54 protein-coding genes (2 of these 54 only partly in view) are annotated in these 57,671 nt (G+C 31.6%); 20 read left to right on the top strand and 34 right to left on the bottom strand.

What is annotated here, in order from left to right; all coding sequences use genetic code 11:
* Positions 1–445 carry the 5' portion of a hypothetical protein gene (locus VBY68_RS06045; RefSeq protein ID WP_121146080.1) on the bottom strand. The gene continues 113 nt to the left of window position 1, outside the view, so the window shows 445 of its 558 coding nt (coding positions 1–445); the start codon lies at positions 443–445; the stop codon falls past the left edge of the window.
* 143 nt (positions 446–588) lie between these two features.
* On the opposite strand from VBY68_RS06045, the gene VBY68_RS06040 reads away from it, so the two are divergent.
* Positions 589–2,541, top strand: a complete 1,953-nt coding sequence (locus tag VBY68_RS06040; protein WP_121146079.1) for a YgiQ family radical SAM protein — start codon at positions 589–591, stop codon at positions 2,539–2,541.
* Positions 2,542–2,573: 32 nt separating this feature from the next.
* Here VBY68_RS06040 and VBY68_RS06035 read toward each other — a convergent pair whose 3' ends face one another.
* The 20 genes from VBY68_RS06035 to VBY68_RS05940 all read right to left on the bottom strand — a co-directional run bounded on the left by VBY68_RS06035 (position 2,574) and on the right by VBY68_RS05940 (position 23,269).
* Complete coding sequence (locus tag VBY68_RS06035; RefSeq protein ID WP_099216060.1) at positions 2,574–2,828, bottom strand: hypothetical protein; 255 nt, start codon at positions 2,826–2,828, stop codon at positions 2,574–2,576.
* 140 nt (positions 2,829–2,968) lie between these two features.
* Positions 2,969–4,441, bottom strand: a complete 1,473-nt coding sequence (locus VBY68_RS06030; protein WP_415269215.1) for a nicotinate phosphoribosyltransferase — start codon at positions 4,439–4,441, stop codon at positions 2,969–2,971.
* Positions 4,442–4,509: 68 nt separating this feature from the next.
* Positions 4,510–5,520, bottom strand: a complete 1,011-nt coding sequence (locus VBY68_RS06025; protein ID WP_415269214.1) for an ADP-ribosylglycohydrolase family protein — start codon at positions 5,518–5,520, stop codon at positions 4,510–4,512.
* Positions 5,521–5,562: 42 nt separating this feature from the next.
* The gene (locus tag VBY68_RS06020) at positions 5,563–6,117 is read right to left on the bottom strand and encodes an NADAR family protein (protein ID WP_415269213.1); all 555 of its coding nucleotides are present in this window, start codon (positions 6,115–6,117) and stop codon (positions 5,563–5,565) included.
* Between the two features lie 34 nt (positions 6,118–6,151).
* Positions 6,152–6,877 carry a metallophosphoesterase gene (locus tag VBY68_RS06015; protein ID WP_415269212.1) on the bottom strand — a complete coding sequence of 242 codons (726 nt, stop codon included), beginning with the start codon at positions 6,875–6,877 and terminating at the stop codon, positions 6,152–6,154.
* 4 nt (positions 6,878–6,881) lie between these two features.
* A complete protein-coding gene (locus VBY68_RS06010) occupies positions 6,882–7,436 on the bottom strand; it encodes an RNA 2'-phosphotransferase (protein ID WP_273694911.1) in 555 nt (184 codons plus the stop codon).
* A 44-nt stretch (positions 7,437–7,480) separates the two neighbouring features.
* Positions 7,481–8,518: an ADP-ribosylglycohydrolase family protein gene (locus VBY68_RS06005; protein WP_415269211.1), complete on the bottom strand. Its 1,038-nt coding sequence runs from the start codon at positions 8,516–8,518 to the stop codon at positions 7,481–7,483.
* Positions 8,472–9,308 (bottom strand): ribose-phosphate diphosphokinase, encoded by an 837-nt coding sequence (prs, locus tag VBY68_RS06000; protein ID WP_415269210.1) that lies wholly within the window; start codon positions 9,306–9,308, stop codon positions 8,472–8,474. The genes VBY68_RS06005 and prs overlap by 47 nt, the downstream gene beginning before the upstream one ends.
* A 64-nt stretch (positions 9,309–9,372) precedes the next feature.
* Positions 9,373–10,062 carry an NUDIX domain-containing protein gene (locus VBY68_RS05995; protein ID WP_415269209.1) on the bottom strand — a complete coding sequence of 230 codons (690 nt, stop codon included), beginning with the start codon at positions 10,060–10,062 and terminating at the stop codon, positions 9,373–9,375.
* Between the two features lie 41 nt (positions 10,063–10,103).
* Positions 10,104–10,481, bottom strand: a complete 378-nt coding sequence (locus tag VBY68_RS05990) for a potassium channel family protein (RefSeq protein WP_415269208.1) — start codon at positions 10,479–10,481, stop codon at positions 10,104–10,106.
* Positions 10,482–10,520: 39 nt separating this feature from the next.
* Complete coding sequence (locus tag VBY68_RS05985; RefSeq protein ID WP_124589223.1) at positions 10,521–11,060, bottom strand: sigma-70 family RNA polymerase sigma factor; 540 nt, start codon at positions 11,058–11,060, stop codon at positions 10,521–10,523.
* A gap of 261 nt (positions 11,061–11,321) precedes the next feature.
* Positions 11,322–11,657: a DUF3703 domain-containing protein gene (locus tag VBY68_RS05980; protein WP_415269207.1), complete on the bottom strand. Its 336-nt coding sequence runs from the start codon at positions 11,655–11,657 to the stop codon at positions 11,322–11,324.
* Between the two features lie 51 nt (positions 11,658–11,708).
* Positions 11,709–13,322: an amidohydrolase gene (locus VBY68_RS05975; RefSeq protein ID WP_415269206.1), complete on the bottom strand. Its 1,614-nt coding sequence runs from the start codon at positions 13,320–13,322 to the stop codon at positions 11,709–11,711.
* 109 nt (positions 13,323–13,431) lie between these two features.
* Positions 13,432–15,192 carry a S41 family peptidase gene (locus VBY68_RS05970; RefSeq protein ID WP_415269205.1) on the bottom strand — a complete coding sequence of 587 codons (1,761 nt, stop codon included), beginning with the start codon at positions 15,190–15,192 and terminating at the stop codon, positions 13,432–13,434.
* 13 nt (positions 15,193–15,205) lie between these two features.
* The gene (locus VBY68_RS05965) at positions 15,206–15,952 is read right to left on the bottom strand and encodes an outer membrane beta-barrel protein (RefSeq protein WP_415269204.1); all 747 of its coding nucleotides are present in this window, start codon (positions 15,950–15,952) and stop codon (positions 15,206–15,208) included.
* 388 nt (positions 15,953–16,340) lie between these two features.
* Positions 16,341–16,700 carry a DoxX family protein gene (locus tag VBY68_RS05960; protein WP_415269203.1) on the bottom strand — a complete coding sequence of 120 codons (360 nt, stop codon included), beginning with the start codon at positions 16,698–16,700 and terminating at the stop codon, positions 16,341–16,343.
* Complete coding sequence (locus VBY68_RS05955) at positions 16,675–16,926, bottom strand: hypothetical protein (RefSeq protein WP_415269202.1); 252 nt, start codon at positions 16,924–16,926, stop codon at positions 16,675–16,677. The genes VBY68_RS05960 and VBY68_RS05955 overlap by 26 nt, the downstream gene beginning before the upstream one ends.
* An 11-nt stretch (positions 16,927–16,937) precedes the next feature.
* Positions 16,938–18,377, bottom strand: coding sequence for a M20/M25/M40 family metallo-hydrolase (locus VBY68_RS05950; RefSeq protein WP_415269201.1), 1,440 nt, complete (start codon positions 18,375–18,377; stop codon positions 16,938–16,940).
* A 50-nt stretch (positions 18,378–18,427) separates the two neighbouring features.
* Complete coding sequence (locus tag VBY68_RS05945; RefSeq protein ID WP_415269200.1) at positions 18,428–20,209, bottom strand: TonB-dependent receptor; 1,782 nt, start codon at positions 20,207–20,209, stop codon at positions 18,428–18,430.
* A gap of 39 nt (positions 20,210–20,248) precedes the next feature.
* Entirely contained in the window at positions 20,249–23,269 is a 3,021-nt protein-coding gene (locus tag VBY68_RS05940; protein ID WP_415269199.1) for a tetratricopeptide repeat protein, read from the bottom strand.
* A 124-nt stretch (positions 23,270–23,393) separates the two neighbouring features.
* On the opposite strand from VBY68_RS05940, the gene VBY68_RS05935 reads away from it, so the two are divergent.
* Positions 23,394–24,077 (top strand): cell division ATP-binding protein FtsE, encoded by a 684-nt coding sequence (locus tag VBY68_RS05935; RefSeq protein WP_099215976.1) that lies wholly within the window; start codon positions 23,394–23,396, stop codon positions 24,075–24,077.
* A 207-nt stretch (positions 24,078–24,284) separates the two neighbouring features.
* On the opposite strand, the gene mdh is transcribed toward VBY68_RS05935, so the two are convergent.
* The 4 genes from mdh to gyrB form a co-directional block, all read right to left on the bottom strand.
* On the bottom strand, positions 24,285–25,211 hold the full coding sequence (gene mdh / locus VBY68_RS05930; protein ID WP_415269198.1) for a malate dehydrogenase: 927 nt from the start codon (positions 25,209–25,211) through the stop codon (positions 24,285–24,287).
* Positions 25,212–25,319: 108 nt separating this feature from the next.
* A complete protein-coding gene (locus tag VBY68_RS05925) occupies positions 25,320–27,218 on the bottom strand; it encodes a PQQ-binding-like beta-propeller repeat protein (RefSeq protein WP_415269197.1) in 1,899 nt (632 codons plus the stop codon).
* A gap of 37 nt (positions 27,219–27,255) precedes the next feature.
* A complete protein-coding gene (locus VBY68_RS05920) occupies positions 27,256–28,278 on the bottom strand; it encodes a DUF6588 family protein (protein WP_099215979.1) in 1,023 nt (340 codons plus the stop codon).
* A 91-nt stretch (positions 28,279–28,369) separates the two neighbouring features.
* Positions 28,370–30,307, bottom strand: a complete 1,938-nt coding sequence (gene gyrB, locus VBY68_RS05915; protein WP_099215980.1) for a DNA topoisomerase (ATP-hydrolyzing) subunit B — start codon at positions 30,305–30,307, stop codon at positions 28,370–28,372.
* A gap of 429 nt (positions 30,308–30,736) precedes the next feature.
* Between gyrB and VBY68_RS05910 the strand changes: the two genes are divergently transcribed.
* The gene (locus tag VBY68_RS05910; protein WP_415269196.1) at positions 30,737–31,915 is read left to right on the top strand and encodes a DUF3103 family protein; all 1,179 of its coding nucleotides are present in this window, start codon (positions 30,737–30,739) and stop codon (positions 31,913–31,915) included.
* 83 nt (positions 31,916–31,998) lie between these two features.
* On the opposite strand, the gene VBY68_RS05905 is transcribed toward VBY68_RS05910, so the two are convergent.
* The 3 genes from VBY68_RS05905 to VBY68_RS05895 all read right to left on the bottom strand — a co-directional run bounded on the left by VBY68_RS05905 (position 31,999) and on the right by VBY68_RS05895 (position 34,727).
* The gene (locus VBY68_RS05905) at positions 31,999–32,730 is read right to left on the bottom strand and encodes a helix-turn-helix domain-containing protein (RefSeq protein ID WP_415269195.1); all 732 of its coding nucleotides are present in this window, start codon (positions 32,728–32,730) and stop codon (positions 31,999–32,001) included.
* Positions 32,731–33,236: 506 nt separating this feature from the next.
* Positions 33,237–33,767 carry a hypothetical protein gene (locus tag VBY68_RS05900; protein ID WP_415269194.1) on the bottom strand — a complete coding sequence of 177 codons (531 nt, stop codon included), beginning with the start codon at positions 33,765–33,767 and terminating at the stop codon, positions 33,237–33,239.
* Positions 33,768–33,956: 189 nt separating this feature from the next.
* Positions 33,957–34,727, bottom strand: a complete 771-nt coding sequence (locus VBY68_RS05895) for an LA_2272 family surface repeat-containing protein (RefSeq protein WP_415269193.1) — start codon at positions 34,725–34,727, stop codon at positions 33,957–33,959.
* Positions 34,728–34,841: 114 nt separating this feature from the next.
* On the opposite strand from VBY68_RS05895, the gene VBY68_RS05890 reads away from it, so the two are divergent.
* Positions 34,842–35,804, top strand: a complete 963-nt coding sequence (locus tag VBY68_RS05890) for a hypothetical protein (protein WP_415269192.1) — start codon at positions 34,842–34,844, stop codon at positions 35,802–35,804.
* Positions 35,805–35,866: 62 nt separating this feature from the next.
* Here VBY68_RS05890 and asnB read toward each other — a convergent pair whose 3' ends face one another.
* Positions 35,867–37,528, bottom strand: coding sequence for an asparagine synthase B (gene asnB, locus VBY68_RS05885; protein ID WP_415269191.1), 1,662 nt, complete (start codon positions 37,526–37,528; stop codon positions 35,867–35,869).
* 379 nt (positions 37,529–37,907) lie between these two features.
* Between asnB and VBY68_RS05880 the strand changes: the two genes are divergently transcribed.
* The 10 genes from VBY68_RS05880 (at position 37,908) to VBY68_RS05835 (ending at position 50,635) form a co-directional block, all read left to right on the top strand.
* Entirely contained in the window at positions 37,908–39,299 is a 1,392-nt protein-coding gene (locus VBY68_RS05880) for an anthranilate synthase component I family protein (RefSeq protein ID WP_415269190.1), read from the top strand.
* A gap of 1 nt (position 39,300) precedes the next feature.
* Positions 39,301–39,879, top strand: coding sequence for an anthranilate synthase component II (locus VBY68_RS05875; RefSeq protein WP_099215986.1), 579 nt, complete (start codon positions 39,301–39,303; stop codon positions 39,877–39,879).
* A gap of 70 nt (positions 39,880–39,949) precedes the next feature.
* Positions 39,950–40,936: an anthranilate phosphoribosyltransferase gene (gene trpD / locus VBY68_RS05870; protein ID WP_415269189.1), complete on the top strand. Its 987-nt coding sequence runs from the start codon at positions 39,950–39,952 to the stop codon at positions 40,934–40,936.
* A 139-nt stretch (positions 40,937–41,075) separates the two neighbouring features.
* The gene (trpC, locus tag VBY68_RS05865; protein WP_415269188.1) at positions 41,076–41,864 is read left to right on the top strand and encodes an indole-3-glycerol phosphate synthase TrpC; all 789 of its coding nucleotides are present in this window, start codon (positions 41,076–41,078) and stop codon (positions 41,862–41,864) included.
* Positions 41,865–41,886: 22 nt separating this feature from the next.
* Positions 41,887–42,507, top strand: a complete 621-nt coding sequence (locus VBY68_RS05860) for a phosphoribosylanthranilate isomerase (RefSeq protein ID WP_415269187.1) — start codon at positions 41,887–41,889, stop codon at positions 42,505–42,507.
* A 4-nt stretch (positions 42,508–42,511) separates the two neighbouring features.
* Positions 42,512–43,687: a tryptophan synthase subunit beta gene (gene trpB / locus VBY68_RS05855; protein ID WP_415269186.1), complete on the top strand. Its 1,176-nt coding sequence runs from the start codon at positions 42,512–42,514 to the stop codon at positions 43,685–43,687.
* 33 nt (positions 43,688–43,720) lie between these two features.
* Positions 43,721–44,491, top strand: a complete 771-nt coding sequence (gene trpA / locus VBY68_RS05850) for a tryptophan synthase subunit alpha (RefSeq protein ID WP_415269185.1) — start codon at positions 43,721–43,723, stop codon at positions 44,489–44,491.
* A gap of 68 nt (positions 44,492–44,559) precedes the next feature.
* Positions 44,560–47,730, top strand: a complete 3,171-nt coding sequence (locus VBY68_RS05845; protein WP_415269184.1) for a S41 family peptidase — start codon at positions 44,560–44,562, stop codon at positions 47,728–47,730.
* A 68-nt stretch (positions 47,731–47,798) separates the two neighbouring features.
* Positions 47,799–49,904, top strand: a complete 2,106-nt coding sequence (gene recQ, locus VBY68_RS05840) for a DNA helicase RecQ (protein WP_415269183.1) — start codon at positions 47,799–47,801, stop codon at positions 49,902–49,904.
* An 11-nt stretch (positions 49,905–49,915) separates the two neighbouring features.
* Positions 49,916–50,635, top strand: a complete 720-nt coding sequence (locus VBY68_RS05835; protein WP_415269182.1) for a hypothetical protein — start codon at positions 49,916–49,918, stop codon at positions 50,633–50,635.
* Between the two features lie 37 nt (positions 50,636–50,672).
* Here the strand turns inward: VBY68_RS05835 and VBY68_RS05830 are convergent, their stop codons facing one another.
* Both VBY68_RS05830 and VBY68_RS05825 read right to left on the bottom strand, forming a co-directional pair.
* A complete protein-coding gene (locus VBY68_RS05830; RefSeq protein ID WP_415269181.1) occupies positions 50,673–51,293 on the bottom strand; it encodes a hypothetical protein in 621 nt (206 codons plus the stop codon).
* A complete protein-coding gene (locus VBY68_RS05825; protein WP_099215997.1) occupies positions 51,277–51,759 on the bottom strand; it encodes an RNA polymerase sigma factor in 483 nt (160 codons plus the stop codon). The genes VBY68_RS05830 and VBY68_RS05825 overlap by 17 nt, the downstream gene beginning before the upstream one ends.
* Before the next feature lie 122 nt (positions 51,760–51,881).
* On the opposite strand from VBY68_RS05825, the gene VBY68_RS05820 reads away from it, so the two are divergent.
* The 6 genes from VBY68_RS05820 to VBY68_RS05795 are packed head-to-tail and all read left to right on the top strand — an operon-like array spanning position 51,882 to position 55,409.
* Positions 51,882–52,388, top strand: coding sequence for a GbsR/MarR family transcriptional regulator (locus VBY68_RS05820; protein WP_121146053.1), 507 nt, complete (start codon positions 51,882–51,884; stop codon positions 52,386–52,388).
* 43 nt (positions 52,389–52,431) lie between these two features.
* Complete coding sequence (locus VBY68_RS05815; protein WP_415269180.1) at positions 52,432–52,818, top strand: DoxX-like family protein; 387 nt, start codon at positions 52,432–52,434, stop codon at positions 52,816–52,818.
* Complete coding sequence (locus tag VBY68_RS05810; protein ID WP_415269179.1) at positions 52,815–53,552, top strand: DUF2071 domain-containing protein; 738 nt, start codon at positions 52,815–52,817, stop codon at positions 53,550–53,552. The genes VBY68_RS05815 and VBY68_RS05810 overlap by 4 nt, the downstream gene beginning before the upstream one ends.
* Entirely contained in the window at positions 53,543–54,301 is a 759-nt protein-coding gene (locus tag VBY68_RS05805; RefSeq protein ID WP_415269178.1) for a class I SAM-dependent methyltransferase, read from the top strand. Before VBY68_RS05810 ends, VBY68_RS05805 begins: the two co-directional genes overlap by 10 nt.
* A 7-nt stretch (positions 54,302–54,308) precedes the next feature.
* The gene (locus VBY68_RS05800) at positions 54,309–54,704 is read left to right on the top strand and encodes a hypothetical protein (protein ID WP_415269177.1); all 396 of its coding nucleotides are present in this window, start codon (positions 54,309–54,311) and stop codon (positions 54,702–54,704) included.
* Positions 54,705–54,716: 12 nt separating this feature from the next.
* Entirely contained in the window at positions 54,717–55,409 is a 693-nt protein-coding gene (locus VBY68_RS05795) for a YqjF family protein (protein WP_415269176.1), read from the top strand.
* A gap of 48 nt (positions 55,410–55,457) precedes the next feature.
* Here the strand turns inward: VBY68_RS05795 and VBY68_RS05790 are convergent, their stop codons facing one another.
* The 3 genes from VBY68_RS05790 to VBY68_RS05780 form a co-directional block, all read right to left on the bottom strand.
* Positions 55,458–56,375, bottom strand: a complete 918-nt coding sequence (locus VBY68_RS05790) for a M43 family zinc metalloprotease (protein WP_415269175.1) — start codon at positions 56,373–56,375, stop codon at positions 55,458–55,460.
* A 228-nt stretch (positions 56,376–56,603) separates the two neighbouring features.
* Positions 56,604–57,059, bottom strand: coding sequence for an FKBP-type peptidyl-prolyl cis-trans isomerase (locus VBY68_RS05785; protein ID WP_099216004.1), 456 nt, complete (start codon positions 57,057–57,059; stop codon positions 56,604–56,606).
* Positions 57,060–57,147: 88 nt separating this feature from the next.
* Positions 57,148–57,671: the 3' end of a methylmalonyl-CoA mutase family protein gene (locus tag VBY68_RS05780; RefSeq protein ID WP_415269174.1), read on the bottom strand. 2,917 nt of this gene lie beyond the right edge of the window; 524 of the gene's 3,441 nt are visible here — the last part of the coding sequence; its start codon lies beyond the right edge, outside the window; it ends in the stop codon at positions 57,148–57,150.

Raw genomic sequence — 57,671 nt, 5'->3', positions numbered from 1 at the left:
CTTGTAGAGTTTCTTGAGTAAAAGTTTTAGGTTCTTTTTTTTCTAAAAGCTTATTAATTCTTTTAACTTGATTCTTTTTGTTGAAATCAACCAGTTTAAATTTCGCACCTGCAGAAAAAGCTCCCATTACAGCATTAGTTTCAACTAAATAAACTTTGTCAGCTTCTAAATTAGCTTCTAACACATCAATGTTTTCAGCTTTAATCCAAAAAACTTTTTCTCCTGGATCACATTCATAACGTAAATAGTTAACACCATTAAATCTTCCTAGATAATTTTCTTTATCAAAATACCTAATGTTCATTAAAGCTCCTAAACCAGTTGTTCTTAGAAAGTAAATTACAGACTTTCCTTTAGCAGGAGGGATAATTTTTTCAGTTTGTATTTGAGAAAAGGCTTGAAGTGATAAAAATAATAGTAATAGAAAAGTAATGTTTTTTTTCATTTTGGGTTTTTATTTAAATTAATTAGGGAATAAATCTAGTTAAAAATTATGATTTTATTTTTCTTGTTAGTTGTGTTTATAATGTAGTTTTCAGTTTTTTACTGTATTGTAGTGTAAATAAAACCCCGTACCTTTGCAGCGGCATGAGAATAAGACGACTTTCAGATTGGTTACCGACTACAAAAAAGGAGGTGAAGTTAAGAGGATGGGATGAATTAGATGTAATCCTATTCAGTGGAGATGCATACGTAGATCATCCATCATTTGGTCCTGCAGTAATTGGGCGTATTTTAGAGAGTTATGGCTTGCGTGTGGCAATTGTTCCGCAACCAAGTGTACATGACAATTTGCAAGATTTTGAGAAGTTAGGAACTCCAAGGTTATTCTTTGCAGTAACAGGAGGTTGTATGGATCCGATGGTAAGTAATTACACGGCTAGTAAACGTCGTCGTGATAAAGATGCCTACACTCCTAATGGAGATAAAGGGTTCAGACCTGATTATGCAACTTCAGTATATTCTAAAATCCTAAAAGAAAAGTTTCCAGATGTTCCTGTGTTAATTGGAGGAATAGAAGCTTCGCTACGTCGTGTTACACATTACGATTACTGGTCTGATAAATTATTACCAACGATTTTAGAAACTTCTAAAGCCGATATGTTGGTATACGGAATGGGTGAGCAGCCACTAAGAGAAATTGTGGAGTTGTTGCAAAAAGGAGTGCCATTTTCGAGTTTAAAAACTATTAAGCAGACAGCTGTTTTATTAGAAGAAGATGAGAAAACTCCAAAAAATAAGAACTGGGACGATGTAGAAATTAGTTCGCATGAAGTTTGTTTGAAAGATAAGAAAGCTTATGCTTCTAACTTTAAAGTGATAGAGCAGGAGTCGAACAAATTATATGCACGTCGTATTTTTCAAAAGGTAGGGAATAAAAAGCTGATGATTAATCCGCCGTTTCCAACAATGACGGAGGAAGAAATTGATGCTTCATTCGATTTACCTTTTACACGATTACCACATCCAAAGTATAATAAACGTGGACCGATACCCGCGTTTGAAATGATTAAGTTTTCTATTAATATTCACCGAGGATGTTTTGGAGGGTGTAGTTTTTGTACTATTTCAGCGCACCAAGGAAAATTTATTGCGAGTAGAAGTCAAGAGTCTGTTTTAAAGGAAGTGGATCAAGTTGCCCAAATGGATGACTTTAAAGGGTACTTATCAGATATTGGAGGACCGTCGGCGAATATGTACAAAATGAAAGGTAAAGTACAATCGATTTGTGACAAATGTGTTGCACCGTCGTGTATATCACCTGTTATTTGTAGCAATTTAGATACATCACACAAACCCTTAACTGAGTTATATCAAGCTGTTGATGCACATCCGAAGGTGAAAAAATCATTTATTGGTAGTGGAATTCGACATGATATGTTAGTGCCTGAATTCAATAAAAATGCTGATCCTAAGGAGTTAGATGCATATACTGAAGAAGTAATGACTAAACACGTTTCAGGTAGACTTAAAGTTGCTCCTGAGCATACATCTGATCCAGTATTAAAGTTAATGCGTAAGCCTTCGTTTAAGTATTTTCATTTATTTAAAGATAGGTTCGATCGTATTAATATTAAAAAGAAATTAAAGCTTCAATTAATACCTTACTTTATATCTAGTCATCCTGCTTGTGAGGCGGAAGATATGGCAAATTTAGCTGCTGAGACCAAAGATATGGGCTTTCAGTTAGAGCAAGTACAAGGGTTTACACCAACACCAATGACGGTTGCTACGGTAATTTATTACAGTGGATACCATCCATATACTTTAAAAGAAGTAAAAACTCCGAAAACTAAAAAGGAGAAGGAAGATCAGCATAAGTTTTTCTTTTGGTATAAAAAGGAAAATAAAAAGTGGATTAAAGATACATTGAACAAAGTTGGGCGTACTGATTTATTGAAAAAGTTACTTCCAGAAGACACTTCTTGGAGAAAAAATAAAGCAGGAAAAGCAAAAAACACCTTTGATGATACTGTAACCTATAAGCCATTAAAACCTTCTAGAAGAAAGAATAAAGGTTTCAAAAAGAAGAGACGATAAAATAAAAATCCGCTGTTAGGCGGATTTTTTATTTATGCTTCATTTTCTAAACGATTTCGTTTCATTTCAAAAGCTTCTGTAGCCTGTTTTATAATTTTTAAGGTGTCAGAAGCTCTTACCATTACATTTTCGAGTTCTTTGTCTAAATCTTTTGATTGGATATCGAATAGTTGAACCTCAACCACACCAATTTTCTCAATTAAACTTTTTTGCGTGTTTTTAATGTCTTCCATTTTAACTAAAACCGCATTCATTGTATCTAGTCTTTTCTGTTCTTGATCTGTCATAAGTTTCTTTTTTAGTTGCATTTAAGATATGAAAAAATCAAGAGTTAAGCAAATTGAGTGATTTTTAATGTGTTGGTATTTAGTGTTTTTGGTAGGGTTTTAAATAAAAGAAGCAGGAGTTTAACTCCTGCTTCTTTATACTATTCTGTAAGTTCTAACACACTGTTTTTTGTGCGAAGTCTTATTTCACTTAGTTTTTCATCAACTAACAATTTTCCGTCTTTAAAAACTTCTCTCAACTCACCTTTTTGTTCTTCTTCCCAGCTTACTTGATCGTTGAGTATATATTCTCCATCTTCTAAAGTTATTTTTAATAATCCTTTGGCAGATTTTTTAGTTCCGTCATCGGTAATTGGATCTTTAAAGATTTCTCTTCCTTCTCCATCTACTTCTCCGTAGGTAGCTTTCATGGCAAATCCAAAAGTATCTCTGGTGTTGTATTGATAAGTAAAAGAACCAATTCCTAGTACTACATTGGTAGAAGCAAATCCTTTTTGTTTTAAGCGTTCACAAATTTGCGTTGCTCTTTCAAGGGTAATACTATCGCCATAAATAGCTCCGATATGACTATCTAGTTCTTTGTATCCTTTTGTATTGGTTGTTCCTCCAAAAACTTCCCAAAGCAGTTGTATAACTCCTTTTTGTTCTTCTTCGGTTTTACCGTTAGGGTTTCCACAGATGATGTCTACAGGATCCCCGCTATCTGGTCTAATTACTACTTTCCCATCTCTAGCCAATACTTCTTCTTTTAGATTCGGTAAATATTCGGTAAGAACCTTCCATAAATCCCAAGTATCAGAAACAATAGAAACAATACCGTTTGGATATACTTCAGTAATTAATCTTTTAAAAGTTTCTTCCTCACCACTGTTAGTTCCCATACACATTACAGAGTGTTCAGTTGCGGCAACAGAACCTCCAATTAATTCGTTGTTAGAATCTGCATTGTAATATTTTTCTAAAAAGTCTACAGCAGGAATTGTGTCTGTACCAGTAAAACTTAATAGGTGACCAGCAGCACTCATTTCAGCAGCTTCTAAACCAGCCATTCCTCTCATAGAAAAGTCGTGCCCTTGCCAATCTACCATTTCAGGAACAGATGAGGTTTCTTGCGCATATTTATCTAATATTTTTCTGTATTGTTTTGCGATGGTTGCAGAATTACATGGTAACCAAACAGTGGTAGATAATAACGTTTCAAAGTAATTGGTTAACCAAAAGAATTCTGGTAATGTATTATACATAGTAAACATTGGTACTCTGATAGGAACTTCAACACCCTCTGGTAATGCTTTAAAAACCATTGGAATGTATCCTAAATCATGTAATGCTGCAATATGTTCAATACCTACAGAGTTTTCACCTAAATAGTTATTGATTCTTCTACTGTATTGTTTACAAATTTCTTCTTTTGGTTTGTTAAAAAAGTTGGTTTGAAAATCTTCAATTATATATTTTTTGATGAAGTATTGCAGTCCGAAAAAAACAACCTTCTCAACTCCTTGAATTCTACTTTTTCTTGGTGTCCAGTTTGAATATACTAACGTAGTATTGTTAGGGTATTGTCTTCTGTGGTCTACTTTATAACCGTCTGTATATAATAATGGGTTCATAGTTTGTTATTTTGTTTGTGTCAAAATTACGCAAATTAAAATAAACTTACAATTAAATTTTTAAAATTTTAGTTTAGATCTTTTAAATATTGACTAAAAAGATTAGATATTTCTTTTATATATTGTTTTCCCTCAACATTTTCTATTATAAAACTAGGAAGGCTTTCAACTCCATACAATCCTGAGTTAATTCCAGTTGTTATAGATGCTACAGAGTCAACATCACCTCCAAGTAAAACAGATTTCTTAAGAGCGTCAAAAGCACTTGTACTATTTTTTAAGATATATAGAACACAACCTGTGGTGTATTTTGAATCTGATGGCATACCGTTAATCCCATCCAAAAAATATGGTTTTCTTATGGGTTGATGTCCGCACAATGTTTCGTAATAATTCTTAGTTAATATCTCATTTGATTTTATCTTGTCAATAGAGGTAAGGTAACTTTTATATTCACTATTTAGATTTACTTTTTCTATACAGTATTTGATAAGGTTTTCTTTATTTCCTTTTTTTACAAGTAAGTACTCAGTAGCTCTTGCAATGCATTGACTACTAAGTATAGCATTTATATTAGGGTGTGTTGCATTAGCATTAATTTCTGCATATTTATTAATGAGATTTGAAGGGATAAAGCCTAATGGAACTGATCTCATAGCAGGAGCATTTCCGGGATTTGGCCTATTTTTTTGAAAGTTTTTAATTTCTTCAATTGTCATTTCTCCAGAGAAAAACCATCTCATTGATCCATGACCATTTCTGCCGTGGCCTTTTTCATGTTTCCCTTTGTTGTATTCATCTTCCCATTTCTCTATTAATAAATTTTCATTAAACTCTTTTTTTGAATAGAGAGCTTTTATGAGTCCAATTGTCATTTCTGTATCATCTGTGTATTGCCAATCGTAATAATTTTCTGTAAAAGCACTTAACTTATCAGTTGAGACCTTAATTAAATGGCGTACGTTGATGAATTTGGTAAAATCTACATTTTTTTGAATCCAATTTCTATCTTGAAATTCTAAACCAGCACCAAAAGCGTCTCCTATAGCTATACCCAGTAAAACATTGTATAAATTCACAATCTTATGTTTAATTATATCCAAACTTTTGTAGTCAAATGCTTATGAATTTTTGTTTAATAAATCTCTAACTTCCATTAAGGTATAACCTAACAAATTGTGTCCTTTCCATAAGTTAGGGTTTGAAACGTCAGGATTGTCAGCAGCCATACCAACTCCCCATATAGAGTCTACAGGACTAGCTTCTACAATAATTCTATCTTTTGTATTTAATAAAAACTCTTTTAAGTCTTTATTTTGAGAGAATTTAGCGTAGTTGGCTTTTACGACAATTTCGAATTTGTGTTGATCCCATACTTCAGGAGAAAAGTTTTTAACCTTTCTTCCTAGTTTTTTTACTTGATGAGGTGTATTAACAGAAAGGATTTCTTGTAATGTTTCTTCATCATTAAAAACTTTTGCTTTACCTGCCATCATATAATGTTCAGCAGTAGGGTAGGTAATGCCATTGATTTCAAAAGAAGATTTCCACCACTGGCTGAAACAGCTTTTACCGACGCTTCCATCTTTGTTGGGTTGATGTCCCCAAAAGAAGAGGAATTTTAAAGATTCGTTGTTGTTGTAACGTGTTATTATTGTTTTGTTATTATATTTCATAATATTATTATTAAGATGAGTTTATGAAGAAGTCTTAATTCCTTCCTTTTTCGTTTGAATACAAAGTTTTTACTTGGTCGCTTTGCCAAAATTCTTTACTGTCGATATCCATAATTGTTAAATATCCTGTAAATGCAGCGCCAGTATTAATGTTCCATAAGTTTAAAGCGTTTATGGGTATTGATGAATTATATCGTATGGTAGGAGTATGACCTATATATATTTCCGAATAGTGTGTAAACCTTTCAGGATATAATTCTGATTCTTTAGGTAAATCTTTATCGGTAGCTAAAGCAGTTTCCCATAGCGTTCTATCAAAATGATAATTCAATTTGAAAGTTTCTTTTTCAACTCCATGCATAGAGGTAAAACCAGCATGAATAAACAAACGATTTTTACTATCGATATGGTAAGGTTTCATTTGTTGAAAAAATGCTAGATGTTCATGTTTTTGTTCTTCTGAATAAGATCCGTAACTCTTTTTGGTTTCTTCTCCACCATGTACTAACCAAATGGTTTCACCTTCACCAGTTCTCAACCAATCTTCACACCATAAATCATGATTTCCTTTAATGAAAATACATTTATGCTTTTTGTTTAACTCTATTAAAAAATCAATGACTTGTGCAGACTCACTCCAACCGTCCACATAATCACCAAGAAAAATTAAGGTATCTTCTATAGTGATTTTGGCTTTTTTTAAAACTTGGGGTAAGGCTTTTAAGCCTCCATGAATATCACCAATGACAAATGTTTTCATACTATTATAAATCTAAAAATTCAATAAATTCAGCTGGGACAAGGTTGGTTAACCAAACTCCATTTTCAGATAAAAAGAACTCATAACCTTTTTTATACATAGCACCTGACTGAACAGTCAAAATTATAGGTTTACCTCTTCTGCTACCTACTTTTTTAGCAGTTTCTAAGTCAGAACTCAAATGAACATGTTGCCTACTCATTTTTTGCAATCCGTTTTCTTTTATTGAAGGAATAAATTTAGCTACTGTTCCGTGATATAAAAATGGAGGAGGAGTCTTTGTTTCAGTTACTATTGCTACATTCTTTAATGAATGTCCTTGATTTGCTCTTATTTTTGTTTGATTTTCATTTAATGAAAATCGTTGTTTGTCGTTGTTTTTTACGATAAACTCCAATTCATCTTTTGTAAAAGTAACTCCATTGTTACTTGATTTGTTCAAAAGTTCTTCTATTGAAGCCCATCCGCTGCTATCTAATTTTAGCCCAATTTTTTCAGGCTGATGCCTTAATATTAGGCTTAAAAACTTACTTATTCTTTTTGTGTTTTTCTCATTCATTTTTTCAATTTTATTCATAAACGTAAGTAATGTTTGTTACGTTTTTATCGGTTAATTCTCATAACGATATTTTTTGAGAATTGTTGACTTAAGCGAATAATATCATCTTTTCTAACCAATGAATCTATCCACTCTTGAGGTATATTATCTATTCCATAGTACATACCAGCAATAGCTCCAACTACAGTAGCTGTTGTATCAGTATCATCACCTAAATTTACAGCTTTTAAAACTGCTTCGCTATAATTAGAGGCGTTGAGTAAAGACCAAAGCGAAGCTTCTAATGTATGAATAACGTAACCACTAGAATTAATATCATTTTCTTTTAAATTTGATATATTTTGCTTTAAAATTCTTGAAAAATGATTTTGTTCGTAAGAAGAAATATTTCTTTCTGTTAAAAAGAGATTAATTTCATTTTGCATTTTTTTATAAGAATCTATAATTGAAAATCCATTTAAAATATATTCAGCTAATTTTAAATATATTAAACAGGAAATAGCCGATCTTATGTGGGGGTGTGTTAGTGATGAAACATGCCAAATAATATTAAACTGGTCATTTATTTTTTTATCCTTTATGTAAAAGAGTAAAGGAATAATTCTCATTAATGAACCATTACCATTTGTATATTCATCATCAGAATATTTTAAAATTTCTAGTTCTTTATAGTCTTTTTTATTTATGATTTTTGAAAGTTGTTTAATCGCTTTTCGTGTTTGGATTCCGATATCAAAAACATTACCGTGTGGAGTCCATATCTCAGCATTTATCCATTGGATAAATTTATATGAAATATCCACTAAATCGTATCCTTGACATAAACTCTCAGCTAAACAAAAAGTAAGAGAACTGTCATCAGACCAAGTTCCTTTTGGTTGATGATGTGTTCCAAACTCTCTCATAGTTGTTACAGGGTTTTGCTTTAACTCCTGTCTATTTTTAAACTCTACTGGTACCCCTAGGGCATCAGCTACTGCCAATCCAATAAATGTTGATTTTATAATGTTTTTTTTCATAGCAATTTTTTGGTTTTTATAGCAATTTTCCCAATTCAATTTGTATACAATTATCGTTTTCAATAGTTTTAAAACTATCCGTTGTAAAAATTTTGGTAAAGTGTTTTTGAAGCTCATCAAAACCTTTACTAAATATTCCGTGACTTATCGCTAAGTATAAGTTTCCTGCATTCTTAGCTTTTAGTTCTTTAGCTAGCCCTAAAAAAGTTCCGCCACCATCGCAAATATCATCCACAATTAAACAATCTTTTCCTTGTAGGTCATCAGCATATACTTTGAAACCTGTTAGCTGACCAGTCTTTACATTTCGACTTTTTGAACATTCTACTACTTCATAATTTTGAAGATAAGCAGCAACTTTATAAATCTTTTTTAAAGCACCTCCGTCTGGTGAAATTAGATGTAAGTTGTCTGATAATTGTTCTGTAATATGCTCTATGAACTTGTGGTTATCTATAACTTTACAGTTATTCAATAGGGCAGGAGTTACTTCAGAATGTGGGTCGAAAACAGTTACTGACTCAAAGTTTTGTGTGTTTATAATATCTGCATATACTTTTATCGATAAAGGTTCACCTGATACCATTAATCTATCTTGACGTGCAGCAGGAAAATAAGGAAGTACCACATGTAGTTTTTTTATTTCCATATTTTTGAGCGCATTGGTAGCTAATAATAGAGTACCTATATCATTAAAAGACTGAATACGATGTGTAATTGTTACTTCTGTTACATTTTCAAGTTTAGAAATGATTTTAATATGCGGTTCCCCTCCTGAAAAAGTAAAGAAATTATGGTCTATATTGTTTTCTGTTCCGAAAGGAGTAAAGTTTTTGTCTAAGTTTAAAATCATATTGCGTAATTTTTACACAAATATAATTCAGTTTTTTAAAATAAAAAATGTTTTAGTGTTTTTTTTACGCAAACTTAATTTCGAAGTGGAATCCTTTCTTTTCTAGTTCTTTGTATTTTTTAGCATTAAACTTAAAAAGTTTCGCAGGTCTACCACTAGATGGTTGGTGTATTTTGTCTGTTTCAGTAAGTATTCCGAAGCTCATAATTTTCTTTCTGAAATTACGTCGGTCAATTTTCTGATCAAGAATAGTTTGATAAAGGTTTTCTAAATCAGAAAAAGGGAATTCTTTTTTTAGTAGTTCGAATCCAATAGGTTGGTAGTTTATTTTGTTTTGAAGTCTTTGTAAAGCTGTGGTTAAAATAAGATTGTGGTCAAACGCTAATTTGGGCAATTCATGAATAGGGAACCATTGCACTTCAGCAGCATCTGTATTCGCACTGATTTTAAAATGATTGGGACTTACTAAGCCAAAATAGGTAACAGAAATAACTCTATTTCTTGGGTCTCTTTTTGGAGTTCCAAAAGTGTACAGCTGTTCAAGATAATCAATAGTTACTCCAGTTTCTTCTAATAGTTCTCTTTCAACAGCATGTTCTAGTGATTCATTTTCTAAAACTAATCCACCAGGTAACGCCCAAGCTCCTTTAAAAGGTTCAATGCCTCTTTTTATTAATAAAACAGAGAGTTCTTTTTGTTGATAGCCAAAAACAACAGCATCTACAGCAACTTTTATATTTTGTGATATCTTCATTTAGTGTTGAATTTACACAAAGTTACGAAAGTTTTAAAAAACTACTGATTCTTATTTTTAAACTTTGAAGTTAGCTTACCTAAAGGTGTTTTTTGATTGTCTTTTTGTAGGGTAAATTGAACAATTTTAGCAGTAAAAGCAACAAATGTTCCGATAGACAGAAAGGTATATATTATTGTAAATATTTTACTAATATTATGAGTAGGGACAAAATCTCCATAACCTACGGTAGCCATCGTCATTACAGAAAAATATAAGGAGTCTACAACTTCCCAATGTTCAATTTTATTATAAAATATGGTAGAACTCGTTAGTAGAATAGAAAGGAAAAAGAATAAATATCTAAATTCAGTATCTTTTTTAATACCTATAAAAACAAGTTTACAAAAGCGATAAAAGTTGATAATGAACGAAATCATAATTAAAAAATAAGTTAGAAGAAAAGTTGAATATATAACTTACTTACAAACCTTACAATCTTCTTTGTCTTGAATTTCGCCTACTAATTTCCCTTCTTCGTTAAGTGAAAATCCACAGCAATCCATAAAACCTTGAGCAATTAGTTTTCGAGCACGTTGAATTTGAGATTTTGTAGTAGGTAAATTTTGTTTTAAAGTATTAGCGACTTCTTGTTGTTTTAAGCCTTTTATGTCTGATAAAAACAGTGGATCTCTATATTTTTTGGGTAAGCTTTGTAAGATACCGCGTAAGCAATCTTTTTCGGTATGTTCGTGCTCTTTTTCATCTATTTGAGTTTCAAAATTGTTTAATTCAACAGTTTGATTAGTGCTTTTGAAGTAATCCATCATAGTATTACGAGCAATTGTAAAAATCCACGGTTTTAATTTAGTAATATCCTTTAGGGTATGAAGTTTCGTATGAACTTTAATAAATGTTTCTTGTAGCAAATCATCAGTCACAGAAGTGTCTTTCACTTTACTTAAAATAAAGTGCTTTACATCATCTGCGTATTTTTTCCAAACTTGTTGAGTTGTCATGGTATAAATTTACGAAAAATGCCACGCTGAATAAAACGAATATTTTGTTTTCATTGTATTCAGAGTGACAAGAATTTTAAAAGTTGATTTAATTAACAGTTACAGTTGTTACATGTGCAGTTTTCACATGTACAATTTGAGCAGTCACCTGTTTTACATCCTTCGCAAGTACAAGTACATTGATTTTTATTTTTCATGATATTATCTGTTTTTTGTTTTCATATAACAGACAAGAAAAAGTGTAAAAAGATGCATTTATTGTCAAAAATATTTTTGAAGTTCTTTTCTAACAGGAATAGGTTTAATTGCAGATATTTTAGAGCCACCTGTATTTCCTGTAGGTACCCAAATTAAAGTAAATAAAATTGAAGCTATAATTCTGAAAAATTGACCAACAATTTCTTTAAGACTATATGTTTTTATTCCGTAGACTAACATCCAGTAATGAGATAAAGTGTGCCTGTAAACATGTTTTTGTCCTAAAATATGAGCATTCTCTAAATGATAAAAAGACACCTGAAAGTGTTTACTTTTAAGTGCCTTTTTAGCTAAAGTTAATTGTTTGTAAAATTGTTGTTTTCGTTGTAGTTGTGTCATAATTTGTTGATTTTATAAATCAGACTACAACGAATAGAAAAAGATGCATTTTTAATTTACTTTTTCTCCGTTTATATAGGTTGCTAGAACTTTTGTATTTGGAATTTCTTTTCCATCAATCGTCATGATATCTTTATCTAAGATAATAAAATCAGCTACCTTACCAACTTCGATACTTCCTTTTTCTTTTTCTTCAAAGTTTGCATAAGCATTCCAAATGGTCATTCCTTTTAAAGCATTTTCTCTAGATAAAGAGTTTTCCATTTGATAACCTTTTTCGGGATATCCTTTTAAATCTTTTCTGATGGTTGCTGCGTAAAATGTATATAATGGACTTACATGTTCAATAGGAAAGTCCGTTCCTAAGGCAACTTTTCCGTATTCTTTTAATAAATCATTATAAGCATAAGCACCTTTGATTCTATCTGACCCTACACGGTCTTCTGCCCAATACATATCTGAAGTAGCATGTGTTGGTTGTATAGATGGAAGCACATTTTTAAATAGGTCAAAGTCTTTTGTATCTACTATTTGAGCGTGCTCAATACGCCAACGTCTATCATTTTTGTTTTTCAATACTTCATTATAAGTTTTTAGCATTATATAATTTGCAGAGTCGCCAATAGCGTGTGTGTTCATTTGATATTCAGAAGCGGCAATTCTTTTAGCTACTTTTTGTAAGTTTTCGTAGGAATTAACCAAAGCACCAAAATGTCCTTTTTTATCAGAATATTCGTCTTTAAGAGCAGCTCCTCGTGAACCTAATGCGCCATCAGCATATACTTTTACAGAACGAACATTTAATCTATCTGTTTTAATGATTCCTTTGTTAAGATAATAATCAAGATTTTTTTGATTGTTAGAGATCATTGCATATACACGCATTTTTAAATCGCCAGATTGTTGTAAACTATCGATTAGTTCGATAACCTCTTTGTTTAACCCTGCATCGTCAACTGTGGTTAACCCTAAATCAAAACAGATTTTTTCAGCATCTTTTAACGCTTGAATCTGTTCTCTTTTAGATGGTTTCGGGTTATTGATAAAGTTCATTGCATTATCAATAAGCACTCCAGTTAATTTTCCATCTTTTTTTATAAACTCGCCACCATCAATTTTTGACTTAGTAGTAATTCCTGCTAAATCAATTGCAGCTTGGTTAACCAACATCGCATGGCCATCAATTCTACGAATAGCTACAGGTGTGTTTGGAAATATGCTGTCTAATTTTTCTTTGGTAGGGAATTCTTTTACCTCCCAATCGTTTTGATCCCAACCACGCCCAGTTATATAGGTAGTGTTCTTTTCTTTTTGGAAATCGATTAAGCGTTGTAGTACTTCATTATAACTTTCTGTTCCAACTAAGTCAGCTTTTTGTTGTTGTAATCCTAATCCGTAAAAATGACAGTGTGCATCGATAAATCCTGGGAAGACAGGTTTGTTTTTAGCATCGATAAGATTAGTTGCTGTGTATTTTTCTTGTATTTCTTTGTTGTTTCCTACTGCTATAAATTTCCCGTCTCTTATAGCGAAACTTTCGGTTGTGTCAAAATTAGAGTTTACGGTATAAGTATGAGCGTTAATAACAATAGTATCTACTTTTTCTTGTGGTTTACAAGAAAATAATAGGCTAAAAGCGAGTAGAGGAAGTAGTGTTTTTTTCATGGTAGTGTTACTTTATTAAGTACAGATGTTCAAATGTATTTAAACATAAACAAAAAAAAGGAAAACTAAAACTAGTTTTCCTTTTATAAATACATAACAGAAAAAGTTCCTATTTACTAACGGCTTTTAAAGCAGCGTCAAAAGCAGGATCAATATAAGTTGTTGTTAGTTCATCTACTTGTTCTTGTGTAGGGATAGTCTTAACATCTGGAGTAACACCAATAGCTTCAACAATTTTTCCTTCGCTATTTTTAAACGCCATTAAAGGCATGTAAAACTCTAAATAACCATTGCTTAATCTATTACCTCCGTTAAAAGAATCTTGACCTCCTAAACCAGCAGTACCACCACCGCTATTATCTCCAACGATTGTTACATGATCTCCTTGAGATTTGATCATCATTGTACTGATTTCTGCCATACTAAAAGAGTTTTCATCAATTAAAACTGCTGTAGGAACATTTTGTTCAAGGGCAAATTTGTGAGGTTTTGTTTCTACTGGCGTCCATGGACCGTAATTAAAACGACCATTTCCTTCTTTAGTTCTTTGATATCCCCAAACTTTTTGTTGAGTTATAAATCTTTCAGTGAAAATACGAGCATCAATTACATATCCACCACCGTTACCGCGTAAATCTAAAATTATTTTTTTTGCTTTACCATTTGTTATAGGGTTGTATAATTTTCGATAAAGATCAAAGTTGTAATTAGAGGTGATAGAATTTAACAGCGCGTCAAATTCATCGGTGAAAGTAAAACCGAAAAAAGAAATAGTACTAGCAAAACTAGAAACTTTTTGATAAGTAGCTATACGTTTGTTATAAATTCCATAAAGTATGCTAACAGCTTCTTTTTGTGCTTCAGTTGTAGTTGGAGCATTATAATAAGCACCTAATATAGGTAGTACAGTTGAATGTTTAATTGTAAATTCGTTTTTAGCAACTTGAGTAAAGTTAGCTAAAGGAGTTAAACTGTTTTCAAAATCATCAATTAACTCAGTATTTTTAAAATTATCAAGGGCTCCAATATAAGTTTTGTACTCGTTAGAGTTAATTATTGTGCTTATTAGTGTTTTATAAGAGTTTAAGTTCTCTTTCATTAAAGCTTCAAACTCAGTACCAGCTTCGTTATCTAATTTTTTTAGGTCATCAAAATACGATTGATTTATACCGTCAATATCGCTAATGTCTTCTAATAAAGGGAATGCTCCTTCTATTATGGCAGTTGGGTAAACCTCAAAACTGGTTAACTGAATATACATTGTTTCAGGATCACTTTTTAAGAAACCAGCTAAAATAGGACCTTCTTGAACAATTGTAGTAGGATCTAGCTTGTCATTAGCCATAACGAAGCTTACTTCACCTTTGTTAACTTTTGGATTTCTTTGATTTCTTCCAAAGCTAACAAAACCGTCTTCTTCAGTATATTTATATTTCATGTTACTAGAAAAACCAGCTGATATAGAAGCGCTTCTACCTGGTAGTTTAACACTTGGTAAAGGAATTGTAACGCTTAAACCAAAATGTTGATCTAAAACTTTTCCTGTAATAATTTCAGCAAAATATTTAAAGGCTAAGTTGGCTTCTTTTTCAGCTTCAATAGGGCTAACATCAGCTTTATTGAAAGTTGTTAACTTTTTAAATTTTGGACTGTATTTTTTGTATACGTTGTCCCAACTTTCTTCTTGTTCGTTAAAGTAGTTATAGTCGTTATTCATTGTATCCCAAAAAGCATTGAAAAGATCAGAATAACTAGCTACATCAGTTCTGTCTAACTCAGCTACTTCTAAAGCATCTTCTCTACAAGATTGAAGAGTTTGTAATGATAGAACTACTATAAATATTTGTAATATGTATTTAAGTTTTTTCATAATAATTTAGTTTTTAAAAGTTGTAAGATATTCCTATACCATAATTAGAGGTGGTATAATAATAGTTAGAAGTTTTTCTTAATTGTTCTTTTTGGTTGTCAGACAAACCATACATAAAAGAGTACTCAACAAATAGGCTTAAGTTTTTGTAAAAGTTATAGCCTAATCTGGTTTCAGCTTGTAAACCATAGTCTACTCTGTTAAAGTGATTTTCATTTTTATCAAAATCGTAAGTTTCAGTTACTGTTTTTTTAGGGAAACCATCAAGGTCAAGTTCTCCAAAAACTTCAACTGTACTTTCTCTTTTAAGTGAGTTCCACCAACCTACATAAGTTCCTGCAAAAACTTCAAAGTTAAATTTGGTGTCTTTTAAAGCTTGATGTAGTGGTTGTATTCCTACCATTACCGGAATGTTGAAATATCTCGACTTATGAAGAGTAGAAACACCTTCACGAGTTCCTGTTCTTTGAAACCTATAGTTTTTATTAAGGTAGGTTAATCCTGTTTGTATACTAATGTGTTTATATACTTTAAAGTTGAATCCAGCTTTAAAGTAGTTTCCATCCTCATCTACATACTCGGTGTCTACTCTGTTACTTGCACTATAAGTAATATCATTATTGTTTAATCCCCCTGAAAAGCTTACTCTAAATTTATTTTGGGCTGATAGAGAAGAGTTGATTAATAAGGCAACAAAAAGAAGTAAGACTACTTTAGGGGTAAAAGAAGACTTTCTCCCATGAGTTTTTTTATTTTTCATGCGTGTTATGTTAAAATTAATAAATAATAAAAGGTATCCTAATATGGATATAGCGTAATTTTTTCTAGAATAAAATTGCGGTACTAAAACAGGTGAATGTTTGAATACCCTAATGTTTTGTTTAAATTAATGTTAAAAAGAGGTGAATTTTGTGTTTTTTTTATGTAAAAAATAAGAAAATAATATTTGCTACTGGTTTGGTTTGTAGTATTGTAGGTTGTTGTGTGTTTTGATGAGTGATTTTTTAAAATATTTTTATTTTTTTTAAGATTATAGAGGTTGGTATGGGTGTTTAAAATGAAAAGCTACATTTAAAACTTAGTTCTAAATGTAGCTTTTAGTATGATTTCGCTTTTGGAAAATTATAATTTCCTTAATTGAAGGAGTATTAATGTGTATAAATTAAATATGCGATGTACAATAATAAAAATTGAAGAGGTACTCTAATAATGGCTATTTTCTTAGATCCAATTGCAGGTTTTTCTCTGAAAACATCCCAAATGTGTATTGGAAAAAAAATCAACATTAGTATAAGCATTGCTAAGGCTGCATGTTTTGTAGTTTGATTAATTAATAATCCAATACCAATTGCTAACTCTAATAAGCCAGCTATATAATTTACCACTAATTTGGGAAGGAAATTAGGTATAAATCGATTGAAAATTTTAGGCTTTATAAAGTGCATAATTCCTGCAAAAGCAAAAAATATTCCGAATATAATTCTAAGCACTAATATTAATGTATTCATTAACTGAGTTTATTACTGGATTAATATATAAGTATGAAGAGTTTTCTTTTTTATTCTGTTCAGTCTTCTTAGATAAATAGTTGTTAAAAATATTATATAAGACAATCATAACAAAGGTGATAATTAAATTAAAGATGGCTTTTTTTAAAGTAAATTTCTTTTTTTTATAATCCTCTTTGTACTTTCTTTTAGTTTCAAAGTACTCTTTGTTTAATCTACCACTCATCTTATACTTTTTTAAGGCTTTAGAGCTTCTTCATTGTATAAGTATTTGTCCATCAAATACACAATGCTAGCCATAGATGCACTACCTAATTCTAATTCACGTTTATTGACTTTGTCAAATGTATCAGTAGCAGCATGATGATAGTCGAAATAGCGTTGTGAGTCTGGACGATAGCCTACCAAGGTAACATGGTCGTCTTTTAAAGGCCCGATGTCTGCACCTCCGCCTCCAGCAGTAATATCGTGTAAACCGTAAGGAGCTAATAATTTTTTCCAACTTTGTACAAGTTGTAAGTTTCTTTCATTCGCATCGATAGAAAAACCTCTAGGGGTGTGCCCGCCAGCATCAGATTCTAAAGCTCCAATATGTAATTCGTTATTTTCTTTAGCTAAACGAGCATATTCAGTTGCACCACGTAAACCATTTTCTTCATTCATGAAAAATACAATACGGATTGTGTTTTTTGGTTGAATATTGTTCTTTTTTAATAGATATGCTACTTCTAAAGATTGTACAATCCCTGTTCCGTCATCATGAGCACCGTCACCTAAGTCCCAAGAATCTAAATGTCCACCAATTACCATAATTTTATTAGGATATTCACTTCCTTTAATTTCTCCTACGACATTATATGAAGGGGCATCAGGTAAGTTTTTACAACTTTGTTTAAAGTAAAATTGTAAGGTTGGGTCTTCTTTTAAATGCTTGCTTAAATTTTCTGCAGCACGAGAACTAATTGCAGCAGCAGGAATATATTCTTCTTCAGGAATATCCCCATAGCCCATAGAACCTGTGTGCGGATAATCATCGATTCCGTTAGTCATAGATCGTACGATAACTCCTTTAGCTCCAAATTTACCAACTATAGCGGCTCCTCCATAACGCTGTCCTACACAACCACCATAAGCTTGGAAGGTATTGATGAGTGTATTGTCAAAAGCACCATTAAAAAACACAATTTTTCCATTGGCTTTATCTCCTAGTTTTTTAGCTTCCTCTATGTTTTTTACTTCAATAATCTCTGCAGTAACTCCTTCATTTGGTGTTGCAATTGAGCCTCCTAAAGCACAGATAGGAACATTAATTTTCTCTCCATTAAATTTGTAGTTGGCTACTTCTTTTTCTCCACGAACCCAATGTGGTACCATTACAGGTTGTAACCAAACAGAGTCTAAACCAACTTCTTTCATTAGCTTTTCTCCCCAAATAACAGACTTAGCTGCTCCTTCTGATCCTGATAAACGACTTCCAATGTTTTGTGTTAAATCGCGTAACCATTCGTATGATTTACCTTGGGTAAGTGCTGTGCTAAATAGTTTTTTTATTTGTGTAGAATCTTGTTGGTAGTTTACTTCAGTATAGTTTTTCGAAGTAGTTGTAGTCTGTTTTTGTTCTGTTTTACAAGTAACAAAAGCAATACTTGTAAATAATAAAAAGGTTAGTTTTTTCATTTAGGGTATTAGTTTTTAACACCCTAAATGTAAGTTTTATATTTTAATTCTTAGAATAACGTATCAAACTTCCAGGTTAAACCTCCCATTGCCTGAAATCCTTGTACATTAAAGTTATTGAATCGTTGGTAGCTGTTGTTTAGAACATTATTTAAGTTTAAGAAAACTGAGAACGAATCGTCAAAATGATATCCACCATTAAAATTCACGTCAAAATAACTTTTCAAATCTGTAGAAGTAAAGGTATCGGCAGGTAAAACATCATAGGTTCTTCCTTTACGACTTCCTACAAAGTATAAATTAGCGCCTGCAAACCATTTGTTGGTTTTATAAGTTCCGAAGACTTCACCTTTTATCTCAGGAGTATTCCAAGCTTCTGTTTCATTGGTCAAGGTAAATTTATTGAACTGGGCATTGGCTCCAATAGTAAGGTTTTTAATACCATCAAAGGCAACTTCACCAAAGAAGGTCATCAATTTAATATCGTCATATATAACCTTAAAAGAGTTCCCATATTCATATCCATAGAATGTAAATCCGTTAGTTCCAGCAATGTTATCACCCTCTGATTTTGATTGATTGAGTACAAAAAATGGATTATTTTCAATATCAGCATAACTTACTTTTGCATTATAACTAAATTGATGGTTTAGTTTACCTCTAATTCCTCCAAAAGCATCAAACTTTTTATTAGTTTGTCTCATGTCAAGAGTAGGAGATAAGTATGGGTTATCATCTGTGAAAGATTGATACATATTTGTGGTTAAATCACCAGATGCTCCAACAAATACATTTGCTAGTTCTTTAATGATAGGATATGAAATCTCTACATCAGGATAGATGAAAAAGTTGTTTTCGCTATTTTCTGTATCCATTGAAAAGTAACTTTTTGCTCCTAATTGAATAGCTAAATCTTGTACATTGAATTTGTAAGTTGGATGTACTCCAAGTGTAATGAAGTTATAATCTATAGGAGTAATTGCATCATATGCATAGGCATATGAACCTCCTAAGTAGTTAATAGTAGTATTTACATACAGATCGTTTAATTGGCGATGAAAATTATCTAAAGGAAAACGAAATTGTGCATTACCATCAACTAAAAATTCAGCAGTTTCAAATGAGTCAGAGAAAAAAGCGATTGATCCATTAGCTTCATTTAAAAAAGAATCATCGGGCTTTATCTGACCAAATATTTTTATATGATTGTAACTTTGGGCTTCTTCAATAGCACTTAAAGTAGCTTCTGTAAACGTAATATTTGTAGGTAAACCGTACCAGTTATATTTATCTTTTTCAGCATCTAAACCTGCTGACCATTGGAAATAACGTTCTTGTTGAGTGTAGTTTATGTTTAAGTCAATATTGTAAAAAGTACTACTTAATTCAGTGTTTGCTACGGGGTCAGATGATAATAAGAATTTTAAATGAGTCCCCAATTCGCTATTATAGCTTTCGCTACGTCTTACATATGCTTCTAAAAAAGGTGAAAGTACGTTTCCAAACCCAACCGATACGTAGTTAGGGTATAGCTTTTCTCTTTTTCCTAAATCTACTTTTTTCATTGTTCCACTTTTAGGAATAAAAGTAGAAGCAACAGGAACTGAAAATATTTGGTATTCTAAAGCTTTTTTCTGAGTTTCTTTTGTGTGTTCAATTACTGGTTTTTGTTTTATTTTAAAGGCATCAGTAATCTTTGGAACATATGAAGTTACAACATTTACAACTTCTGTTTTTATAATAGTGTCTTTAGCTTTATTAGTGACGTTTTTTTCTTGTGCATTTGTATATGCTACTACAAATAAAACAAGTAAACTTAGGTGCTTTTTCATCGATCTAGTCATTTAACTTTCGTTTGTTATTAACAAATTTTAGTTTTGGGTAGTTACTGATTCGTTTGTTTTTGCTTCTTTATTCTTTATAGTACGAAGCTCGTTTTTTGCTTCTTCAATAACATCTTTATACTGTGTAAAGTTTTTGATGATATTTTCCAAGATATATGTTGCTTGATAGGCATCTTTTAGGGCATAATAATTTTTTGCCATAATTATATAGCTTTTTACCCCCCAGTATTTGTATGATGAATAATTGGCAATTAAATCTTGTACAGCTTTGGTAGAAGCTTCATATTCTTTGTTTTCATGTAAAAAGAAAGCATTGTAATATAAACACTCAGCTTTTAACTCTCCAGTGGCTTTTTTACTAGCTTCGTTAAAATACTCTTCTGCAGTTAAAAAGTCATTGTTTTTAAACGAAGAGCGAGCTAAAATGATTTTAGCATCTTCAGCAATGTTCGTGTCTACCTTTCCTTTAACTAATACTTTTTCAGCATAGGCAATAGCATTCGTATAATCTTCTTTTTTGTAATATCCTTTCATTAAATTACTTTGAGCAAAAATGATGTTTTGCGGATAGTTAGCTTCTTTTTCTAATTGTTGAAGCACTAAAATACCTTTGCTCCAATCTTCTTGTTGTAAATAAATATTAGCTAACTTGGTTAAAGATTCTTCTGTAAACTCACTTTTAGTTTGCTTGTTTACATACGTATAATGAGGGATAGCTTTATCGAATAGCTTAGAGTTGTTATAGGCTTGTGCTAAGTAAAAATGAGCTTTTAAAGCATTAATTCCGTTAGGGAATTGCTGTAAATATTTATTAAAGCCTTCAATAGCTTTATTGTTGTTGTTATCTAAGAATTTGTTTTCAGCAGATTGATAAGTTGCATTATCTAGTTCAGCATTGGTAACATTGGCAAAACTTACATTTTTAACCCAAGCAGCATATTCATCAACTTTACCTATATCAATATATACGTTTTTAACGTTACTTACAGCTTGTTTTGCTTCGTTTGAATTAGGATGTTTCGCAACTACTTCCTTGTATTTCTCAATAGCTTTTTTATTATTATTGTTGCTATAGTATAATAACCCTTGACGTAACAGTACATTTGGAACGTAGTTACTTTTTGGGTGATTGGTTAGTAGACGGTCATAAGTTTTTTGAGCTTTTGAAGCATTGTTCATAGTTGTATAAGTCGTTGCTAATTGGAATAAAGCATCATCTTTTAACTGAGAACCATCATAATCATTAATTAGGGTTTCAAGGTTTTGAACTTTTACATCGTTTTTACCTAAGAAACCATTACTCATAGCTGTTTGATATTGTGCATAATCTGATCCTACACCACCTTCTTGAATTACTTTATTGTATGCTTTAATAGCGTTTGTATAACTTTTTGAGGCATAAAAAGAGTCTCCTAAGCGATTTGAAGCATCATCGTTTAAATCGTTATCATCAAGATTCTGTTCTAAAAATTGCTGAAAATATTTTGCAGCATTAGGGTAGCTTTTTAGTTTAAAGTTTGTGTATCCAATTTGGTAATTTAACATTTTAGCCTCTTTAATATCTTTATCAGTAACGGATAAGAAATGTTTAAGAGCGTTTTGATAATTTCCTAAAGAATATTCAGTTTCAGCTAACCAATATGCCCCTTTATTACTCACAGTCATGTTTTCTGATTGTGTTGCATTTATAAAGTATGGTTTTGCTTTGGTTATCTTGTTTTCATTGTATAACTGAATACCTCTGTATAAAGAAACTTCATTAATAATGTTTTTACTTTCAGGAGTTTCTGAAGTGCTTAAAAAGTCTAGAGCACCTTGGTAATCTCTTTGGTGTAAGTATGAAGTAACTAACAAATTGCTAATTTCAGCAGCGTTAGGAGATGTAGGGTATTTAGCTAAAAAACCTTTTAAAACATCAGGAACACTTTCATATGGATTTCCTTCTTCATAACTCAATTTAGCGTAATTTAAAGAAGAACTTTGAGTAATTTGAGCATCAAAATCCATTTCGCTAGCATTTTTAAATGCGTTTAATGCTTCCGTTTTTTTATCTAATTCTAAATAACATTCTCCTAAATGGTAATAAGCATTTTGTGCTACTTTGTTATTTCCACCAATAATTTTATTGAAATTACTAACAGCTGTTTCGTAATCTTTTTGTTGATAATAAGCATAACCTAAATAATAGTAATCAGTGTTTGTCCAACGACCATTTTTACCTTTATAGTTTTTTAAGTATGGAATAGCTTTTTCATATTTTTTAAGGTTGAAATAACTTTCTCCTACAATTTTAGAAATTTCTGAAATCTCTTTTTTGTCCTTTGTAGTTTTTAATAATTGTTCTCCAATTTGAATTGATTTATCGAATCGCCCAGCTTTAAAACTAATATCTAAAATGTAATAGTTTGCTTTAGCTTGGTAGGTAGCATCGTTTGCTAGTTGACTTAAATTGTCTTCTGCTTCTCCAAAGTTTTCTTGTTTGTAGGCAATATAACCGTAGTAATAACGAGCATCGTTACCATAAATAGGATTTCCTAACAAGGCTTGAAAACGAGATTTGGCATCTCTTAGATAATTAGAAACTAAAAGTGCATATCCCATTTTATAATTGAGCTCATTTTTTTCTTCTGGACTCAATAGTTTTTCATTTACTTTTTGATACCATTTTAGAGCATGGGCCGCTTTTCTATTAGCAAAATAATAATTACCAACATTTAAAAAAGCCTTCTCTTTTTTATTATTATAAGGGTAATTTTCAACAAATTGATTAACTCTGTAATCAGCATCATCTTGTTGTAATTTAATAGCACACATAGCATCGTAATAGTCTGCATCAGCTTTTAAATTATGATGTTTTTCAGAGTTTAGTGAAACTTCACGAAAAACTTCTTGAGAAGCAGCATATGCTTTATTGTTGTACAAACGCATTGCTTTATGGAAATCGGCATTTACATCAGTATTTATAGCCGATTCTTGTGCTATTACTGCTGTTGTAAAGGTTAAAAAAAGAAATAAGTAGCAGCTTTTTTTGAAACAATTAAATCTCATATTTTTTAGTTATCTAGAAACTATAACGTTAGTTTTTTATTTTTGTTGGGAGACTTTTTATCAAAAGTAAGAAATGTTACAGAATTACGTTATAAAATTTTAGATTTGTAAAAAACTATACTCCATGGAAAACCCTGTTTTACACCTTGAAAATGCAGATATTTATCAACAAGACAATTTAGTATTGTCAAAAGTAAACTTTACACTAAACAAAGGTGACTTTTATTATTTAATTGGTAAAACGGGGAGTGGGAAAAGTAGTTTGTTAAAAACCTTGTATGGAGATTTACGTTTACAACGCGGTTTAGGAAGTATAGTTGATTTTGATTTAAAGAAAATGAAGGAAAGTGATATTCCTTTTTTACGAAGAAAATTAGGAATTGTTTTTCAAGATTTTAAATTATTAAACGATAGAAATGTTTTTGAGAATTTAGAATTTGTGTTAAAGGCGACTGGTTGGAAAGATAAAACTGAAATGAAAGATAAAATTCATGAGGTTTTAGATAAGGTAGGGATGAAGGAGAAGTATTACAAGAAAACTTTTGAGTTGTCAGGAGGTGAGCAGCAACGTGTAGCAATTGCAAGAGCATTATTAAATGATCCTGAATTAATTTTAGCAGATGAGCCAACTGGGAACTTAGATCCAAAAACTTCATTAGAAGTAATGGAGTTGTTAAATGAAATTCATCAAAGTGGAAAAACGATTCTTATGGCAACTCATGACTACCAATTAATTGTGAAATTTAAACAGAAGGTGATTAAATGTGAGGGAGGAGAATTGTTTGAAGTAGTGCAGCAAGCTGTATAGTATATAAAAACAAACCCACTTCAAGAATGAAGTGGGAAAATTGCTATGAAAAACTATGAAAAGAAACACTACTAATGCTTCTCTACTATAAAGACGTTTATATTAGCGAAATCTTACACAGTTATAGGAATTTTAACAAAAGTTTATAAAAAAAAATCCTGAGTAATAAGACTACTCAGGATTTTTATATTATACAGTATTAACTTATTAGAAAGTTAAAGCAGTATTGTTGTTTTTAACAGCTTCAGCTGAAGAAGTTAAAGCAGCTTTTTCTTTTTCGCTTAAGTTAATTTCAACGATTTTTTCAATTCCGTTTCTTCCTAATACAACAGGAACACCGATGCATAAGTCTGATAAACCATATTCTCCTTCTAATAAAGCAGAACAAGGGAAGATTTTCTTTTGGTCACAAGCAATTGCTTGTACTAAACCTGATACAGCAGCACCTGGAGCATACCAAGCAGAAGTACCTAATAAACCTGTTAAGGTAGCACCACCTACTTTTGTGTCTTGTTTTACTTGTTCTAATCTTTCTTCTGATAAGAATTCAGATACAGGAACAGAGTTACGAGTAGCCAAACGAGTTAAAGGTACCATTCCTTTGTCAGAGTGCCCACCAATAACCATTCCGTCAACATCAGAAATAGGAGCTTCTAAAGCCTCAGCTAAACGATATTTGAAACGAGCAGAGTCTAATGCACCACCCATACCAATAATTCTGTTTTTAGGTAATCCAGTTGCTTTATGTACTAAGTATGTCATTGTATCCATTGGGTTAGATACTACGATGATAATTGTATTAGGAGATTGTTCAACTAAACTAGCAGCTACAGATTTTACGATACCAGCATTGATTCCTAATAACTCATCACGAGACATTCCTGGTTTACGAGCGATTCCTGAAGTAATTACACAAATGTCTGATCCAGCAGTTTTGCTATAATCTCCTGTAGTTCCTGTAATTTTAGTATCGAAACCATTTAAAGAAGCAGTTTGCATTAAGTCCATTGCTTTACCTTCAGCAAAACCTTCTTTAATGTCAACTAAAACAACTTCAGAAGCGAAATTTTTAATAGCAATGTACTCAGCACAACTTGCACCTACAGCACCTGCTCCTACAACCGTTACTTTCATTTTTTTATATTTTTAATTGTGATGATTAATTCTTACTTCAAAAATAAGAAAAAAACAAAAAGAGCACTGTTAATCAGCGCTCTTTTTTGTTTCTTTTTTTTAAAAAAACTATTTAAAAATTTTAACTTGATTTTTTCTTGAATAATAAATCATATCTGTTGCAAAATCAACATCGTAAACTGGTTTATTATTCTCTAAGACTATTTTATCAATTTCTTTTCCTGTCTCTTTATTTACTTTTACAAGTAACTTAGAATTGTTTTCACCTTTCGCAAAAATCAAAGCGTATTTATTGGTTTCTTGCATTGCATTGAATCGATCATTAAGAAAACTTCCTGTAACACCTGCAGCAATATAACCTGATTCTCCAATTGCTTTTGTTCTTTCACCAAATAAAGCTGAAGTATTAGAATTTTTCACAGAGTTACCTTTAGAATCTTTATACTCAGTTGTTACAGTAACTTCAGCAGTAGCTGCAGCTGAAGCTACCTGAGCTGCTTGAGATAATCCTTTAAATATTTTTCGCCCAAGCTCTCCTGGTTGAGAATACTTCTTGTGAAATAAGAGTTTTCCATTAAAATCAACTCCTACAACCTCACTTTGTCCAGAAATAGAAATATTATTAGGGAAAAGAATCATACTAGAAATTGTCTTTTCACTCTTAAGCTTTAACTTAGAAAAAGGTTTTGGTCTTTTAGTTGAATTTTCATTAAACTTATACAGTTCTTCATCATTAAAAACAATAAAATTTCCGCTTTTCGCATCATAATCCGCAAATGTTGGTCTTTTTTCATTAAGTTTTAAATTCTTACTCCAAACTTTTTTCCCTGTCTTATAATCAACCATGTTAGCATAAGTAGAGGTAACATATAATATTCTATTATTATTTGTTTTTTCTAAGAAGAAAATTGGGTCATCATCGTTATCTGATATAGTAACATCTCCTCTCCATAGTTTTTCACCGTCTTTGTTTATAAGCATCATCTCATCATCATATACATAAAGAAAATCACTATCAATAGGAATTACAGATTTAATACCCTTTCCTTTCGGATCCTTTTTCCACAACTTTTTCCCAGTATTATAATCATAAAAATTAAAACCTTTATAGTGTGCTAAAAGCATTTTATCTTGCCAATCTTCAAACAATATTAAGAATTTAGTGCTTAAAGGTTTTTTCCATATTTTATTCCCTGTAGGAACATCATAAAGTTCAATTTCATTTTTAAAACCCAAAAAGCCTTTTTTCTTAATGGTTATCAGTTTATTACCGTCTAAAGAGTTCTTATAATCAAGAATATTCTTTTCTTCAGACTTCCATAATAGCTTACCTGTTGATTTATCTAAAGTATAGAACTTAGTTTTTATTAATGCAAAAACCTTATCTTTTGTATACGTAAATTTATCCTTAAATACAGTTCCACTTAATTTTAAAAGAGAATTAAAAAATTCAAAAAATTGATCAGAGACAGCAGTTTTCCATGCAAATTCTTTATCAGAAAGCAAATATTTAGCTACTATTAATTTGTTTTCACTAATACCATATAACAATAAAGCATTTTCATCAAATAAATACTTAGATTGAAAATATCTTTCCAAACTTGGAGGGTTAAAGATAAGCTCACCATTAAAACTATTATAAACATATAGTTTATTAGAGTGAAATAATTGAATAAAAGGGGTGTCTTCAATATAAGCAAACTCTCTTTCTCCTGGAAACAAAGAACCTAAAACATCAACGTTAATATCCCCATCCATTGAACTAACGTCTAAAACAACACTATTATTTTTTTGTTTTTTTGCAGACCATATTATTTCTTCTTTAGTAGGGTCATAGCCGTGTACATTATCTCCTTCAGAAATAACACTAATACCATTAAAAGGCACTACTAACAAATCTGTTACTTTATTCTCAAAATTTAGTGTTTTTGATGCATCACGTTGTGAAAAAGCGGCAAATGACACTGTAGTTATTAATAAGGTTAGAAACCTCTTCAAGTTAAACATTTTCTATAATTTTTATTGTTAATTTTTTTACTAAATTTTATCTAAAGCTAAAAGCAATACCTGCATTAACAGAGTTATACTCTTGTAAGGTATAACTTCCGAAGATTTTAAAGAAACCTAAACTTAAACGAGCACCCAAAGTAGTGTTAAAACTTCCAGAACTAGAGCTAAGAGATAGTGGGTTTGTTCCAAGATTCTCTCTTTCTGTACCTAAAGGCGTAGAATAGTTCGCGTAAAAACTATCTCCTCTCATATCTAAGCTTGTGTTACCTCCGTTATATCCAACACCTCCATAAATATTGATAATAGGAAAGTTTAAAGAAGCTATAGCTTGAACAGTATATGAATTTAATCTAAATTCTGTAACAGCATTTCTAGCTTCAATGTCTCCATTTACATCACCAATAGTATAATCTACATTCATATTTGTGTAGGCGGCTAATAAAGAAACATGTAAAGGAGTCTTGTCCATTGGACCGAACCAATCTGTGATTTCTTTTTTAACACCAATACCAAATAATCCTCCTTTTACATCGTCTGAACCTACTTTAGGAGAATATCTAAGCATTGCTTCAAATTTAAAAGGAAGCCCTAGTCCTACCTGAACAGATGGTGCTGGTACAGCATTTGCTGGTAAGTCTTCTTTAATACCTTCAGGCATAGTAAAGTTGGCCTCAACTTGCTGTCCATCTATAGTAGTTGTGTATGTTAATTCAGCAGGAGTTATCGAGTTACTTCCGGCAACTGTAGCTGTAGTGTTTTGGTTATATGTAGTGTTGTTAGATAGTCCTATTTTCGTTAGATTAAACATTTCATCCTCAGAAGGGATAAAAGATGCATTTGCTCCTATAGAAATGTCAAAACCAAATTTTTTATGAACTTTAGCAGTGTGATACCAACCATTGTTCATGCTGTAAATAAAACCTTTCATAGCAGGATCTAAATAAGCATTTGTTAATTTGCTAGCATCTTCTTTTGCTAATAAAATAGTTTCTAACTCCTGAGCTTTAACACTAAAGCTTACCATTAAAGTTAAAAGTGGTAAAAGAATTTTTTTCATAATTATGAGGGTGTTGTTTTAAACGGTAAAAATATAAAATAAAAAAAAGCTCAATAATATTATTGAGCTTTTTTAAAGTTAAGAAAATATTTTATGCATCAATATTAGCATATTTTGCGTTCTTTTCTATAAAATCTCTACGTGGCGGAACTTCATCTCCCATTAACATAGAGAAAATTCTATCTGCTTCTGTTAGGTTATCAATAGTAACTTGTCGTAATGTTCTAAACTCAGGGTTCATGGTAGTGTCCCATAATTGTTCAGCGTTCATCTCTCCAAGACCTTTATAACGTTGAATAGTTACAGAGCCACCCATTTTTTGAGCAATTAAATCACGTTGATTGTCGTCCCATGCGTACTCACGTTTTTGTCCTTTTTTAACTAAATATAAAGGAGGAGTAGCAATATAAATATATCCTTGTTCAACCATTTCACGCATGTAACGGAAGAAGAATGTTAAAATTAAAGTAGCAATGTGAGAACCATCAACATCGGCATCACACATAATCACTACTTTATGGTAACGTAACTTAGATAAGTTTAATTCGCGAGGATCGTCTTCTGTACCTATAGAAACACCTAAAGCAGTAAACATATTTTTGATTTCTTCGTTCTCAAAAACTTTATGTTGCATTGCTTTTTCAACATTTAAGATTTTACCTCTTAAAGGAAGAATAGCTTGGAAGTTACGGTCACGACCTTGTTTTGCAGTACCTCCTGCCGAGTCTCCCTCTACAAGGAAAATTTCACATTGAGCAGGATCAGTTTCTGAACAGTCTGATAATTTACCAGGTAAACCACCAATACTCATTACTGTTTTACGCTGTACCATTTCACGAGCTTTACGTGCTGCGTGACGCGCTTGCGCTGCTAAAATAACCTTTTGAACAATGGTTTTAGCGTCATTAGGGTTTTCTTCTAAGTAGTCTGTTAACATTTCAGAAACTGCTTGTGATACAGCAGCACTTACTTCACGGTTACCTAGTTTTGTTTTTGTTTGACCTTCAAATTGAGGTTCAGCTACTTTTACAGATACAATTGCTGTTAATCCCTCACGGAAATCATCACCAGCAATTTCGAACTTTACATTTTTAAGTAAACCAGATTCGTCTGCATACTTTTTTAATGTGTGAGTTAAACCACGACGGAAACCTGATAGGTGTGTACCTCCTTCGTGTGTGTTAATATTGTTTACGTATGAGTGTAAATTTTCGGCATATGAATCATTGTATACCATTGCAACTTCTACAGGAATACCATTTTTTTCACCTTCCATAGAAATTACATCTTGGATGATTTGAGTTCTTGTTCCGTCTAAGAACTTAACAAATTCAGATAAACCTTCTTCAGAATGAAATGTTTCAACAATATCATTGCCTTCATCATCTTTATTACGTTTGTCAGTTAACGTAATAGTAATACCTTTATTTAGGTATGCTAACTCACGCATACGAGTTGCTAAGGTATCGTAGTTGTATTCTGTTGTCTGTTGAAAGATTGATTTATCAGGTAAAAAGGTAACGATTGTTCCTGTAAAGTCGGTTTCTCCAATAGTTTTTACTGGATATAAAGTCTTTCCACGTTCATATTCTTGTTGCCAGATTTTACCGTCTTTGTGTACGGTTGCGGTTAAATGATCAGAAAGTGCATTAACACAAGAAACTCCAACCCCGTGTAGTCCTCCAGAAACTTTATATGAGTCTTTGTCGAACTTACCACCAGCACCAATTTTTGTCATTACTACTTGTAAAGCAGACACTCCTTCTTTTTTATGAATCCCTACAGGAATACCACGACCGTTATCTTTTGTGGTAATAGAGTTATCTTCGTTAATAGTAACTTCAATTGCGTCACAGTGACCTGCTAAAGCTTCATCAATAGAGTTATCTACTACCTCGTATACTAAGTGGTGTAAACCACGCACTCCAACATCTCCAATATACATGGAAGGGCGCATACGTACGTGCTCCATTCCTTCTAGTGCCTGAATACTATCGGCAGAATAATTATGTTTTTTTTCTTCGCTCATTATAAAGAGAATTAAATTAAAATCTTTATCATAAAAAAATCGCTCGAAAGCGACTGTAGTTGTCTTACAAATTTACAAATTTTATACCTTAAAATAAAGTTTTTAAGCGGTTTTTACGAGAGTTTATCAACAATTGCTTTAAAAATAAAAAAGCTCTTAAAAAGGCTAAAAAGCTTCTTAAATTAAATTTAATAGGAAGTAGAGTAGGTGTTGTAATTTTTTTTTCAGTAAAATTGCTTGTATGGCTTTAAATACGTTTTATAAAAGTTAGGTTAGGGTATTGTTTATTTAGTGTTAAAAAAATGTATTTAAAATATTTTTAAGTAGTAATTAGGTTGATTATATGTAAAAAATTAACATTTTTTAAGGTTTTTGTTATGTTTTTTGTTAATATTGAATTTAGTATTAATAAATTAAAATTTTTAAAAAATGAAAACCCCCCGAATTTTATTAGGAGCTTTATTTGCTTCAATGTTATTTATGAGCTGTAATAGTTCAGAAGAATTAATTGAAAATCCTGAAAACATTGTTCAAGAAGAATTGTCAAATTCAGTAAACAAGAAAGAAATTACAATGCAGTTTATTGATTTGATGAAAAACCAAAGTTTTAAAGAAGCTACAGTTGAAATGTTGAAAAATCAACAGCCAAGTGTTGCAATGTCCAAAATTTTAGAAAGAACATCTGATTTAGTAAGTACTGAAAAAGCGTACAAATTGTTGTCATCTAAAACTATGATGTTGGAAGGTAGAGCATCGAAAGGAGCTGCTCCTGAAAAGATTGAAATATTAGAAGTTTGGATGCATAATGAAAAAAACATGGGTGACTTTTCAGATGTGTTATTTTCTTATGCTCCAGAAGGAGATGAAAAAACATGGACCAAGGTTGAGGCTTACACTATGAATAAGGAGCTTGTTTATTTAGACCCTAAAGAAGCCCCTAGTCAAACAGTTATTGTTATTGAGACTGATGGTTTTGAGACTTTAAAAAAGGAAGTAGCTTACATGAATGAGTATCTTCAAGAGAGTGGAGTTCAGAATAATAGGTTTTTAAATTCTTCATTTGATTTGAATACTCAATCTGCGAGAGGTACAGGTTTAGAAACTACAAAACTAGATAAAATTAGATTGAATGACGATGAAGAGCCGTGGATTAGTGGTGCTGCTGAAGTGTATGCGGTAACATCAGGTATTAAAGATGATAATAATAATCCTGAAATTAAGGTGATACCTATGTATTATTTGGATCATGATGATACCGATTATTATCCAAATCAAGTTATGTTGTTTTGGGATGATTACCAATATCAAGCTGCAAATATTCAATTGTTTGAAAAAGATGATAATACTAATTATAAAGACTTAGTATCTGCTATTGTAAATGGTGTTTTTCAAATAATAGGAACAGTTTCAACGCAACCTTGGGTTAGTGTTTTAGGGCAAGTAGCAGGAGCTATAATTCAAGCGATGCCTGATAGTTGGTACGCCAATAATGATGATTATGTAGACTCATTTTATACAATTGAAAAGAATAAAAGTTACTATAATTATTACGGTGCTAGAAGAAATGCAAAAATAAACTTATCTCCTTTTTATATTGCGCCAAATTAAAAAAGGTAAAGGATAAGTAAATTAAAGAGCATTCTGAATTTTCAGAATGCTTTTTTTATTACTGAATAGTTTTATCAAGGTGTTTATAGTTGTATGCTGTAAGGAAAATGGGAAGAGTATTTTTGTTTAGAGAGTTCTTTAGGACAGATACCGAATTTTTTCTTAAAACAATTGGAAAAGTAAGAGCTACTATTAAAGCCTACATCTGTTGAAATTTGGTTTATAGCTGAAGAGCTCATTGTTATGGAATCTATAGATTTTAAGAGTCGAAATTCTTTTAAGAGTCGGTTAATAGATTTTCCTGTAATGTCTTTACAATTTCTATATAGTTTAGTTTTAGACATCATCATTAAGGTGCAGATATCAGAAACTTTAAATTTAGGTTTATGATAATTTTTTGAAAGTATTTCCATTAAACCTAATATGAAGGACTCTTTTTCGGGAGTTAACCAGTAAATTTTTTTTAAATTAGAAAGAGAAGGATGCATGTTTATTGTTTTTGAAGAAACAATAAGTTGTTCTTTCTTTTTTATAAGATAAAGTAGTTTTGTTAACTTGGGAATTATTTGAGTAAAAGTGGTTTCTTTATTGTTGTGTAATGATGCATATAAAATAATTTTTGTAGAAGTATTGCCTGCTCTTTTATTTAGTTTATCTAACATAGAAACCGTGCAGCCCAAAGCATTTTTAAAAGAGTGAAATGAAGCTATAATGTTTTCGCTATCTTCTATTTGATGCCCTTTATAAGAGGTGATTAAGTTTTGGATAATAGCTTTTTTAAACGATAAAGACTCAAGAGTTTTTGTTCTATTCAATAAAAATGTTTTTTTATTGAATGTTTGAGCTAGAAAAATTACTGAATGTTTTTTTGGAGGGTATAATGATTTAGACTGTATCGCTTTAAGTTTTCGTACACTCTTTAGGAAGGCATAAACTAAATGGTTATTAACAGGAGTTATTTTGTAAGGGTGTAAATTAATGGATTTATAATATAATTTTTGTATAAATCTCTTATCAGGAGCTTTTATAAGATAAAAAACACTATTTTTTTTGCGGTCAATCCAGCAGTTAATACATTTTTTAACGAGATTCTGTTGAAGTTTAGAGTAAAAGGCAACAGCTAAATCAATAGCAGTGTTGTTATTAGTTATATGTTGAATCAAATAAACGGACATATGTAAAGTTAACAAATAGAAACTAGATAAGTTGTTAGCTTTGAGGGAAAAAGGGAAAACCCCTAGTAAATAGGGGAAAACACTTAAAAAGTATTTTACTTAAGGTGTAAAATACTTTTTGTTTTGTTATGATTGAAACTCATTTCTTAATGAATATTACCATCATAATCTAGTTTTAAGTTTTTTCGTTTCCCATCTTTCCTAATTTGAACTTTAAATACTTTTTTTGAGTTACTATTGTTTCTGTAAGTTACAAGGTAAACATCTTTATGTATTATCCAGCCAGGATATTTATTCGTAATAGCAGTTCTCACAACTTTAGGCAGTAGTATGTTTTTGTAACGTTCAATAGAACTCATAATTTTACCATTAGAATCGTAAGTAGCTGTTATTAATCCAGTTGTTCCTCCTTCTTTTTTTGTTCTAAAAATTACTTCATAAGCTTCAAATTCTCTATCAAAAATAGGGTCTTCAGTAATGTCATACCTAGCAGCTTCGTTTTCTAGGTTTTTGACCAGCTCGGGTGTGTCTTTGTGTTGTACCTCGTTAAGATAGCTTAGGTTTAATGGTTTAATGGTTACAGGCTCTAAAATAATATTTTTAGCGACTCCATTATTTTGAGAATGTACTAGGCTGGTTAGACCTAGAAAGAGCAAACCAAATACAAATTTCTTCATAATACTAAGTTTTAGTGATTGTTAAAAAAAAAACGAGGAGTATGAGTAATAATTCGGTTTTGAGGCAGAACAAAATTAACATCAAATAAATGAAATTGTTATTAAAATTGTTCTTATTACTATAAAAAATGATTCGTAAAACAATAAGTAGATTAAATCTAACAAGATTTTGAGGTTATCTGGTTTTAATTAAAAGTTCCAGTTTATAAACGGGAGGGTGCGCTTTTCATTTTTATTCAACAAACCAACCTGAAAACCTTTTAATGATTTTGTATTATTAACTAATCCAATTTGAATACCTTTAAGGTCTTCTGTGTAGTTCAAAACTCCTATTTGGGCTCCATTAGTTAAGTTTTGGTTTTTGTTATTGTTATTTTGGATTCCAATTTGGATTCCATTGGTGAATTCTGAAACGTTAAATCCTCCAATTTGAGCTCCGTTTAAAGTTTGTGTATGATTTCCAATGAAGCCTCCGCTGATACCATTCATAATGTAGCTGTCATTTCCTAAAATACTTAAAGCCATTCCGTTTTGTTTTTCAATTATATTTCCTATTCCTGCAATTGCTATCCCGTTCATTTTTATAAAATACTGACCAATGAAAGCACCTGAAATACCATTAACTTGAGTTTCCGAGCTGGATCCAGATGATAGGTTTATTCCATATACAATTTCTGAAGGTTCTGAATCAAGTTTATTTTCAAATTCTGTTAAACTGGTTGATAAAGGAGATTTAGGCACAAGAGGTAGAAGTATACCTGGACCAGGGATCTCTAATCGAACCCCAAATGTTCTGGTTAGTGTAGAGTCTGTAAAAATTGATTTTGGAAAAGTGCCGATTGATACACCAGCAATATCTGTGTTTTTAGAATGAGTTGTCCAAATAGGGGCTCTAAATTTTCTGCTTTGCGCTTGTGTTGTTAAGCAACAAATTAGTAATAGTAAGCAAATGTTTTTCATAATTTATTGATTTTGTTTAGGGTAAAATTATTGTGATTAATCAAATTTTATTTGTTTGATTAGCAGTTTTATAAAAGTATTTTTGTGATTATCACAAAATGATTACTTTTAAAAATGTTTCAGAAGGTTTTATTAGAGCGAATAAAAAAAGAGTTAAGAGGCAAATCACTTAACGATACATTGGCTGTTGTTTTACAGATTAGTTATGATGCTGCGCACAGAAGGACGAGTTTAAAAAGCAAGATTTCTTTAGATGAGGCAGTTTTGTTAGCTAAACATTTTAACTTTTCATTAGATACATTATATGGAGAAGTAGTGAAAAATTATGTGTCAGTAGAAAAAACACTTCAAATAAAAGATGAAGATAGTTTACGAGAATATTTTGATACCTCTTATAATTTATTAGTTGAAACAGCAAAAGATAAAAGTTTTAAAATTTACTATTCAGCAAAAGACATCCCGTTGTTTTATTTAATTGATGACTCGATATTAAGCAGGTTTAAAATATATGTTTGGATGAAGCTGCTTTGTGCAGAATTTAGAAATGTTCGTTTTGATAGTTTCTATCCTAAACTATCTACTATACAATCAGGAAAGCGACTTGGAGATTTTTACAGCTTTTTGAATGTGTCTGAAATTTGGGATACAACAACTATCAATAGTACGCTAAAGCAGATTTACTTTTATTATGAAGCAGGGCAAATCTCTGCGATTGAAGCAATGAGTCTTTGTAGAGAGTTAAAGATGTTGTTGAATAGTATTTCTGAAAAGGTTTTAGAAAATAAAGGATTTGAACTTTACTATAATGAACTATTATTGATGAATAATAATGTACTGGTGTTTAACCAAGAGCAACAGCTTCTATTTGTTCCAAATTCTATGCTTTCATATTTTAAAACAGCAGATAGTGAAACATGTTTAGAAGCTAAAAACTACATGGAGAATCAAATTAAGCATTCGAAACTTTTAAATACCTCTGGAGAAAAAGAGCAAAATAAGTTCTATAATAAAATGATGCAGAAGATTAATGCTCTGATCAGTTTAATAAAAGCAGATAGTATTTTAGATTTTGAATAAAAAACCTCACCAAATGGTGAGGTTTTACACAACTAAAATTTGAAAAAAACTAAGAATTTTTCTTAGTATGCGTCTTCATGTACAGCTTTTATAGCTCTACCTGAGGGTTCGTTTTGGTTTTGAAAACTTATATCCCAAGCTAATGCAGTAGGTGTACTACATGCAATTGAAGGAACAGAGGGTACTGTTAAAGCAGCTGTTTCACTAGGGAAATGCTCTTCAAATATTGAACGATAATAATATTCTTCTTTTGCTCTTGGTGTTTGGATGGGAAAACGATGTGAGGCATTTGCCATCATTTCATCAGTAACAGCAGCTTCTACAACTTCTTTTAGAGTATCAATCCAGTTGTATCCAACACCATCAGAGAACTGTTCTTTTTGTCTCCAAGCCACTTCTTTAGGTAAGTAGCTTTCAAAAGCTTTACGTAATACCCATTTTTCCATACGTTCTCCGTTAATCATTTTATCTTCTGGATTAATACGCATTGCAACATCCATAAATTCTTTATCTAAAAACGGTACGCGACCTTCAATTCCCCAAGCCATCAAACTTTTATTTGCACGTAAACAATCATATTGATATAATTTGTCTAATTTGCGTACAGTTTCTTTGTGGAATTCTTTTGAGTTTGGAGCTTTATGGAAGTATAAGTACCCTCCAAAAAGTTCATCAGCACCTTCACCAGATAGTACCATTTTTATTCCCATAGATTTAATAACACGCGCCATTAAATACATAGGGGTAGATGCACGAACTGTAGTTATGTCATAGGTCTCCAAGTTGTAAATTACATCACGAATGGCATCTAAACCTTCTTGAATGGTAAAAGTGATTTCATGATGGATAGTATCAATATATTCAGAGACTTTTTTAGCAGCAGCTAAATCTGGAGATCCTTCTAAACCAATAGAGAATGAGTGTAATTGTGGATACCAAGCAGCATCTTTATCACCAGATTCTACACGCTTAGCCGCATATTTTTTAGCAATGGCTGAGGTGATGGAAGAATCTAAACCGCCAGATAATAAAACTCCGTAAGGAACATCACTCATTAATTGACGATGTACAGCGGCTTCTAACGCATCACGAACTTCATCAATAGAAGTTTGGTTGTCTCTAACAGCTTCATATTCCATCCAGTCACGAGAATACCATTGTTGTAAACCATCTTCACGTGTGTAATAATGACCTGGAGGAAATACTTCAATTTTGTTACAAACTCCTTCTAAAGCTTTTAATTCAGAAGCTACATAGAAAGTACCATGCATGTCCCATCCCATGTATAAAGGAATTATCCCCATGTGATCTCGAGCTACTAGATATTCGTCGGTTATAGAATCGTATACGGCAAAACCAAAAATTCCGTTCAAATCATCTAAAAACTCCACACCTTTTTCTTTATAAAGTGCAAGAATCACCTCACAGTCAGATTTTGTTAAGAACTCATGTTGTTCCTTAAGTTGTTTTCTTATTTCTTTATGATTGTATATTTCTCCATTAGCAGCTAAAACAAATCTACGGTCATGGCTAAATAGAGGCTGTTGTCCAGAGGCAGGGTCAACAATTGCTAATCGCTCATGTACCATAATTGTCTTCTCATCACTATAAATCCCGCTCCAATCTGGACCTCTGTGGCGAATTTTTTTAGCCATTTCTAATAATTGAGGTCTCAGTTTATCTGAAGGTTGTTTTAAATCAAACGCACATACAATTCCACACATAATAATATTTTTTAATTCTATTCTTTTTGGTTTATTTCTGGTACAAATAACAGAGGAATGTTTTTTAATTGTAAGGTAAAAATTAAATATAATTATAAATTAAAACTATAAACATTGTTTTTGTGCTAAAATGAAACTTGTTATTGCCTGTTTGCTCAAATAAGCTTACTGTTTTTTACTTGTAATAAATAATTTGAAAGAAAAGTTTGTAAAATCAAAATCACTTTATACATTTGTAGCATAATGATGAATCAACAATTAAATAACTGGTGGTGGAAAACTCATAACTTACGTTAGTGAGACCATACTGTTATATCTATAATACAACGAAAAGGCTTATCTCATGATAAGCCTTTTTTGTTTTTACAAATTAAATGAAATGAAAAAAATTACTTTTAAAACAATAGCAAAAAAACAATTGGCAGATATGGTTACGCCAGTTAGCTTGTATTTAAGAACAAGAGATAAATATGCAAATAGTTTGCTGTTAGAAAGTTCAGATTATCACAGTAAAGAAAATAGCTATTCATTTTTATGTATAGAACCATTGGTAACAATTAAGGCAGAAGAAGATCAGCTAGTACTGTCTTACCAAAAAGAAGAATTAGAAAGAGTAGCTATTCAAAGAGATTTTTATGAGAGGTTTGATGCCTATAGTGATGTTATTTCTATAGATTGTTCAGGGGAGATTAAATCATTTAATGGATTGTATGGTTACACTACTTTTGATGCTGTACAATATTTTGAAACCATTCGATTTAGTTCTAAAAAAGCATCTTCTGAAATTCCATTATTACAATATAGTTTTTTCCGATTTATAATAGCAATCAATCATTTTAAGAACGAAATGATATTGATAGAAAATATTCCTGAAGGAGAAGAGTCTCGATTATCTGAAATTGAAAACTTGGTAAACTCTCAATCTTTTGCAAAATACGACTTTGCTTTTCAAGGAGAAGAAACTTCGAATATAACAGATGAAGAATTTAAGCAAAGTGTAACCAAAGCAAAGGAACATTGTAAAAGAGGAGATGTTTTTCAATTAGTATTGTCACGCCAATTTCAGCAACAATTTAAAGGTGATGAATTTAATGTATATAGAGCATTACGTTCTATAAACCCTTCGCCTTATTTATTTTATTTTGATTACGGAAGTTTTAAGTTGATGGGGTCTTCACCTGAAGCGCAAATTAAAATAGAAGAAGGTCAGGCAATTATTAACCCAATTGCAGGAACCTTTAGAAGAACTGGAGATGACGAGAAAGATAGGGAGTTAGCAAAAGAGTTAGCAAATGACCCAAAAGAAAATGCAGAACATGTAATGTTAGTTGATTTAGCAAGAAATGATTTAAGTAAACATGCAACCAATGTAACAGTTGAAACGTATAAAGAGGTGCAGTATTTTAGTCATGTAATTCACTTGGTGTCAACTGTGACAGGAAAGATTACAGGAAACTCGATAGAAATTGTAGGAGATACATTTCCAGCAGGAACCTTAAGTGGAGCCCCAAAATACAAAGCGATGGAATTAATTGATAGGTATGAAAATCAAACCCGTGGTTTTTATGGGGGATGTGTTGGGTTTATCGGTTTGAACGGAAATGTAAATCAAGCCATTGCGATTCGTTCTTTTGTAAGTAAGAATAATACTTTATTTTATCAAGCAGGTGCAGGAATTGTTATCAATTCAAAAGAAGAAAACGAACTACAAGAAGTAAATAACAAATTAGCAGCACTAAAAAAAGCATTAGTGTTGGCAGAAAACATATAAGATGGATATACTAATTTTAGATAACTACGATTCATTTACCTACAACCTGGTACATTATGTAGAAGATATCACAGGGAAGTTACCTGATGTATATCGTAACGACGAAATTTCAGTAGAAGAAATTAAAAAATACGATGCTATTATTCTGTCACCAGGACCAGGAATTCCTGATGAAGCAGGTATATTAAAGGAAACTATACAAACCTATGCAGGTAAAACTCCAATTTTTGGTGTGTGTTTGGGCTTACAAGCAATTACTGAAGTTTTTGGTGGGGAGTTAGAAAACTTAAATGATGTGTTTCATGGAGTTGCTACTGAAATGAAAGTGACTAAAAAAGACACTACAACCTTTAAAGGTATTCCAGAAACATTTGAAGCAGCACGCTATCATTCATGGATTGCCTCTCATAACAATTTTCCAGAGGAATTAGAAATAACAGCAATTGATGAAAACGGAAGTATTATGGCACTGCGACATAAAGAATTTGCAATTGAAGCAGTACAGTTTCATCCCGAAAGTATTTTAACTCCAGAAGGGAAAAAAATGATTCAGAATTTTATAGAAAGTGTAAATAAATAATGTCATTTCGAGCGAAGCAAGAAATTTGTTATAAGAGAACTGCTTCATTCTAAGAAAAATAAAAAGAGAAATGAAAAAAATACTAAACACCCTATTTGAACAAAAACGATTAACGAAAGAACAATCGAAAGAAGTGTTGATGAACATTGCACAAGAAAAATATAATGCTTCGCAAATAGCTGCATTTATTACGGTGTTTTTAATGCGTCCAGTTTCAGTTGATGAATTGTCAGGGTTTAGAGAAGCTTTGTTGGAATTAGCAATAAAAGTAGATTTGTCAGATTTTAACACCATTGATTTATGTGGAACAGGAGGTGATGGAAAAAACACGTTTAACATTTCAACATTAACCTCATTTATCGTAGCAGGAACAGGACATAAAGTTGCAAAACACGGTAACTATGGAGTGTCTTCAGCATCAGGATCATCCAATATGTTAGAGTTTTTAAGGTATAACTTTACAAACGATGAAACAACTTTAAAGCGTCAGTTAGAGGTAGCGAATATTTGTTTTTTACACGCGCCGTTATTTCACCCAGCGATGAAAGTAGTGGCTCCCATCCGAAGAGAATTAGGAGTAAAAACATTTTTTAACATGTTAGGACCGTTGGTAAATCCGAGTCGACCACAAAATCAGTTGGTGGGCGTATTCAATTTAGAAGTAGCTAGAGTATACAATTATATGTTACAACAATCGAATGTGAATTATGGGGTGGTACACGCACTAGACGGGTATGATGAAATTTCACTCACAGGAGATTTTAAATTATTTACAAAAGAAGCAGAGCAACAAGTTTCCCCGTCCGATTTAGGACAACGACAAATTGCTCCATCTGCTATTTTTGGAGGAAATACAGTGAAAGAAGCTGCCGAAATATTTGTGAATATTATAAATGGAAAAGGAACAGAAGCACAAAACAATGTGGTATTAACCAATGCTGCTTTTGCTTTAAAAACCTTTGATAAAGAGAAGAGTTTTGAAACTGCTTTTGAAGAAGCAAAAGACTCTTTATTAGGGTTAAAAGCGAAAGAATCGTTAAAGAAATTAGTAAACTAAGAATGAAGAGTGTCAGTTCGATTGAATTTATAAGGAGCGAATAAATTAGTACTGAGAACAAGAATTTCTCGATACAACTTCCTCCTAAAGTCGAAAATCACTTGAAATGACAAAATATTAAAAATTCATAATTGATTATATGACAATACTAGATAAAATAATAGCCTTTAAAAAACAAGAAGTAGCAAAAATAAAAGCTGAGGTTGCTGTTAAAAAACTGGTGGAGAGTCCAAATTTTAAAAGACAATCAATCTCGTTAAAAAAATCATTGTTAGAGCCATATTCAACAGGAATTATAGCCGAGTTTAAACGTCAATCACCTTCCAAGGGAATTATCAATGACAAATCAACAGTTGCAGAAGTAACCCACGGATATTTAGATGCTAATGTAGCAGCACAATCTATTTTAACCGATACTTCTTTCTTTGGAGGAACGATGGCAGATTTGATGGAAGCGAGAGTTATCAACCAACAAAAACCAATTTTGAGAAAAGATTTTATTGTTGATGGATTTCAAATCGTGGAAGCAAAAGCTATTGGAGCCGATGTAGTTTTATTAATAGCTACTTGTTTAACCCCAGAACAATTGAAAAATTACGGACAGTTAGCTACAGACTTAGGTTTAGAGGTATTGTACGAAGTACATACACAAGAAGATTTAGATAAAATAGGAGATTTAGACAATAAAATTATAGGAATTAACAATAGAAACTTAAAAACATTTGAAGTTGATTTAGAACACTCTATCAACTTAGCAAATCAAATTCCTGATACTGTTGTGAAGGTTTCTGAAAGCGGAATTTCTGATCCAAGAATTATTACGGGGTTAAAAGAACATGGTTTTCATGGTTTTTTAATAGGAGAAAATTTTATGAAAACAGATAACCCTGGACAAGCATGTCAAGAATTTATCGATCAAATTAGATAATATGAAATTAAAAGTTTGCGGGATGAAGTTCGTAGAAAATATTCAGCAAGTAGCTGAATTACAACCTGATTATTTAGGCTTTATTTTCTATGAAAAATCTCCAAGAAATTTTGAAGGTATCATTCCGAAACTACCCAAAGGAATCAAAAAAGTAGGCGTTTTTGTAAATGAATATGTAGAAATAGTAGTTTCATTAGTTGAAGAATATCAGTTAGAAGTAGTTCAGTTACATGGAGATGAATCTGTAGCGTATATTAAAGAGTTAAAACAACATCTACCAAAAGTAGAAATCATAAAAGTATTTGGAATTAAAAGAGCATTCAATTTTGAGCTTTTAAAACCGTACGAAGAAGTAGTTGATTACTTTTTGTTTGATACTAAAGGAAAAGAGCGAGGAGGAAATGGGATAACATTTAATTGGCAAGTTTTAAAAGATTATAATTCAACAAAAGGGTACTTTTTAAGCGGTGGAATAGGTTTGGAAGAAGTAGATGAATTAACCATGTTTTTTAAAACGTCAGCATCTAAGTATTGCTATGCCATTGATGTGAACAGCAAGTTTGAAACAAAGCCAGGAATAAAATCAGTAAAAAAAATAGAACAGTTTAAGGCTTATTGCCAAAAGCTAACAGCTAAAAGCTAATCATATGAAATTTCAACCAGATAATAACGGGTATTACGGACAATTTGGAGGAGCATTTATTCCAGAATTGTTATACCCAAATGTAAAAGAGTTAGAAGACAATTATATACAAATTATAGAGTCTGAAACTTTTCAGCAAGAATATAAAGACTTATTAAAACACTATGTTGGTCGTCCGAGTCCGTTGTATTTAGCAAAACGATTATCAGAGAAATACGGAGCGACTATTTATTTAAAGCGAGAAGATTTAAATCATACAGGAGCGCATAAAGTAAATAACACCATTGGTCAGATTTTAATAGCAAAACATTTAGGGAAGACTAAAATTTTAGCAGAAACTGGGGCAGGCCAGCATGGAGTGGCTACAGCAACAGTATGTGCTTTAATGGGATTAGAGTGCGTTGTTTTTATGGGAGAAACCGATATTAAACGTCAAGCACCCAATGTAGCACGTATGAAAATGCTAGGAGCAACAGTAGTCGCTGCAACGAGTGGAAGTAAAACCTTAAAAGACGCTACCAATGAAGCGATTCGTTATTGGATTCAACACCCAGATACGTATTATTTGATAGGTTCTGTAGTGGGGCCACATCCATATCCGGATATGGTAGCACGTTTACAAGCAGTAATTTCAGAAGAAATGAAAATCCAATTAAAGGAGCAAACAGGGAAAGAGAATCCAGATACTATTATAGCATGTGTAGGAGGAGGAAGTAATGCTGCAGGTGCTTTTTATCATTATTTAGAGGATGAAGAAGTGGAATTAATTGCAGTTGAAGCAGCAGGATTAGGAGTGAATTCTGGAGAAAGTGCTGCGACATCACAATTAGGAGAAGTAGGAGTTATTCATGGAAGTAAAACCATTTTAATGCAAGATGAGTACGGACAAATTGTAGAACCGTATTCGATTTCAGCAGGATTGGATTATCCAGGAGTTGGTCCTTTGCATGCTTATTTACATGAAACAAAACGCGCAACGTTTATGAATGCTACTGATAAGGAAGCTTTAGATGCAGCCTACGAGCTAACAAAAATAGAAGGAATTATTCCTGCTTTAGAAAGTGCACATGCCTTGGCAGTATTACCGAAAATGAATTTACAAAAAGATCAAGTTGTGGTGGTGAATTTATCAGGAAGAGGAGATAAAGATTTAGAAACGTATATAAAACATTTAAGCTAATAGCCTCTGGCTAATGGCTAAAAGCTATTAAAAATGAACTCAATTCAAGATATATTCAATCAAAAAGAAAACGATTTACTATCAATTTTCTTTACAGCAGGTTTTCCAAAATTAGACGATACCACAAAAATTATTGCTGAACTAAGTAATAGCGGAGTTAATTTTATAGAAGTAGGTTTGCCATACTCTGATCCATTGGCTGATGGTCCTACTATTCAGCATAGTAGTGATGTAGCATTGAAAAATGGCATGAATCTCGATGTTGTTTTTAAGCAATTAGAGTCGATTAAAGATTCAAATAAAACGCCTTTGGTATTAATGGGCTATTTGAACCAAATTATTAAATATGGAGAAGATAAATTCTGTAAAAAAGTAAAAGATTGCGGAATTGACACTGTCATTATTCCCGATTTACCTATGGTTGAATACGAGAACCATTATCAACAGTTATTCAAAAACTACGGAATTACAAATGTGTTTTTAATTACGCCACATACTTCAGATGAACGTATCCGTAAAATAGATGCTTTATCAGGTGCTTTTATTTATGTAGTTGCTTCAGCATCTATTACAGGTGCTAAAGGCGAAGTTTCCGAAGAACAAATCAATTATTTTAAAAGAATTAAAGCGATGAATTTACAAAGTAAGCTTATTGTTGGTTTTGGTATTTCAGATCATAAAACATTCTCTACTGCTTGTGAATATGCAAACGGAGCAATTATTGGTTCAGCTTTTATAAAAGAGCTAGAAAAAAAGGGAGTTGAAGGAATTGGTGATTTTGTGAAAACTGTTAAGAACTGTTAATATATTCCTAATTTTATTAGAGTTTTAGTCATAATGAAGTAATTTGGGGATTTAAAAAATCAAACAACATGACTAAAAAGATATTCTTAGGGGTGGCTTTAATAGCAAGTAATTTTTTATTTGCGCAACATACGTTAATTCGTAAGCCTGTGATAAGCCCTGATGCTTCTCAAATGGTATTCAGTTATTATGGCGATATTTGGCTATATAACTTTAACAATCAGCAAACAAAAAGGTTGACCATTCATAAAGGTTACGAAAGCAACCCTGTTTGGAGTACAGATGGAACTGAAATTGCATTTTCATCAAATAGAAAAGGAAATGATAATGTATTTGTAACCTCAGTAAAAGGAGGAATCCCCAAACAGTTAACATATTATCCAACAACAAATACACCTACGGATTGGACAAAAGAAGGAGATGTTGTATTCACCACAGGTCGTGTATTAAGAGGTCCAGAATGGGATAAACAAATGTATGTAGTTAATGAAAAAGGAGAAACACCACGTCGTTTATTAACTGCTTATGGAGAAATGGCTTCCGTATCACCAAATGGAAAATTAATTGCTTTTACCAAAGGAGCATGTCGTATTGCACGTGAAGATTATGCTGGTTCTGCACAACGTGACATTTGGATATACAATACAGAAACAAAAAAATATCATCAAATAACAACAAGTAATAAGAACGATCATTCTCCAGCTTGGGATGCAGCCGGAAATTTATATTATATAGGTGCAAAAAGTGGACGTTATAATATTTATAAGCAAGCAATTTTATCAAATGGAACTGCTGATGGAACAGCTACTCAAATAACGCGACAAACTAAAGATGGTGTACAGACATTTTCGGTAAGTAACAGCGGGGTAATTGTTTATACTAGTGGAGCTGATACGTTCAAATTAGTAAATGGGAAAACTCAAAAAGTTAATTTAGATATTGTTTCAGACAATCGTTTTGAAGAAGAAGAAACCAAAACAGTTTCAGGAGACATTAGTAATTATGCGGTTTCACCGAATGGTAAAAATGTAGCTTTAGAAGTTAATGGAGAAATCTTTGTTAAGGAAAACAATAAGGAAAAGAAGCGTTCAAACAATGTAAGCAAGCATCCTTATAGAGATATTAATCCACAGTGGTTAGACGATAAAACAGTTGTTTTTTCTTCTGATAGAGATGGAGTTTATCAATTGTATAGTGCAGTTTCTACAGATACTTTGGTGGGGTTACACCGTAGTTTAAAAACAAAAGTTACTAAGCTTACCAATAACAAAGAAGATATAGAATATTCCTTAGTTTCTCCAGACGGAAAGAAGATCGCTTACCAAGTAGGAAGAGGAATTTTAATGATTGCTGATGTTAAAAAAGGTAAAATAACAAATGCTAAAGAATACTCTAACTCATGGGCAGCAGCAGAGGGAGTTTCATGGAGTCCAGATAGTAAATACATAGCCTATTCTCAAGAAGATTTAAATTTTGATAGTGAAATTTTTATTCAGTCAATTGAAAAACCATCTACCAAAATGAATGTGTCTATGCATCCAAGAAGTGACCGTAATCCAGTTTGGAGTGCTGATGGAAAAAAGTTAGCATTTTTATCAAACAGAAGCGGAATTAATTATGATGTATGGATGGTCTGGTTAGAAAAGTCTGATTGGGAGAAATCGAAGTTAGACCACGAGGAAGGATCTTATTATCCTGAGAAGAAAGTAGAACCTTCTAAAGAGAAAGAAGCAAAAAAAGGTAAGAAAAAGAAGAAAAAAGAAGTAGTAGTAAAAATAGATGAGGACAAAATTTATGATCGCTTAGTACAGGTTACTTCTTTACAAGATGATGAGTATAGTCCAGTATTTAGTGCAGATAGTGATTTTATTTATTTTTCAGCAACTAACCCTGCTACAGAAAAAAGAAGTACATATAAAGTTAAATGGGACGGTAGTAAACCAAAATTAGTTAAAGGTGTAGCCAACGCAAGAAACTTTACTGAAAATAAAGGGAAAATTTACTTTACTTCAAAAGGAAGATTAGCTGAATTAAACACAAAATCAGATAAGGTAACAAGGTTACCACACACTGCTACTTACACTACTCACAGAGACGAAGTTTTTCAGCAGGTTTTTGAAGAAGGTATACGAGCATTGACCGCTGGTTTTTATGATCCAGAATTTCATGGTTATAATTGGAATGCCTTGGTAAAAAAATATAAGCCATGGGTATTGTCAGCAACTACACAACAAGATTACACATATATGTTTAATTTGTTGCTAGGACAATTAAACGCGAGTCATATGGGCTACCGTGGAAGTGCGCCAAGAAATACAAATGATAAGGTTGGAGTATTAGGATTAGAAGTAGAGAATACTAAAAAAGGAGTTAAGGTTTCTTATGTGTTACCAAATTCAGTAGCAGATAAATCTACAAGTAAATTAAAAGTAGGAGATATTATTACAGCTATTAATGGACAAGAAATTAAAAAGAATACGAATTTTTACAGTTTACTAAAGAATACACAATCAAAAGAGATTTTATTGAGTTTAGATAATGGTAAAGATGTAGTGTTACGTCCAGAAAGATCGTTAAGAAGGCTGCAATATGAAGAATGGGTAAATTCTAGAAAGAAATTGGTAGATGAGTATTCAAATGGTCAATTAGGATATATTCATATTCAAGGAATGAATATGCCAAGTTTTGAGCGTTTTGAACGTGAACTAAAAGCAAGTGGGTATGGTAAAAAAGGAATCGTAATTGATGTACGTTATAACGGTGGTGGTTGGACTACAGACCGATTAATGGCGGTATTAAATGTAGATCAACATGCATATACAGTACCAAGAGGAGCAGCTAAAAGTTTAAAAAATCATCAGAAATTTAAAGGAAATTATCCATTTAATGAGCGAGCTATTTTATCTGTAAACACAAAACCTATGGTAGCTTTATGTAATGAAAATAGTTATTCAAATGCAGAGATTTTCTCGCACGCGTTCAAAAATTTAGGTTTAGGAAAATTAGTAGGGCAACCAACTTTTGGAGCAGTAATTTCTACAGGAGGTAAACGTTTGCAAAACGGGTATATTCGTATGCCATTTAGAGCGTGGTATGTGAAAAAATCTGGAAAGAATATGGAGAACGAGGGCCCAGCAGTACCAGATTATTTAGTAAAAAACGCACCAGGATGGAAGGATAGAGGAGAAGATGCTCAATTAAAAAAAGCAGTTGAGGTGTTGTTACAAGATATTAAGTAATAATAACTAAAAATAAGATCAAGCGTAGAGTTTAAACTCTGCGCTTTTTTTATTCCTATTTTTGCCAAATGATGCAGATTACAGAACAAGAATTGTTAGAAAAATTAAAGGTAAATTTTGGATACGATAGTTTTCGTTTAGAGCAACAAGCTATTATTGAAAATATATTAGCAAAAAAAGATACGTTGGTTATTATGCCAACAGGAGGAGGAAAGTCTATTTGTTATCAATTACCAGCCCTGTTTTTTGAAGGAGTTACTTTAGTTATTTCTCCGTTGATAGCCTTGATGAAAGATCAAGTAGATAGTTTAAAGGCAAACGGAATTCCCGCAACTTTTTTCAATAGTAGTCAATCTACCCAAGAGCAGCAAGAAGTGTTCGATGCAATAGCTTCAAAAAGCATAAAACTATTATATGTAGCACCAGAAAGTTTATCATTACTCCAAAATGTATTGAACCAATCTTACATAAGTTGCATAGCAGTCGATGAGGCGCACTGTATTTCTGCTTGGGGGCACGATTTTCGTCCTTCATACAAACAATTAGCATTTCTTAAAAAGTCGCTACCAGAAACTCCAATTGTAGCCTTAACAGCAACTGCAGATAAAGCTACGCAACAAGATATTTTAGAACAGTTAGCTGTACCTTATGCTACACAGTTTATTAGTTCTTTTAATAGAGAGAATATAGCCTTAGAAGTGCGCCCTGCAAACGATAGAGTGCAGCAAATCATCAAATTTATTCAGAAAAGACCTAATGAAGCTGGAATAATTTATTGTTTGAGTAGAAAGGCTACAGAGCAACTAGCTAGTAAATTACAACAAAATAACATCGATGCAAAAGCGTACCATGCAGGATTATCATTTGAAGAAAGAGCCCAAACACAAGAAGATTTTATCAAAGATGATTGCGAGGTAATTTGTGCTACCATTGCTTTTGGAATGGGAATTGACAAATCGAATGTTCGTTGGGTAATTCACTATAATATGCCTAAAAATATAGAAGGCTATTATCAAGAAATTGGACGTTCAGGTCGTGATGGTTTACCAGCAAAGGCCTTATTATTTCATAGTTATGCAGATGTTATTCAGTTACGCCAGTTTATTGAAAAAACAGGAAATAAAGAAGTGCAAGAGGCAAAATTAGAAAGGATGAAGCAATTCGCTGAAGCCACGGTTTGCCGAAGAAAAATATTGCTGAGTTACTTCGGTGAACTGATAGAAAAAAACTGTGGAAATTGCGATGTATGTAAGAATCCACCTCAGTTTTTTGATGGTACTGTTATTGCGCAAAAAGGACTCTCGGCTATTTATCGATTACAAGGAAAAGAAGCTATGGGAACAGTGATTGATGTGTTAAGAGGAGCCAAAAATGCGACTGTCTTAGATAAGAATTACGATAAGCTAAAAACCTATGGTGTAGGGAATGATATTTCTTGGAGAGATTGGCAACATTATTTAATTCAGCTAACCAATCAGGGATATTGTCAAATTGCTTTTCATTTAAATAATAGTTTGCAACTAACTGAGTTTTCAAATAAAGTGCTTTTTGAAGGTGAAAAAGTACAATTAACAACTCCTGTAGAGTTTACAAAAGAAGTAAAAGCGGTAGCAAAAGAGAAAAAGAAAAAAGCAGTTAAGGATACGTTATTTGAACGTTTGCGAAAATTACGTTATCGTATTGCTCAAGAAGAAGATATAGCAGCATATTTAGTTTTTAATGATGCGACTCTTAGAGAAATAGAAAACGAAAGACCACAATCTGACGAAGAGTTTTTAGCAATTAGTGGAGTAGGGCAGCGAAAATTAGAAGTTTATGGGGCTGAGTTTATGGAAGAGATTAAAACTTTTTTAAACGAAAAGAAACGAACTAAAAAAGACACTACTTTAGAAACGTTTAAGTTGTATAAAGAAGGTTTTACGGTTGATGAAATAGCTGAAAATCGAGGATTAAAACCTACCACCATTTTTTCTCATTTATCCAAGCTTTATTTAGAGGGAAAAGATGTGAGTTTAGACGAATTTATTGAAGCTGATACTTTAGCACTTGTTGCAAATGCAAAAAAAGTATTGAAAAACGAAACAACTTTAAAACCCTATTTTGAGTTTTTAGGAGAAAAAGTTCCGTATGAAAAAATACGAGTAGGATTAACTATTTTACAAAGGAAGCGATAAGTTTATTACATATGAGTAAAGAAAACTTTCCTACAGAATCTAAATCAGATGAAGTTTCAAGACTGCAAGAGAGAATTAAAAACCTTGATACTGAAATTACTTCCGTTGAAACTAAGTTATTTCCTTTTGAACAATCATTACGTAATGAGATTTCTGATTTACTTGTAGAAGAAAGGGAGTTGGTTATGTTGTTTAAGCAACAAAAAAAAGCTAAGAAAGAAAAAAGGTTAGCACAAAAAAGAAAAGGTAAAAATTATAAGGAAGTTATTCAAGTCGTTCCTGTTTCAAAAGAACGAGTAACACAAGAAAGAGAGTATCAAAAAGAGAAGAAAAGGTTGTATAAAGAAGCGATGTTGTATGTACACCCTGATAAATTTTCGATGCAAGAAAACGAACAACAAAAAGCGACAGAAACTACCACAAAACTTATTGAAATATACCAGAACGGAAGTTTAGAAGAGTTAGAAGCTTTTCATGCGCATATTTTTGGAGGTAATACGACTATATGTTTTGATAAAGATATTTTGCTCATTCAAAAAACAACCAATAGTACTTCATATTTAGTAAAAGAAGTTGAGCGATTAGAAAAAGTATTGAATGATTTATTAGAGAGTTATACGTATAAAGTTTTAACAACCTATGAAAATCCAATGTCATTTGTAGCCGAATTGAAAGCCTATTATGATGATAGAATTTTTAAACTTCGTAAGCGAACAAGAACAAAAAAATAAACCAGAATTGTTATTAGCAACTCTGGCTTATAATTGATTAATAATTTTTTAATTCTTCTAATTCTTTAATAATATCATCGAGCTTTGAAATAAGACTGTGATATAAAACTTTGGTTGAAATGGTATATACAAAATAACCAATCATTGCAGTAGCTATAGCTACCATAAGTCCAACGCTTAAGATGCCTATAAAGGAAGTTTCGCTAGAAATATAGTTCGATAAAAAGCTTTGCTCTTTTACCCCATAGGCCAATGCGAAAATTGATACAATGGCTAGAGGAATGGCAAAAATGAATAATTTTTTTGTAGCTTTAGATACCGAGTTAATTACACTTCTGTAATTTTTTAAATACGTTAGGTTGTCAGATTTAACATCAATGGTTTTAAATCTTTTTAACAATCTTGTATTAAAAAAGTACAAACTCAAGATTAAAAAAGCGCCGTAAGTTGTAATAATAGTTTCAGATAAAAGGATACCCCCAATAACTACAATTCCTGCCATAGGAAGTAACCCTTTATTGTCAAACTCGTAGGTTCTTCTAATCTTGTTAATGACTGATTTAGACTTCTGGTTGTATATATCGTTAATTTTTGGAGCTATTAATGATTGTTCGTTAACAAAAGCTTCATTCCACCTTTTTTCAATTGATTTTTCCATCTAATAATATTTTTAATTGTTTTTTAATTCTGTTAATACGTACTGCAATATTGTTAGCGCTAGTTCCAATAATTGCAGCAATTTCTTTGTAAGGGTTTTCTTCTAAATGCAGTAAAATTATCGCTCTGTCGACTTCAGATAATTTTTTAATGGCATCGTATAACAAGTTTAAATCTTCGTTTTGAAAAGCTTTATTATCCTCCGATAAATTGGGTGTTTTCTCTAAAGAATATTCTTTTTTAGCATTTCTCTTCGCTAAGGTTAAACAAACATTTAGCGTAATTCTATAAATCCAAGTAGACCATTTCGATTTGTTTTGGAAAGCATCTCTACTTTTCCATATTTGTAAACAAGCTTCTTGATAAAAGTCTTCAAAATCTTCTTGAGAGTCCGTATAAGCTCTACATATTTTAATAATAATACCAGCATGTGGTAAAATGGATGTTATATAAAAATCGTTACTCAAAATTTGGTTTTCTTGATATGTATTCTGAAAAGTAAAATTATTACAAGAGATTAAATAAAAATTTAAAATATTTTATTTTCAGTAATTATTGAAAGTTTAATATTTTATTATATATTTGTGACATGAAATTAGAAGACGCAAAATTAAAATACATTCATACTTGGGGTAGTTTAGCTACCAGCTGGGGTATTAATAAGACCATGGCACAAGTACATGCGTTATTGTTAGTTTCAACAAAACCACTTTCTGCCGATGAAATTATGGAAACCTTAAAAATTTCTAGAGGTAATGTAAACATGAATGTTCGTGCTTTGATTGATTGGGGAATTGTAAGTAAAGAGTTTGTAGTTGGAGAACGAAAAGAATTTTTTGTGGCAGATAAGGATATCTGGGAGCTATTTAAGCAGGTAACGAAAGAGCGTAAGAAAAGGGAAATTGAACCTGTTTTAAAAGTGTTAGATGAACTACAAGAGGATGTTAAAGAAAATTCAGAAGAAGCGGAAGCCTTTAAAAAAGTGATGAATGATTTATCATCAGTCACTAAAACAGTAAATGGTATTTTGGAGAAAGCAATTAAAGCTGATGAGCATTGGTTGTTATCTAACTTTACCAAAATGATAAAAAAGTAAAAAAATTTGCCTACAAACTTTCAATAATTTCTGAAAATTTAATATGTATAAAAAAGATATTCATATACTACTTACTTTATTAATAGCCAGTGTTTGGTTGATTAATGGACTCTTTTGTAAAATTTTTAATCTAGTTCCAAGGCATCAGCAAATAGTAAGGGAAATTGTAAGTAATGACTATTCAAGAGAATTAACTCTTGTCATAGGAATGTTAGAAATAACAATGGTTGTGTGGATCATATCAAACTATAAGTCAAAGTTAAATGCAATAACACAGATTGTAATTGTTTCAATAATGAATGTAATTGAGCTTATGATTACTTCAGATATACTACTATGGGGTAAGCTTAATATAGTTTTTGCTGCTTTGTTTGTATTTATAGTTTATATAAATGAATTTAAGTTAAACCCTAAAAATACTGTAGTATGAAGGAGATATTAAAAAATCATCCATTTGCTGTTGAAGCATTTTTTGAAACTTCAATTGTTACAACTTTTGCAATACCAAAGGAACATTTAGAAGACTTTATTCCTCAATGTTTGGACTTAGACACTTTTAATAATCAGTGGGCTTTTTTAGCAGTAGCTATGGTGCAAACTAAAAATTTGAGACCAAAAGGATTTCCGAAAATTTTAGGAAATGACTTCTTTTTAATTGGCTATCGCATTTTTGTGAGATTTACCAATTCAAAAGGAAGAAAACTAAGGGGGCTGTATATTTTAAAATCGGAAACGAATAGTAAAAGAATGGAGATAGCAGGCAATTTATTTACTCATTATAACTATACAACTTCTGATATTGAGCAGACTAAACTAGATAGTAAAATAAGTGTTAGCTCAAAAAAATCAGATTTTAAAATAGTGTTTGAGGATAAAGGAAGTGATGTGTCATTACCGAAATTTTCACCTTTTTCTGATTGGAAAGAAGCAAGGCGCTTTGCTGGGCCTTTACCATTTACTTTTACGTATAATGAACCTAAAAAAGAAGTATTAATTATTGAGGGAGTAAGAAATAATTGGAAACCAAAGCCTATTGAAATTGTCGATTATAATTTTTCATTTATAAAAGACCTTGGATTTAAAAATGTGAGAGTTGCTAACTCATTTATTATTAAAAACGTTCCATACTACTGGAAAAAGGGGAAAATTGAATTATGGAAATAAGAAGAAGAAAGTTTCAAGGAGTATTAAACATACTTAGTTTCAATAGGCATTTTTATTACATTGGCTTAATAGCTTTATTAATGGTTGTTTTGGGACACTATTTATTTAGCTATAATGATTACCTAAAGTGGTTTTTAGTTGTAATTATTATATATGGATTGTTAGCTCCCTTGCTAGTATCTGCTTATGTATATGATTTTTCGAAATACTATGATTTTAAGTGGGTAGATAATATCAACTTAAAAGGTAATAATAACCTTGTAAATATTAACGCAGGTTTTGATGAGACTAGTTTCATTTTAAAAAATAAATTTCAATCATCAAATTTACAGGTTTTTGATTTTTACAATCAAACAAGGCATACTGAACAGGCTATAAAAAGAGCAAGAAAAGTGAGTAGGGTATATCCAGGTACTAAATCAATTAGTACGGGTAAAATACCACTAAAAGATTCATCTATTGATATTTTGTTTTTACTCTCGGCGGCTCATGAAGTGAGGTCTAATGAGGAGAAAGAGCTTCTTTTTAATGAGTGTTCTAGAGTTTTAAAAAAACAAGGAAAGATTTTGGTTGTAGAGCATTTGAGAGATTTACCTAATTTTTTAGCATTTTCAGTAGGGTTTATGCATTTCTTTTCAAAAAAAACTTGGAAAAGTGTATTTGATAAAGCTAACATTAAACTAGAAGAAGAGATAAAATTCACACCGTTTATGTCGGTTTTTGTTCTTGAAAAAATTAATAAAAAATAAAATTACTATGGAAGTTCATTTAAAGATTATTGGATATTTGTTAATGCTTTTAGCTTTAATACATGTTATTTTTCCTAAATATTTTAAATGGAAAGATGAGTTAAAGGGGCTTAGTCTAATGAATAAACAAATGATGATGGTTCATACTTTTTTTATTGCACTAACAGTGTTTTTAATGGGAAGTATTTTAGTGTTAGAAAGTAAAGAATTGATAGAGACAAACCTGGGAAGAAAAATCATACTTGGTTTTGCAGTTTTTTGGTCTATTAGATTATTTATACAATTATTTGTGTATTCTCCAGAGTTGTGGAGAGGTAAAAAAATTGAAACTGCTATTCACGTTTTTTTTACATGTTTTTGGGTATATATAAGTGCAGTAACTTGGAATATATGGTTTAATTAAAAATAGAATTATATGAGTTTTTTAAAAGCAGAATGGCGAAAGTTGGTCATGGTGAATTATGAGGTTAATCCAGAAGTATTAAAAGGTTATATACCTAAAGGAACTGAATTAGATTTTTATGAAAACAAATGTTACATAAGTGTTGTTGGTTTCATGTTTTTAAACACAAAGTTATTAGGGGTAAAAATTCCTTTTCATGTAAATTTTGAAGAAGTTAATCTTCGGTTTTATGTGAAAAGAGAAGGTAAAAGAGGGGTAGTCTTTATAAAAGAGATAGTACCAAAACCGGCAATCACATTAGTAGCAAACACAATTTATAAGGAAAACTACCAAACATTACCTATGAAACATAGTTGGGTTGAAAAAGATGATATGTTTAAAGTGTCTTATCAATGGAACATAAACAAAAAGAGAAATTCGGTTTCAGTTGAAAGTAAATCTAAATCAGCTCCGATTAAACCCTATACTGAAATTGAATTCATAGCAGAGCATTATTGGGGATATGCTAAGGATAAAAATGGAACAACTGAGTATGAAGTGAAGCATCCAACTTGGAAGTATTATCCAGTGATAGATTATAAAATAGATGTTGATTTTTCTGCTACTTATGGAGAGCACTTTTCTTTTTTACAGAGTCAAAAACCTAGTTCTGTATTTCTACTAGAAGGTTCTAAAATAAGTGTTGAAAACAAAACAGTTTTATAAAATTTTCTGAATGTATTTTGAAAACTAAACTGCTCTATAAGTAATAAGTTACCTATTTATCACATCAGAAGTAGTTAGAGTTTTTCTCCTTTCTGCATGTTCAAGTACATATCTCATTCGTTTAATTTGTCCTTTGGTAAATACATTCATACATCTATCGTCAGTAAGGTTCATGTAATTGTTTACAGGAGCAGGTTGTCCGTCACATGCTTTTGGAATAGCTCCGTCGCAACCGTTAATAGAACTACTTACAGGTGGAGTGTCTTCAATAAAATCGTCATAGTCATAACAAGGTTTTCCTTCAAGAGCAGCGCCCCAAATATGTAATAAGCCTAAAAAATGCCCCATTTCGTGAGTTAACGTTTTACCAAGATTAAGACCTCCAGTAACATCAGATTTTCCAAAGTGATGAACGTTAATTAAAATACCATCACCAATGGTTTTTAATTCATCTTCTATTCCAGGTAAATCAGTTGAAGGAAAAGAAGCTGCACCAGCAAATGTGTTGGGAGGATACCCACCATAAACCCAAATGTTGATATATTTATTAGGATTCCAATACCTAAATTCAGGGAACCAATCGAACCTGTCTTTATCACCTCTTTCTGGAGTTTCATCGTAGTAATTGATGCGATTAATTCCATCAGTTGGATTTCCGTTAGGGTCTATTTCAGCAAGTTTGAATTGAATAAAAGAATCACTACTTATAGGAGAATTGTTTTCTCCTAAAGTCCCTGCTACTCTTCTAAAATCGTGATTTAGAGATTGAATTTGCTCTTTAATACGTTCGGTTGCTAGGTTAAAACTACCGCCTATATTTTCTCCATCATGTATTATGTGTACAACTACGGGTAAAGTATAGAGTTCTAAATTATTTAAAGGAGGTTCAGGTAAATTATCCTTTTCGTCGCTACTACAAGAAAATAATAAAAGAGAAAGAATAGTAAATGAAAATATTTTTTTCATAGAATTATTGGAGTTTTTATTAAGCTGTTATTGGTTAGATAATGAATAGTGCATAAGGTTGCGTGTAAAGTTTTTATTTAACGTTTTATTATTTTAAAACAAGATTTTAATAAATAGAAACTCTTTTGTAAGAAAAGGAACAATAAAGAGTACTAAAAAAAGCCTCGCTTAGAGAACTAAGTGAGGCTATATAGTGATATATACTAAAGGGATATGAATATTTTTTGACTAATTGATAGATAGAAGAGTTACCTCAAATATTATAACAGATCCTGCTGGAATACTTCCTTTTTCAACATCTTTATAAGCTAGTTTTGAAGGGATAATTAATGTTATATCTCCGCCTTCTTTAATATATTGTACACCTTCGCTAAAACCTGGAATTAACTGAGAAAGATTAAAACTTACTTCATCATCTTCTCCGAAAATTTCTTCGTTTAATAAATACCCTTTATAGTTAACTGTAACATTAGAATTAAATGAAGGAGAGTTGCCAGTACCTTCGTTATTTATAATGTAGTATAGTCCAGAATCGCTTTTCTCAGCTTCTAAGTTATTCTTTGTTAAATACTCTTGAATTTCAGTTTCATTAATTGCATCATAATCTATTTTTTCTATAGGAGGCTCGTCATTAGAACAAGAAATAGTAATGATTGTGATAAAAAGTAAAAAGATTTTTTTCATAGATAAGATTTTAAAAAGACGAAAATATAAAAAAAGCCTCACAGAAATTTCTGCCAGGCTTTAAATATTTATCTAAAGGCATTGCCTTTTACATGTTTCGTCTGTATTGACCACCTACCTCAAATAATGAAGCAGTAATTTGACCTAACGAACAAACTTTGGTGGCATCCATTAATTTTTCAAAAAGATTTTGATTGTTAATAGCAGCCGATTGCATTTCAGATAAAAGTTGTTCTATTTTATCTTCATGTGCCTTGTTTAAGTTTTCTTTCGTTTTTATTTGGAATTGTTTTTCCTCTTCCGTAGCACGAATCACTTCTTGCGGAGTTACTGTTGGAGATCCTTTAGAACTTAAGAAGGTGTTTACCCCAATAATTGGGAATTCACCTGTGTGTTTTAAGGTCTCGTAATATAGACTCTCTTCTTGAATTTTAGAACGTTGGTACATGGTTTCCATCGCTCCTAATACACCACCACGTTCTGTAATTCTATCGAATTCAGTTAATACTGCTTCCTCAACTAAATCGGTTAACTCTTCAATAATAAACGAACCTTGAATAGGATTTTCATTCTTAGCCAATCCTAATTCTTTATTAATAATTAGCTGAATTG

It is taken from the genome of Tenacibaculum ascidiaceicola (genome assembly GCF_047470925.1).
Taxonomy (GTDB): Bacteria; Bacteroidota; Bacteroidia; order Flavobacteriales; family Flavobacteriaceae; genus Polaribacter; species Polaribacter discolor.
The sequence above is the reverse complement of the archived record's forward strand: the minus strand, read 5'-3'. Positions and strand labels throughout refer to the sequence as shown.

Bases quoted from the DNA above. Each gene is read 5' to 3' on its own strand.
- VBY68_RS06040 (WP_121146079.1), top strand. From the start codon at position 589: ATGAGAATAAGACGACTTTCAGATTGGTTACCGACTACAAAAAAGGAG.
- VBY68_RS06035 (WP_099216060.1), bottom strand. From the start codon at position 2,828: ATGACAGATCAAGAACAGAAAAGACTAGATACAATGAATGCGGTTTTA.
- VBY68_RS06030 (WP_415269215.1), bottom strand. From the start codon at position 4,441: ATGAACCCATTATTATATACAGACGGTTATAAAGTAGACCACAGAAGA.
- VBY68_RS06020 (WP_415269213.1), bottom strand. From the start codon at position 6,117: ATGAAATATAATAACAAAACAATAATAACACGTTACAACAACAACGAA.
- VBY68_RS06015 (WP_415269212.1), bottom strand. From the start codon at position 6,877: ATGAAAACATTTGTCATTGGTGATATTCATGGAGGCTTAAAAGCCTTA.
- VBY68_RS06010 (WP_273694911.1), bottom strand. From the start codon at position 7,436: ATGAATGAGAAAAACACAAAAAGAATAAGTAAGTTTTTAAGCCTAATA.
- prs (WP_415269210.1), bottom strand. From the start codon at position 9,308: ATGATTTTAAACTTAGACAAAAACTTTACTCCTTTCGGAACAGAAAAC.
- VBY68_RS05995 (WP_415269209.1), bottom strand. From the start codon at position 10,062: ATGAAGATATCACAAAATATAAAAGTTGCTGTAGATGCTGTTGTTTTT.
- VBY68_RS05990 (WP_415269208.1), bottom strand. From the start codon at position 10,481: ATGATTTCGTTCATTATCAACTTTTATCGCTTTTGTAAACTTGTTTTT.
- VBY68_RS05985 (WP_124589223.1), bottom strand. From the start codon at position 11,060: ATGACAACTCAACAAGTTTGGAAAAAATACGCAGATGATGTAAAGCAC.
- VBY68_RS05980 (WP_415269207.1), bottom strand. From the start codon at position 11,657: ATGACACAACTACAACGAAAACAACAATTTTACAAACAATTAACTTTA.
- VBY68_RS05975 (WP_415269206.1), bottom strand. From the start codon at position 13,322: ATGAAAAAAACACTACTTCCTCTACTCGCTTTTAGCCTATTATTTTCT.
- VBY68_RS05970 (WP_415269205.1), bottom strand. From the start codon at position 15,192: ATGAAAAAACTTAAATACATATTACAAATATTTATAGTAGTTCTATCA.
- VBY68_RS05965 (WP_415269204.1), bottom strand. From the start codon at position 15,952: ATGAAAAATAAAAAAACTCATGGGAGAAAGTCTTCTTTTACCCCTAAA.
- VBY68_RS05960 (WP_415269203.1), bottom strand. From the start codon at position 16,700: ATGAATACATTAATATTAGTGCTTAGAATTATATTCGGAATATTTTTT.
- VBY68_RS05955 (WP_415269202.1), bottom strand. From the start codon at position 16,926: ATGAGTGGTAGATTAAACAAAGAGTACTTTGAAACTAAAAGAAAGTAC.
- VBY68_RS05950 (WP_415269201.1), bottom strand. From the start codon at position 18,377: ATGAAAAAACTAACCTTTTTATTATTTACAAGTATTGCTTTTGTTACT.
- VBY68_RS05945 (WP_415269200.1), bottom strand. From the start codon at position 20,209: ATGAAAAAGCACCTAAGTTTACTTGTTTTATTTGTAGTAGCATATACA.
- VBY68_RS05940 (WP_415269199.1), bottom strand. From the start codon at position 23,269: ATGAGATTTAATTGTTTCAAAAAAAGCTGCTACTTATTTCTTTTTTTA.
- VBY68_RS05935 (WP_099215976.1), top strand. From the start codon at position 23,394: ATGGAAAACCCTGTTTTACACCTTGAAAATGCAGATATTTATCAACAA.
- mdh (WP_415269198.1), bottom strand. From the start codon at position 25,211: ATGAAAGTAACGGTTGTAGGAGCAGGTGCTGTAGGTGCAAGTTGTGCT.
- VBY68_RS05925 (WP_415269197.1), bottom strand. From the start codon at position 27,218: ATGTTTAACTTGAAGAGGTTTCTAACCTTATTAATAACTACAGTGTCA.
- VBY68_RS05920 (WP_099215979.1), bottom strand. From the start codon at position 28,278: ATGAAAAAAATTCTTTTACCACTTTTAACTTTAATGGTAAGCTTTAGT.
- gyrB (WP_099215980.1), bottom strand. From the start codon at position 30,307: ATGAGCGAAGAAAAAAAACATAATTATTCTGCCGATAGTATTCAGGCA.
- VBY68_RS05910 (WP_415269196.1), top strand. From the start codon at position 30,737: ATGAAAACCCCCCGAATTTTATTAGGAGCTTTATTTGCTTCAATGTTA.
- VBY68_RS05900 (WP_415269194.1), bottom strand. From the start codon at position 33,767: ATGAAGAAATTTGTATTTGGTTTGCTCTTTCTAGGTCTAACCAGCCTA.
- VBY68_RS05895 (WP_415269193.1), bottom strand. From the start codon at position 34,727: ATGAAAAACATTTGCTTACTATTACTAATTTGTTGCTTAACAACACAA.
- VBY68_RS05890 (WP_415269192.1), top strand. From the start codon at position 34,842: ATGTTTCAGAAGGTTTTATTAGAGCGAATAAAAAAAGAGTTAAGAGGC.
- asnB (WP_415269191.1), bottom strand. From the start codon at position 37,528: ATGTGTGGAATTGTATGTGCGTTTGATTTAAAACAACCTTCAGATAAA.
- VBY68_RS05880 (WP_415269190.1), top strand. From the start codon at position 37,908: ATGAAAAAAATTACTTTTAAAACAATAGCAAAAAAACAATTGGCAGAT.
- VBY68_RS05875 (WP_099215986.1), top strand. From the start codon at position 39,301: ATGGATATACTAATTTTAGATAACTACGATTCATTTACCTACAACCTG.
- trpD (WP_415269189.1), top strand. From the start codon at position 39,950: ATGAAAAAAATACTAAACACCCTATTTGAACAAAAACGATTAACGAAA.
- trpC (WP_415269188.1), top strand. From the start codon at position 41,076: ATGACAATACTAGATAAAATAATAGCCTTTAAAAAACAAGAAGTAGCA.
- VBY68_RS05860 (WP_415269187.1), top strand. From the start codon at position 41,887: ATGAAGTTCGTAGAAAATATTCAGCAAGTAGCTGAATTACAACCTGAT.
- trpB (WP_415269186.1), top strand. From the start codon at position 42,512: ATGAAATTTCAACCAGATAATAACGGGTATTACGGACAATTTGGAGGA.
- trpA (WP_415269185.1), top strand. From the start codon at position 43,721: ATGAACTCAATTCAAGATATATTCAATCAAAAAGAAAACGATTTACTA.
- VBY68_RS05845 (WP_415269184.1), top strand. From the start codon at position 44,560: ATGACTAAAAAGATATTCTTAGGGGTGGCTTTAATAGCAAGTAATTTT.
- recQ (WP_415269183.1), top strand. From the start codon at position 47,799: ATGATGCAGATTACAGAACAAGAATTGTTAGAAAAATTAAAGGTAAAT.
- VBY68_RS05835 (WP_415269182.1), top strand. From the start codon at position 49,916: ATGAGTAAAGAAAACTTTCCTACAGAATCTAAATCAGATGAAGTTTCA.
- VBY68_RS05830 (WP_415269181.1), bottom strand. From the start codon at position 51,293: ATGGAAAAATCAATTGAAAAAAGGTGGAATGAAGCTTTTGTTAACGAA.
- VBY68_RS05820 (WP_121146053.1), top strand. From the start codon at position 51,882: ATGAAATTAGAAGACGCAAAATTAAAATACATTCATACTTGGGGTAGT.
- VBY68_RS05815 (WP_415269180.1), top strand. From the start codon at position 52,432: ATGTATAAAAAAGATATTCATATACTACTTACTTTATTAATAGCCAGT.
- VBY68_RS05810 (WP_415269179.1), top strand. From the start codon at position 52,815: ATGAAGGAGATATTAAAAAATCATCCATTTGCTGTTGAAGCATTTTTT.
- VBY68_RS05805 (WP_415269178.1), top strand. From the start codon at position 53,543: ATGGAAATAAGAAGAAGAAAGTTTCAAGGAGTATTAAACATACTTAGT.
- VBY68_RS05800 (WP_415269177.1), top strand. From the start codon at position 54,309: ATGGAAGTTCATTTAAAGATTATTGGATATTTGTTAATGCTTTTAGCT.
- VBY68_RS05795 (WP_415269176.1), top strand. From the start codon at position 54,717: ATGAGTTTTTTAAAAGCAGAATGGCGAAAGTTGGTCATGGTGAATTAT.
- VBY68_RS05790 (WP_415269175.1), bottom strand. From the start codon at position 56,375: ATGAAAAAAATATTTTCATTTACTATTCTTTCTCTTTTATTATTTTCT.
- VBY68_RS05785 (WP_099216004.1), bottom strand. From the start codon at position 57,059: ATGAAAAAAATCTTTTTACTTTTTATCACAATCATTACTATTTCTTGT.